Source organism: Variovorax sp. Root318D1, assembly GCF_001424835.1.
GTDB lineage: Bacteria > Pseudomonadota > Gammaproteobacteria > Burkholderiales > Burkholderiaceae_C > Variovorax.
Genome location: NZ_LMCQ01000022.1, coordinates 111183 through 168853, shown reverse-complemented (window position 1 = coordinate 168853; position 57671 = coordinate 111183). Strand labels below are relative to the sequence as shown.

At 66.4% G+C, this 57671-nt stretch carries 45 protein-coding genes (2 of these 45 cut by a window edge); 13 read left to right on the top strand and 32 right to left on the bottom strand.

Going from position 1 to position 57671, the window contains the following annotated elements:
- The 5 genes from ASC78_RS20580 to ASC78_RS20560 form a co-directional block, all read right to left on the bottom strand.
- On the bottom strand, positions 1 to 4489 hold the 5' portion of the coding sequence (locus ASC78_RS20580; RefSeq protein ID WP_082517608.1) for an RHS repeat-associated core domain-containing protein. It extends 236 nt beyond the left edge of the window; only the first 4489 of its 4725 coding nucleotides appear in the window; the start codon lies at positions 4487 to 4489; its stop codon lies off the left edge, out of view.
- Between the two features lie 62 nt (positions 4490 to 4551).
- On the bottom strand, positions 4552 to 7557 hold the full coding sequence (locus tag ASC78_RS20575) for a type VI secretion system Vgr family protein (RefSeq protein ID WP_055805478.1): 3006 nt from the start codon (positions 7555 to 7557) through the stop codon (positions 4552 to 4554).
- Positions 7558 to 7906: 349 nt separating this feature from the next.
- Positions 7907 to 9091, bottom strand: a complete 1185-nt coding sequence (locus tag ASC78_RS20570; RefSeq protein WP_055805475.1) for an MFS transporter — start codon at positions 9089 to 9091, stop codon at positions 7907 to 7909.
- Between the two features lie 17 nt (positions 9092 to 9108).
- Positions 9109 to 10233, bottom strand: a complete 1125-nt coding sequence (gene aroC, locus ASC78_RS20565; RefSeq protein WP_055805472.1) for a chorismate synthase — start codon at positions 10231 to 10233, stop codon at positions 9109 to 9111.
- A 31-nt stretch (positions 10234 to 10264) separates the two neighbouring features.
- Positions 10265 to 10450, bottom strand: coding sequence for a hypothetical protein (locus ASC78_RS20560; protein WP_055805469.1), 186 nt, complete (start codon positions 10448 to 10450; stop codon positions 10265 to 10267).
- Between the two features lie 180 nt (positions 10451 to 10630).
- Between ASC78_RS20560 and ASC78_RS20555 the strand changes: the two genes are divergently transcribed.
- The gene (locus ASC78_RS20555; RefSeq protein WP_055805466.1) at positions 10631 to 11053 is read left to right on the top strand and encodes a cupin domain-containing protein; all 423 of its coding nucleotides are present in this window, start codon (positions 10631 to 10633) and stop codon (positions 11051 to 11053) included.
- Positions 11054 to 11082: 29 nt separating this feature from the next.
- On the opposite strand, the gene ASC78_RS20550 is transcribed toward ASC78_RS20555, so the two are convergent.
- The 7 genes from ASC78_RS20550 to ASC78_RS20520 all read right to left on the bottom strand — a co-directional run bounded on the left by ASC78_RS20550 (position 11083) and on the right by ASC78_RS20520 (position 19248).
- Positions 11083 to 12189 (bottom strand): acyltransferase family protein, encoded by a 1107-nt coding sequence (locus ASC78_RS20550; protein ID WP_055805726.1) that lies wholly within the window; start codon positions 12187 to 12189, stop codon positions 11083 to 11085.
- Between the two features lie 41 nt (positions 12190 to 12230).
- On the bottom strand, positions 12231 to 13193 hold the full coding sequence (locus ASC78_RS20545) for an NAD(P)H-dependent flavin oxidoreductase (protein ID WP_055805464.1): 963 nt from the start codon (positions 13191 to 13193) through the stop codon (positions 12231 to 12233).
- An 82-nt stretch (positions 13194 to 13275) separates the two neighbouring features.
- Positions 13276 to 15066: an acyl-CoA dehydrogenase gene (locus ASC78_RS20540; RefSeq protein WP_055805461.1), complete on the bottom strand. Its 1791-nt coding sequence runs from the start codon at positions 15064 to 15066 to the stop codon at positions 13276 to 13278.
- A gap of 74 nt (positions 15067 to 15140) precedes the next feature.
- Positions 15141 to 16073, bottom strand: coding sequence for an electron transfer flavoprotein subunit alpha/FixB family protein (locus ASC78_RS20535; protein ID WP_055805458.1), 933 nt, complete (start codon positions 16071 to 16073; stop codon positions 15141 to 15143).
- Positions 16074 to 16086: 13 nt separating this feature from the next.
- Positions 16087 to 16836: an electron transfer flavoprotein subunit beta/FixA family protein gene (locus ASC78_RS20530; RefSeq protein ID WP_055805455.1), complete on the bottom strand. Its 750-nt coding sequence runs from the start codon at positions 16834 to 16836 to the stop codon at positions 16087 to 16089.
- Positions 16837 to 16974: 138 nt separating this feature from the next.
- Positions 16975 to 18255 (bottom strand): mechanosensitive ion channel family protein, encoded by a 1281-nt coding sequence (locus ASC78_RS20525; protein ID WP_055805454.1) that lies wholly within the window; start codon positions 18253 to 18255, stop codon positions 16975 to 16977.
- A gap of 39 nt (positions 18256 to 18294) precedes the next feature.
- Entirely contained in the window at positions 18295 to 19248 is a 954-nt protein-coding gene (locus ASC78_RS20520) for a histone deacetylase family protein (RefSeq protein ID WP_055805451.1), read from the bottom strand.
- An 86-nt stretch (positions 19249 to 19334) separates the two neighbouring features.
- Between ASC78_RS20520 and ASC78_RS20515 the strand changes: the two genes are divergently transcribed.
- Genes ASC78_RS20515 through ASC78_RS20495 form a run of 5 tightly spaced genes read left to right on the top strand, consistent with a single transcriptional unit; the run spans position 19335 to position 25091 of the window.
- Complete coding sequence (locus ASC78_RS20515) at positions 19335 to 20255, top strand: AAA family ATPase (protein WP_055805448.1); 921 nt, start codon at positions 19335 to 19337, stop codon at positions 20253 to 20255.
- Positions 20256 to 20292: 37 nt separating this feature from the next.
- Positions 20293 to 21264, top strand: a complete 972-nt coding sequence (locus tag ASC78_RS20510) for a DUF58 domain-containing protein (RefSeq protein ID WP_055805445.1) — start codon at positions 20293 to 20295, stop codon at positions 21262 to 21264.
- A gap of 31 nt (positions 21265 to 21295) precedes the next feature.
- Positions 21296 to 23314, top strand: coding sequence for a transglutaminase family protein (locus ASC78_RS20505; protein WP_055805444.1), 2019 nt, complete (start codon positions 21296 to 21298; stop codon positions 23312 to 23314).
- A gap of 54 nt (positions 23315 to 23368) precedes the next feature.
- Positions 23369 to 24460, top strand: a complete 1092-nt coding sequence (gene mltB, locus ASC78_RS20500) for a lytic murein transglycosylase B (RefSeq protein WP_055805441.1) — start codon at positions 23369 to 23371, stop codon at positions 24458 to 24460.
- Positions 24461 to 24464: 4 nt separating this feature from the next.
- Positions 24465 to 25091, top strand: a complete 627-nt coding sequence (locus ASC78_RS20495; RefSeq protein WP_055805439.1) for an HD domain-containing protein — start codon at positions 24465 to 24467, stop codon at positions 25089 to 25091.
- A gap of 31 nt (positions 25092 to 25122) precedes the next feature.
- On the opposite strand, the gene ASC78_RS20490 is transcribed toward ASC78_RS20495, so the two are convergent.
- From ASC78_RS20490 to glpD, 16 genes are all read right to left on the bottom strand, one after another.
- Positions 25123 to 25626, bottom strand: coding sequence for a hypothetical protein (locus tag ASC78_RS20490; protein ID WP_055805724.1), 504 nt, complete (start codon positions 25624 to 25626; stop codon positions 25123 to 25125).
- Entirely contained in the window at positions 25623 to 26696 is a 1074-nt protein-coding gene (locus ASC78_RS20485) for a beta-ketoacyl synthase N-terminal-like domain-containing protein (RefSeq protein WP_055805436.1), read from the bottom strand. Before ASC78_RS20485 ends, ASC78_RS20490 begins: the two co-directional genes overlap by 4 nt.
- Positions 26693 to 26923, bottom strand: coding sequence for an acyl carrier protein (locus ASC78_RS20480; RefSeq protein ID WP_055805721.1), 231 nt, complete (start codon positions 26921 to 26923; stop codon positions 26693 to 26695). Before ASC78_RS20480 ends, ASC78_RS20485 begins: the two co-directional genes overlap by 4 nt.
- A 41-nt stretch (positions 26924 to 26964) precedes the next feature.
- Positions 26965 to 28122: an ABC transporter permease gene (locus tag ASC78_RS20475; RefSeq protein ID WP_055805433.1), complete on the bottom strand. Its 1158-nt coding sequence runs from the start codon at positions 28120 to 28122 to the stop codon at positions 26965 to 26967.
- A gap of 5 nt (positions 28123 to 28127) precedes the next feature.
- Positions 28128 to 29036, bottom strand: a complete 909-nt coding sequence (locus tag ASC78_RS20470; protein ID WP_055805430.1) for an ABC transporter ATP-binding protein — start codon at positions 29034 to 29036, stop codon at positions 28128 to 28130.
- A gap of 345 nt (positions 29037 to 29381) precedes the next feature.
- The gene (locus ASC78_RS20465; RefSeq protein ID WP_055805427.1) at positions 29382 to 30362 is read right to left on the bottom strand and encodes a BtrH N-terminal domain-containing protein; all 981 of its coding nucleotides are present in this window, start codon (positions 30360 to 30362) and stop codon (positions 29382 to 29384) included.
- Positions 30359 to 30757 carry a hypothetical protein gene (locus ASC78_RS20460; protein ID WP_055805424.1) on the bottom strand — a complete coding sequence of 133 codons (399 nt, stop codon included), beginning with the start codon at positions 30755 to 30757 and terminating at the stop codon, positions 30359 to 30361. Before ASC78_RS20460 ends, ASC78_RS20465 begins: the two co-directional genes overlap by 4 nt.
- Before the next feature lie 2 nt (positions 30758 to 30759).
- Positions 30760 to 31893 carry a beta-ketoacyl-ACP synthase III gene (locus ASC78_RS20455; protein WP_055805421.1) on the bottom strand — a complete coding sequence of 378 codons (1134 nt, stop codon included), beginning with the start codon at positions 31891 to 31893 and terminating at the stop codon, positions 30760 to 30762.
- Entirely contained in the window at positions 31883 to 32815 is a 933-nt protein-coding gene (locus ASC78_RS20450; RefSeq protein WP_235505152.1) for a dialkylrecorsinol condensing enzyme, read from the bottom strand. Before ASC78_RS20450 ends, ASC78_RS20455 begins: the two co-directional genes overlap by 11 nt.
- Before the next feature lie 229 nt (positions 32816 to 33044).
- Entirely contained in the window at positions 33045 to 34775 is a 1731-nt protein-coding gene (locus tag ASC78_RS20445) for an ABC transporter substrate-binding protein (protein WP_055805416.1), read from the bottom strand.
- Positions 34776 to 34870: 95 nt separating this feature from the next.
- Entirely contained in the window at positions 34871 to 35179 is a 309-nt protein-coding gene (locus tag ASC78_RS20440; RefSeq protein ID WP_055805411.1) for a DUF2160 domain-containing protein, read from the bottom strand.
- A gap of 129 nt (positions 35180 to 35308) precedes the next feature.
- Positions 35309 to 36121, bottom strand: a complete 813-nt coding sequence (locus ASC78_RS20435) for a carbohydrate ABC transporter permease (RefSeq protein ID WP_055805719.1) — start codon at positions 36119 to 36121, stop codon at positions 35309 to 35311.
- Between the two features lie 144 nt (positions 36122 to 36265).
- Positions 36266 to 37156 (bottom strand): carbohydrate ABC transporter permease, encoded by an 891-nt coding sequence (locus tag ASC78_RS20430; RefSeq protein ID WP_055805408.1) that lies wholly within the window; start codon positions 37154 to 37156, stop codon positions 36266 to 36268.
- Positions 37157 to 37217: 61 nt separating this feature from the next.
- On the bottom strand, positions 37218 to 38288 hold the full coding sequence (locus tag ASC78_RS20425; protein WP_055805405.1) for an ABC transporter ATP-binding protein: 1071 nt from the start codon (positions 38286 to 38288) through the stop codon (positions 37218 to 37220).
- Between the two features lie 2 nt (positions 38289 to 38290).
- Complete coding sequence (locus ASC78_RS20420; RefSeq protein ID WP_055805402.1) at positions 38291 to 39364, bottom strand: ABC transporter ATP-binding protein; 1074 nt, start codon at positions 39362 to 39364, stop codon at positions 38291 to 38293.
- Complete coding sequence (gene glpD, locus ASC78_RS20415) at positions 39364 to 40968, bottom strand: glycerol-3-phosphate dehydrogenase (protein WP_055805400.1); 1605 nt, start codon at positions 40966 to 40968, stop codon at positions 39364 to 39366. The genes ASC78_RS20420 and glpD overlap by 1 nt, the downstream gene beginning before the upstream one ends.
- Positions 40969 to 41157: 189 nt before the next feature.
- Between glpD and ASC78_RS20410 the strand changes: the two genes are divergently transcribed.
- Together ASC78_RS20410 and glpK are read left to right on the top strand one after the other, a co-directional pair.
- Positions 41158 to 41925 carry a DeoR/GlpR family DNA-binding transcription regulator gene (locus ASC78_RS20410; RefSeq protein WP_055805397.1) on the top strand — a complete coding sequence of 256 codons (768 nt, stop codon included), beginning with the start codon at positions 41158 to 41160 and terminating at the stop codon, positions 41923 to 41925.
- A gap of 352 nt (positions 41926 to 42277) precedes the next feature.
- On the top strand, positions 42278 to 43771 hold the full coding sequence (glpK, locus tag ASC78_RS20405; protein WP_055805395.1) for a glycerol kinase GlpK: 1494 nt from the start codon (positions 42278 to 42280) through the stop codon (positions 43769 to 43771).
- 27 nt (positions 43772 to 43798) lie between these two features.
- On the opposite strand, the gene ASC78_RS20400 is transcribed toward glpK, so the two are convergent.
- From ASC78_RS20400 to ASC78_RS20390, 3 genes are all read right to left on the bottom strand, one after another.
- The gene (locus ASC78_RS20400) at positions 43799 to 44755 is read right to left on the bottom strand and encodes an alpha-E domain-containing protein (protein WP_055805393.1); all 957 of its coding nucleotides are present in this window, start codon (positions 44753 to 44755) and stop codon (positions 43799 to 43801) included.
- Between the two features lie 39 nt (positions 44756 to 44794).
- Positions 44795 to 46294: a circularly permuted type 2 ATP-grasp protein gene (locus ASC78_RS20395; protein WP_055805392.1), complete on the bottom strand. Its 1500-nt coding sequence runs from the start codon at positions 46292 to 46294 to the stop codon at positions 44795 to 44797.
- 79 nt (positions 46295 to 46373) lie between these two features.
- Complete coding sequence (locus ASC78_RS20390) at positions 46374 to 48851, bottom strand: DNA internalization-related competence protein ComEC/Rec2 (protein ID WP_055805390.1); 2478 nt, start codon at positions 48849 to 48851, stop codon at positions 46374 to 46376.
- Positions 48852 to 48993: 142 nt separating this feature from the next.
- Between ASC78_RS20390 and ASC78_RS20385 the strand changes: the two genes are divergently transcribed.
- From ASC78_RS20385 to ASC78_RS28095, 5 genes are all read left to right on the top strand, one after another.
- Positions 48994 to 52530, top strand: a complete 3537-nt coding sequence (locus ASC78_RS20385; RefSeq protein ID WP_055805386.1) for a transglutaminase family protein — start codon at positions 48994 to 48996, stop codon at positions 52528 to 52530.
- An 85-nt stretch (positions 52531 to 52615) separates the two neighbouring features.
- Positions 52616 to 55408 carry a circularly permuted type 2 ATP-grasp protein gene (locus ASC78_RS20380; RefSeq protein WP_055805384.1) on the top strand — a complete coding sequence of 931 codons (2793 nt, stop codon included), beginning with the start codon at positions 52616 to 52618 and terminating at the stop codon, positions 55406 to 55408.
- Between the two features lie 48 nt (positions 55409 to 55456).
- Positions 55457 to 56437 carry a transglutaminase family protein gene (locus ASC78_RS20375; protein ID WP_055805379.1) on the top strand — a complete coding sequence of 327 codons (981 nt, stop codon included), beginning with the start codon at positions 55457 to 55459 and terminating at the stop codon, positions 56435 to 56437.
- Positions 56434 to 56892, top strand: coding sequence for a RidA family protein (locus ASC78_RS20370; protein WP_055805376.1), 459 nt, complete (start codon positions 56434 to 56436; stop codon positions 56890 to 56892). Before ASC78_RS20375 ends, ASC78_RS20370 begins: the two co-directional genes overlap by 4 nt.
- A gap of 25 nt (positions 56893 to 56917) precedes the next feature.
- Complete coding sequence (locus ASC78_RS28095; protein WP_235505151.1) at positions 56918 to 57301, top strand: hypothetical protein; 384 nt, start codon at positions 56918 to 56920, stop codon at positions 57299 to 57301.
- Here the strand turns inward: ASC78_RS28095 and ASC78_RS20365 are convergent.
- Positions 57201 to 57671 carry the final stretch of a LacI family DNA-binding transcriptional regulator gene (locus ASC78_RS20365; RefSeq protein WP_055805373.1) on the bottom strand. The gene runs 555 nt beyond the window's last position, so the window shows 471 of its 1026 coding nt (coding positions 556–1026); its start codon lies beyond the right edge, outside the window — the gene reads right to left on this strand; its stop codon occupies positions 57201 to 57203. The two genes, ASC78_RS28095 and ASC78_RS20365, sit on opposite strands and share 101 nt — an antisense overlap.

Genomic DNA, 57671 nt, shown 5'->3' with positions numbered 1-57671 from the left:
CCTTGATGCGGTCCGCCATTTGCTTGGGCGTGATCGGGTCGTGCAACGCGCCGACCATGACATCCGAATTGCCGTGGCCGCCCACCGTGAAGGTGCCTTTCGGATTCGGGATGTTGTCGGCCGATTGCCGAATCCCCTCATCGTGCGGAAACAGATTGAGATCGACCAGCCCCAGCGGATCGATGCCGCGCACCGGGTTGTTGCCCACGTACACATGCAGGTTGCGCCCGCCCGCCAAGCCCAGCGGATCGCGCGACACGTAGCGCCCGCTCGCCGGGTCGTAGTAGCGGTGGCGGTTGTAGTGCAGTCCGGTTTCGGCATCGAAATACTGGCCCTGGAAGCGGATCGGGTTCGCAAGGCCCGCGCGCCGCCCGGCCTCACTGATGGCTTCGCGCGCCTCGCCCCAGGCCTTGTACTGCGCGGACCACGCCACGCGGCCCTCATGGTCGGTGAGCTCGTGCGGCGTGCCGAGGTGATCGCATTGGTAGAAGGCGAGCTCGTCGGGAGTGAAACCGTCGGGCTCGGACTGTTGTTCGCCGTTCCAGAGCGGGTCTTGCTCGATGTCGTAGGCGCCGCCATTGGCGGCCATCAACGCCTTCACGTCGGTGGTTTCGCTCAGCACGATGGCCCGCGCCTGGCGCACCTGCGCCAGCGGCACGAAGGAACCGGGCTCGTGGATGTAGTGCACGCTCCAACCCCGGCCCTGCTGTTCCTGCGCGCCGGAAATGCTCTGTGTGCTCTCGAAAGCCAGCGTGTCGCCGTCCCATCCGAACAGCGTCACGGCGTCGTGCGAATGCTTGGCGATGCGGCGGCCCATCGGGTCGTAGCTGAAAGTGGTGCCGGCGCCGTCTTCATTGGTGGCCGCGGTCATGCGGCCGAAGCCATCCCACGCAAAGGTGGTCTTGCGGCCATTGCGTGTGCGCTCGGCAAGGTTGCCGTGCTCGTCGTAGCGGTAGCGGGTGCCGGCGTACTCTTTCAGCAGGTTGTCGAGCAGCTTGTGCGCCGTGGCCTGCTGCGTCGTGGGCTCGGCGTTCGCGGGGCTGGCAATGTTGCCCGCCGGGTCGAAGGCGAACACCTCGCGGCCGAGGCGGCTACTTGCTTCCACGAGACGGCCGATGGGGTCGTAGCGGTAGCTGAAGTTGCCGTGTCGGCTGTCGCCGACGGCAATCAGCTGCCCGGTCTTGTCGTAGCTGTAGCTGCGGCGCACTTGCAGCGCCTCCATGGCGCCGGGCCGGGTGTGGGCGATCGCCTGTTCGAGCAGCCGGCCGCCGTCGTCGTAGCGCAGCCGCTGGCTCAGACCGTTGCGCTGCTCGCGCAGGACTTCGCGATGCAGATCGTCGCGCTCGAAGCCGAGGATGTCTTCGCCGTCGAGCAGCAGGCCATGCACATGGCCCGAACCATAGGTCAGCCACTGGGTCGTATGGCCATCGGGGCGGATGGTTGCGATGCGGCGGTTGAGTTCGTCGTAGCGGTGCTGCCACACCGCCGTGCGCGCGCTGGCGAGGTAGTGGTGGTGTTCACGCGTGAGATTGCCCGCCGGGTCGTGGAACCACTGCAGGCGGGCATCGCTGTTGGCGGCTTCAATCATGCGGCCGTTACGGTCGAACGCGAACCGCTCGGCCTGCCCGCCAACGGTGCGCTCGACGAGGCGCCCCATCGCGTCCGATTGCAGTTGCATCACGCGCGCGCCCTCCTCCACTGCGACCAATCGGCCGGTGCCTTCTTCATGGCGGTAGCGGGTGGTCTTTCGGTCGAAGCCGGTTTCTTCGAGCAGGCGCCCGACGGGGTCGTAGCTGAAGTTGTAGCGGCTGCCGTTCTCGTTCTGCAGCTCCGTGAGCCGGCCGAGCAGGTCCCATTGGTATCTGAGCGAATGGCCTGCGGCATCGATGCGACCGGAAACGAGACCGGCGCGCGTATAGCTGTAGCGGGTACGCCGGCCGAGTGCGTCGACATGCGCGAGCAGGCGGCCTTCGGCGTCGTGCACGAAGTGCTCCCGCGTTGCATCGGGCGAGGTGATCTCTTCGAGCTGGCCAGGGCTGTTTCCGTCGCCGCGTTGCACGATGCCTTCGCCCGACGGGCTGTAGCGGTAGCGCGCGGTCTGGCCCGCCGCATCGATGGCCTTGATCATCCGGCCGCGGCTGTCGTATTCCCAGCGGCGGGTCTTGCCCGAGCAATCGGTGAAGCTCGCAAGGCGGCTGCCAGGCGTGTAGCTCAACAGCTTCGTGCCGCCCTTGGCGTCGGTCACGCGCACGGGCCGCCCGGCCTTGTCGTAGGCGTACTCGGTCTTGTGGCCCAGCGGGTCGATCTCTTCGGTGAGGTGGCCTTGCGCGTCGTAGTCGCGCTTCCATACGCCGCCCTCGGCATCGCGGATTCCCGTGAGCCGGTGCTGGCCGTCGTACTCGTAATGGATGCGGCTGCCATCTCCGCGCGTGTGCGCCTGCAGGTTGCCGTCGACGTCGTACGTGTAGTCGTCGGTGCTGCCGTCGGTGTGCACATGGCGCGTGACGTTCTTTGCATCGTCTCGGAAGAACCATTCCTCCAGCTTGTCAGGGTGGATGACGCGGTAGGTGTAGCCCTCGATGTCGTAGTAGTGCCAGGTCTCGCCGCCGAGCGCATCGGTCACGTAGGTCAGGCGAATGTTTTCGTCCCACTCGAGCTTCAGCGCAAAGCTGCCGTCGTCGGACCATTCGCGCACGGCCTTGGCATCGGCACCGATGCCGTTGTACTCGAGGTTCATGCCCCGGCCGGTGCGATCGGTGTAGCGGGTGACCAAGTGGTGGCTGTAGGTGTAGTTCCAGCTGGCACCGTCCTCGTCCTGCGCGGCGACGAGGTCGCGCTCCCCGTCGTGCGTGTAGGCTGCCAGCTGCCGAACGACCTGGCCGTCCTTCAGTTCCCACAGCGACCGGATCAGGCCGGTCTTCGCATCAGGCTGGGTGCCCACATGCGCCATGACGACATCGCCCTGCTTGCTGACGATGTCGCTCAACACCTGCTCGCCGGTGGAGGCGATCACATGGTCGTAACGCAGGCCGATTGACTTGCCGTCCTTCGCTTGCTGCGCCACGAGACGGAAGTGCGGCTGCTTGCTGCCCACGAGTTCGTATATTTCTTGCCACTCGCCTTGCTTGCCGAAATCCAGTGTCAGCAAGGTCTCGCTGAGCTGGCTCAATGTCAGGTCCTCGATGGGATCGCGGTGTACCTGCCCCACGGCCAGCGCGGGATAAGTGTGGCTGCGCCCGTCGACCCCGTGGTAGACGAGCCCTCCCTGCGGTGCGATGTCGATGCGCGTGGTGTACGGCGTGATCCAACGCGCACCCAGCAGGCCGGGGTCGTATGCATCGAGCTGGCTGCGGTACACGCGCGACCACGTGATGGACAGCGGCGCGCTCAGAACGAAGTCGGTGTGCACGAAGCTCTCGCTGCCGGTCGCAAGGCTGATCGAGCCACCGACGGCCGCGCGCGCCGGCCGGTTGCGGCAACCCGGATCGTTGCGGGCGGGCGCCTGCTTGTTGATGTGGCCGAGTTGCGCGCCCGGCCGGTCCTTGTCGGCCACCGCGCCTGCGCGCGGCGGCACGATGGCCGCGCGCTGCCCCTTCTTGCGCTTGATGGCCGCGAGCAGCTTGTGCAGCAGCCACATGATGCTGGCCTGCGCTTCCTTGTCGGCCAGCCGCACGAGTTGCCTGCGAAAGTTGCCCTTGAAATCGAGCATGCGCGCGATCACGCCGTTGACCTGTCCCGCCACGCTGGCCGGCAGCTGGTTGGCCGCCACCTTCGCTACGTAGTTGGCAGACTGCTTGGTGTAACGCACCGCGCTGCCCCACATGCGGTTCCAGGTGCTCTCGGCCTTCGGATCGTGCACGCGGGTTTCCGGTCGGGGCGGCGTACCAACGCTGAACATGTCCTTCTGCCCGAGCACGCGGCGCAGCACGTCGACCAGGTTGTCGACGATGCTGTCCGACAGCTTCGCGCAGCTCTTGAGCATGTCGTCGAGCAGCGAGATCGCCTTGTCGATGAACTTGTCCAGCTCGCCCACGATCGTGGCGTTCAGGTGCCCCACCAGCACCACGACGATGGTCTCGCCCAGGTTCGACGCCGCCGTCTTGAGCTGCTGCTTCACCAGGTGCAGCGTGGGCCGCAGGCTCATGCGCGCCGCCGCCATGGCCGGCGGCAGAGGAATCAAGCCAATGAGGTTGATGCCCAGGCTGACCCAGTTGAGAAACGCCGCAACGCCGTCCTGGGCCTTCTTCTCGACGATGTGGATGATGTCCAGGAACACATCCACCAGCGCCATGATGTTGCCGACGATGGGAATGCTGCCCAGCACCATCGTGAGCCGCTCGAGCGTGACGTAGCCGCCGCTGAAGGAACGCAACCAGCCGTCGACCGCCTTGCTCGCCGCCGCGATGTCGTCGCCCACGATGGTGTTCAGGGGCGCGACCGCGGTCTGGCGTTCCCTTTGAGATGGTTGCTGTTGCGATCCTTCCGCCATTGCCTTGTCTTCCCTCTTGCCTGGACGTTCTTGTTATTCGAGGAGCACGCCGCTGCGCCGCGTCAGCCCATGAAGCCGGGCGTGCGCCCCGCGAGTGCGGGCTGGGTGGCAGCGGTGCCCATGCCTGTCTTGATGCCCGCCGGCACGCCGCCGCTCGCGACGCTGCCCGCCATGCCGGCGATCGGCACGCCCATCGGCCCTAGCCGCGCCCCCGCCGCCTGCATCGCCATGCCCGTGGCGGCCTGACTCGCCTGGCCGAGCAGCGCCTTGGCGCCGCCCTGCTGAATGGCTTGCGCGGCACCCACGGCTTGCTGCGCCATGCCCGCTGCCTGCGTGACCTGGCCCAGCATGCCCGCGGTCTTGCTGTTGGTGCCTGCAACGCCGGCCAGCGCGCCCGCTGCGCCGCCGGCCGAACCGGCCATGCCGGCAAAGCCGCCCGCGCTGGCCAGAAAGCCCGAGGTCCCCACCGCATCGGCACCGCCGGCGGCCGGCTCTTTCGCCTTCCAGTCCTTGGGCGTGCCGAAGTAGCTGCCCTCTTCCCATGGGTCGCGCGGGTCCTTGCCAAAGGTGACCTTCGCGGTACCGATCGGCAGGCCCGACACGGTCGCGAAGCCGTTGCGGTCGAAAGTGCCGGCGTGTGAGCCGCCTTCCGAATCGACCACGGTGAAGTCGCCCTGCGCAACGCCCTGGTGCTTTTCGCCAGTGGGCTTGATGTACTGGTGGTACAGGTCGAGCTGGCCCTTGGGCAGTTGCGGCGGGTTGGGCAGCGAAGGCTTGCCCTCGCTGGCCGGTCCCACGAGGCTGTGCACCGCGGCGTGCTCGCGCCAGGTGCCCGAGGTGCCGTGCTCGATGCCGCCCGAGCTCCAGCGGCTGTAGCTGGAGCCGCCGTTGATGACCACCTCTTCCTTCGCGTGGATGGTGATCTTGTTGGCGGTTTGCGTGATGTTGAGCTTGGCCAGCACGTTGACGCTGTCCTTCAGCGCCTTGATGTCGATGTCGGCGCTGGCCGCCACCAGACGCATGCCGGCCTTGGAGGCGAACATGCGGATGGCGCTCTGCACGCTCACCAGAAAGCTCTTGCCCGCGCTCACGCTGGTGTGGCCGCCGCTGGTGAGCGCGTTGTGCTCGTTGCTCACCATGTGGGTGGAGCCCTGCGCCACGGTCTGCAGGCCCTTGGCGCTGGCCAGCGTGAGGTGCGGCTCCTGGAACTCGGGAAAGTCGCCTTGCTCGCGATTGCCGCCCTGGCCCTTGATGGCGTCGTTCTGCTCCTTCAGGCCCTTGGCGACTTCGTCCTGGTCGCCGGTCTCGTGCGCCTCCGCGGCTTGGGCGGCTTCGCTCAGGCCCTCATGCAGGTCGCGCGCCTGCGTGAGCCGGCCGACGGTCTCGCCCATGTCGGTGGTGTGCGCCTGCGCGTTGGGACGCGGCTCGGTGGTGACCAGCAGCCCCTTGGCCGCACGTGCGACGCCGTGCCCGTCGGTGCGCAGCTCGAAGCCCTGCCCGCGCGGCTCCTTGCGACCCGCGGTGTCTTCGATGCGGCCGATGTGGCCCACGCTCAGCTGGCTGGCCTGATGGTCGCTGCGCAACTGCGCCTGGATCTTTCCGTGCGTGTCGTCGAGCACCAGGTGATTGCCGCGCCCGCCGCCCAGTTCGCGGCTGCGAATGCCCGACAAATGCTTTTGCTCCGGCAGCTGCCATGCCGCCATCGTGTCGGCGTTGTAGACGCAGCCGGTGACGATCGGGTAGTCCGGGTCGCCGTTCAGAAAATCGACGATCACCTCCATGCCGATGCGCGGCACGGACACCGCGCCGAAGGTGGCGCCCGCCCAAGCGGTGGACACGCGCACCCAGCAGCTGGAGTTCTCGTCGTCCTTGCCGAGGCGGTCCCAGTGGAACTGCACCTTGATGCGTCCGTATTGGTCGGTCCAGATTTCTTCGCCGGCCGGCCCCACCACCATGGCGGTCTGCGGACCGCGGGTGCGCGGCTTGGGCGTGGTGCGCTGGGGGCGCCACGCCAGGCTGGTAGGCTGCACGTCGAAGGCAAAGCGCTGCACCGAGCCTTCGGTGGCCTCCGCCCCTTCGCTTGCCTGCAGGTTCTCCTGCAGGTGGTAGCTCACGCTCGTCAACAGGTACTGCTGGTTCTGGTCGGCCCGTGGATGGCCGGTCAGGCGCAGCGTGTGGCCGGTGGCAAGCTCGCGCAGGTTGGAGCGGCCGCTGGCGCGGCTGCGCTGAGTCAGTTGCTCTTCGTTGCGAAGGCGCGCATAGGTTTCGCCATCGGCGTGCTGCACGAAGCCGCCGGGCCACTCGTAGTTCTCGTAGCCATCGTGGTCATGACCGGGCGGCATTTGCCGCAGATGCGAGAGATCGGCCTTGGGCTTCTCGAAGTCGTAATCGTTGTTGTAGTGATGGCCCGCGCGCACCTCTTCCGCGGCTTCCCAGGCATAGATGCGTTCGCGCTGGCCCATGCCGGATTTTTCGAGCGGGTGGTAACGCACCGACTCGCCGCCGGGCAGCGGAACGTGCGAGCTTGCGATGTCGTCCGCAAACACCAGAACGTGCTGCGACGCCTCATGCCGGAAGTAGTAGTAGATGCCTTCGAGCTCGCACAGGCGCGAGATGAAATTGAAGTCGCTCTCGTGGTACTGCACGCAGTAGTCCCAGCGGCGGTAGTCTCCGCGGCTGAGCTTCTTCTCGATGGGATAGCCGTAGCTGCCGAGCACGTCCGTCAATATCTCGGGAACGGTCTTGCCCTGGAAGATGCGGAAGTCGCTGCGCCGCGTGGCAAGCCACAGCCAGGGCCGCAGCTGCAGGCGGTAGAAGGAATGGCGCGCGTCTTCCTGCTGCAGGCCGAACCGGGTCGCGATGCCGCCAAGGTGGCGCACCCCGCCGCTTTCGGTTTCTACCGCCACGGTCGAGGCCTTGCCGAGCAGGGCTTTCGGGTCGATGGCGTTGTTACTGCCCAGCAATTCGATGTCGAAGGTGTAGAGCTGGCTCAGCGCCTCCCGGCCCACCAGTTGGCGAAATTGCAACGCCTCGCCAAGGGGCGTCTGGATCGTGACGCGGCGGCTCATCGCAAATCCGCGGCCAGCCAATAAGACAAATTGGCTAATGCCAATTGATCCAATAAGAATATTGTTTTCAGATTGAGCTTCATGCTCAACTCCCCTTGCATTATTTGACTATTATTTTAAATGTTGATTTAACGTAAGAGCCAATGCAAAGGTTAATCTTTCAGGGGAGATGTAGAAGATTTCCGCCACTTACCCCCAGCGGACGAGGCCATTGGCACGCTCCCACGCCCTGCCTCTGCAATTCGGCAAATAATTCTTGTAAGAAGAAATAGCGCATCAAGCGCGGGAATTCGAAGGGCCGAATTCTTTTTAAATCAGGCTCAGCGTTGCGGGCAGTTTGCCGCGCTCTTCAGGCAGCGCTTGGCGCAATTGGCCGCGCCAGCTGGTCCAGCCTCATCACCCGCCACGCACACAGGCTGCCCACCGCAGCCAGCACGGCCGCCAGCGCGAACATGGTCCGGTAGCCGAACTCCTGCGCGACGGCACCGCCCAGCAGTACTCCCAGCACGCCGCCGAAGCCATAACCGATCACGGTGAAGAGTGCCTGCCCGCGCCCTCGCAGCCGGCCTGGAAAGCGGCGCGACACCACGGCGATGCAGGTGGTGTGGTGCGCCGCGAAGCTCAGTGCATGCAGTCCTTGCGCGACCACCAGCGCTGAGATCCAGCCGCCCAGCCCGGCGGTCAGGCCGAGTCTCACCACGGCGGCAATGCCGCATATCAGCATCCAGCGCGGCATCGGCAAGAGGCCGATGAGCCGGCCTTGCAGAAAGAACCAGACGATCTCGGCCACCACCGACAGCGCCCAGAGCAGGCCGATGACGCTTTTGCCGTAGCCGAGCGAATCCAGGTACAGCGAGAAAAAGGCGTAGACCGAGAAGTGCGACATCACCTGGAAGAACAGCGATGCAAAGAACCACCGCACCGCCGGAATGCGCAGCACGGGGCCGATGGGCTCCTTGACCGCGTCGTGCGCCGCCACGGGCTCGCGGATGTCGGGCAGCTTCATCGTCGCGATCAGCACGACGGCCAGCGTGCCCGCGGCCCAGGCCGGAAAGTGCTGCATGCCGAAGCGCTCGAACCACTCGCCCGCAAAGAACACCGTCACCAGGAAGCCGGCCGAGCCGCACAGCCGGATGCGCCCGTAGCGCCCCCAGTCGCCGGCCACGAGCTGCGCCATGGCGGCCTCCGTGAGCGACATCATCGAACTGGTGTGGGTGAACATCACGAGCAGCACCAGCGCCAGCCACCAGGCGCCGCCGTGCCACCAGAGCCCGAAAGAGCTGGCCAGCGCCACCGCCGCGCTGAAGCGCAGCAGCTTCACGCGCTGGCCCGTGTGGTCGCTGAGAGCGCCCCAGGCATAGGGCGCGAACACCCGCGTGATCGACTGCACTGAGGCCAGCAGGCTGATCGTGAAGATCGGCAGCCCCAGGTCCTTGAGCCACAGCGGCAGGTAGGGGTTGAAGAAACCGATGTGCGCGAAATAGCTGGCCGACAGACCAGCGAACGCCAGCAGGTGGCCGCGTCCGGCGGCCACTGGTGGCGGGGGAGGCACTAGAGGAAGGACGCCTGCGGGGACGCGGCTTCGGTCGTTTCGTCTTGCGCTTTTTGCTGTTGCTGCGCGTCGCCGCACTGTGCGCGGTTGCGCAGCGCGTGTTCCATGACCACCAGCGCAAGCATGGCCTCGGCGATGGGCGTCGCGCGAATGCCGACACACGGATCGTGGCGGCCCTTGGTGACCACTTCGACCGGGTTGTTGTGAATGTCGATCGACTGGCGCGGGCTGATGATCGAGCTGGTGGGCTTGATCGCGATGCTCACTTCCAGGTCTTGCCCCGAGCTGATGCCGCCGAGGATGCCACCCGCGTTGTTGGTGACGAAGCCGGTGGGCGTGATCGAGTCGCCATGCGTGGTGCCGCGCTGGGTGATGCTGTCGAAGCCGGCGCCGATCTCTACCGCCTTGACCGCGTTGATGCCCATCATTGCGTAGGCGATCTCGGCATCGAGCTTGTCGAACAGTGGCTCGCCCAGGCCGATGGGCACGTTAGTGGCTGTGACGCGAATGCGCGCGCCGCAAGAATCGCCGGCCTTGCGCAGGCGGTCCATGTAGGCTTCGAGCTCGCTCACGTCGGCAATGGGCGCAAAGAAGGGGTTGTTGGGCACATGGTCCCAGCTCTCGAACGGAATGGCGATTTCGCCGATCTGCGTCATGCAGCCGCGAAACACCATGCCGTATTTCTCGGCCAGCCACTTCTTGGCGACTGCACCGGCCGCCACCATGGGCGCCGTGAGCCGTGCCGAAGAACGCCCGCCGCCGCGCGGATCGCGGATGCCGTATTTCTTCCAGTAGGTGAAGTCGGCGTGGCCCGGGCGGAACTGCTGGGCGATCTGTCCGTAGTCCTTGCTGCGCTGGTCGGTGTTCTGGATCAGCAGCGCAATAGGGGTGCCGGTGGTCTTGCCTTCATAGACGCCGGAAAGAATCTGCACCGCGTCGGGCTCGTTGCGCTGGGTGACGTGGCGGCTGGTGCCGGGGCGCCGGCGGTCGAGGTCGCCCTGGATGTCGGCCTCGCTCAGCTCCATGCCCGGCGGGCAGCCGTCGATCACGCAGCCGATGGCCGGGCCGTGCGACTCGCCGAAATTGGTGACCGCGAAGAGAGTTCCGAATGTGTTGCCGCTCATGACGGGATTATCCCCACAAAGCGGCGGCCACTCAGTCCGTCGTGTTTTCCATGCGCTTGGTGAGCGTGCCGATCTGCAGTTCGATGGAGAAGAGCCGCTCGTTCAAAACGGCGGTCTGCAGCCGTATGGCCTCGACGATGGCCTTGGTCTGCGGATCGGAGGTGTTGTCGGCCAGTTCCGCCAGGTCGTGCAGCTTCTTGCGAAGTTCGTTGCTCATGGGAGGCTCCGTTCGTCGTCGCGTCGTGGAGCCTGCAGTATGGGTCTTGGGCGACGCCGAGGCAATGCGGGCAAGCAGGTCAACGCGCTTCAACATATCACGCAGCCGACGCCATTGGGAACGCTTTATGCGTACTGCACCGCAGCATCCACTCTCAACAACCCTGCGAAGGAGCGCCCCATGCTGGACCGAACCGCCACCCAGTTCTCCCACGTAAAGCCAGGCGACACCGAGTACGTCTCGGGTGGCCTGCGCGATTTCTTTCTATACCGCGACTTGGGCATTGCGGAGGCGACGAATGGCAAGGTCATCGCGCACCTCGTCAAGGCCAACATGGCACCGGAAACGGGCACCGGCTGGCACCGCCATGAGGCCGACTTCCAGATCGTGATGATGCTGAAAGGCTGGGCCCGTTTCATGTACGAAGACAAGGAAACCTTGGTCGAAGCCGGCGACGTGGTGCACCAGCGGCCCGGCATCCGGCATTTCCTGTTCGATTACTCGCCCGACATGGAATACCTGGAGATCGTCTCGCCGGCCGATTTCAAGAGCATCGACGTCGAGCCGGCGTGCGAGATTCCGCCGCCTACGCCCTGGGCTTGAACCACACGGGCGTCGGCTGACGCCGCCCTTCAGGGCGAGACGAGCAATCCGCTGACCAGCAGCGCCGCGAACAATATGGCAACCGCGCGCCACGACGCTGGCCGCGCTTCTACCCCGCGGTACAGCAACAGCGCGGCCGCCACGGAGAGGCCGAAGGTGAGCGCCATTCCCAATGCGTCGACCCAAGCGGCGTGGGGTCCAAGCAGCCCAACCGCCGCGTTCGCTGCCAGCAGCACCGGAAAGTGGATCAGGAACAGCGAGTACGAAATACGCCCGAGGCGCTGCAGTGGCTGAGCCGCGTCGGGCCAGCGCGCCATCGACAGCCAGTCTTGCCGCTGCGCAATGGCGATCAGCAACGCGCTCACGAGCGCCGTGGCAATGCGGCTGCGCCAGTCGATGGCCAGTGCGCCCGCGCCGGTCAGCGCCAGCAGCACGATGGCGCTCTGCCACGTGCTGGTACGGGTTGCGCGACCAATCCAGAAGACCAGCATGCCAAGGCCATAGGCACCGAAGAAATAGAAAGCGGTCGCGTCGAGATCGGCGTTGCGGTTGAAAAGCGCGAGCGAGGCCAGCACCACCCCCAGCACCAGCGCCACGGGAACCCAGCGCTCACGCGAGGCAGGTGCGGCGGGCGTGCGCCGCCACAGGGCCGGCAGCGCCATGAGCGAGAGCGCCAGCACGAAGAGCTGGAAGTCGATGGCCACGTACCAGACGCCGGTGGACAGCGCCTCGTAGCCCAGAAGGTCCTGCAGCAGCAATCCGTGCGCGAGCAGCTGGCCGATGCTGGGCGATGCCGGCACGTCGTCGCTGCCGAGCGACGGGCGCACGAGCGCGGCTACCAGCACGCAGACGGTGAGCGCCGCCAGGTACGGCATCACCAGCCGCCCGTAGCGCTGGAAAATGCGCGCGAACGGCCGGTCGACACGCAGCACGCCGTCGGGTGCCAAGCTGGCCGCCGCCAGAAAGCCGGCGATCACCAGGAAGACCTGCACGGCCAGGCGGCCGTCGTCGGCCAGCCAGCCCAGGAAATCCGGTGCCAGTGGAAAGGCACCCACCGGCATCGAGCCGTAGCGCGACAGGTGATGCCCGACGATGACCGCGCAGGCAAGGCCTTTTGCAACGTCGAGCAGCGGCATCCGTCCGCGCTGCGCGGCCGGCGCCGTATTGCGCGGGCCGTTCAAAGCGCGAGCCGCTGCCTTGCTTCCAGGTATTCGCGCTTGAGTTTCTCGATGAACGCAGCGGCGCTGGCCACTTCGGTCACGGCGCCGATGCCCTGGCCCGAGCCCCAGATGTCCTTCCAGGCCTTGGCCTTGCTGCCATCGCCGCCGCCAAAGTTCATGGTCTTGACGTCGCCTTCGGGCAGGTTGGCCGGGTCCATGCCGGCCTTGACGATGCTCGGCGCCAGGTAGTTGCCGTGCACGCCGGTGAAGAGGCTGGAATAGACGATGTCGTCGGAGGTGCCGTCGACGATGGCCTGCTTGTAGTCGTCGCTGGCGCGCGCTTCCTCGGTCGCAATGAAGGCGGTGCCGATGTAGGCGAAGTCCGCGCCCATGGCTTGCGCAGCCAGCACTGCACCACCGGTAGCAATGGAACCCGACAGCGCGATGGGGCCGTCGAACCACTGGCGGATTTCCTGCACCAGAGCGAACGGGCTCTTCACGCCCGCATGGCCGCCGGCACCGGCCGCCACCGCGATGATGCCGTCGGCGCCCTTCTCGATCGCCTTCTGCGCGAACTTGTTGTTGATGATGTCGTGCAGCGTGACGCCGCCGTAGCTGTGCACCGCGTCGTTCACGTCGGTGCGCGCGCCCAGCGAGGTGATGACGATCGGCACCTTGTACTTCACGACCATCTCCATGTCGTGATCAAGGCGGTCGTTGCTCTTGTGCACGATCTGGTTGATGGCGAACGGCGCGGCGGGCTTGTCCGGGTTGGCCTTGTTGTAGGCCGCGAGCTCCTCGGTGATTTCGGCCAGCCAGTCTTCCAGCTGCGCCGCGGGGCGCGCGTTGAGTGCCGGCATCGAACCGACCACCCCTGCCTTGCATTGGGCAATCACGAGCTTGGGGTTGCTGATGATGAACAGCGGCGAGCCGATGATGGGCAGCGGCAGGTTGGCGAGCACGGGGGGCAGCTTGGACATGTCGTCTCCGGAATAGGATTTCGGTTTTATATAAGAGGAAGGCCGTATCGCCCGTCAGGTGGGCGACACGGCGGGCCGTCGGTCAGAACGCGTCGAGCGCCAGCGCCGTGACACTCTCGGCCCCTTCGACGATGCTGTCGCGGATGCCCGGCACTTTGTTAAGGATGTGCTCGGCGTAGAAGCGCGCCGTGGCCACCTTGGCCTGCATGAAAGCGGTATCGATGCTGCGGGACGCGAGGTCTTCTGCAACGAGCAGCGAGCGCGCCAGCTGCCAGCCGGCCACGAGGTTGCCCGCGAGCATCAGGTAGGGCACGCTGCCCGCGAACACCGCATTCGGCGATGCCTTGGTCTGGCCCGCGACGAAATCGACCACGTCGACGAACGCCAGGCGCGCGGCCTTCAGGCGCTTCAGCACGGCTGCGGCTGCGGCGCTGTCGCTCTTCGCGAGTTCAGCTTCGGTCTTCTCGATCTGCGCGGCAATGGCCTTGGCCGTCTGGCCGCCGTCACGCGCGGTCTTGCGGCCCACGAGGTCGTTGGCCTGGATGGCGGTGGTGCCTTCGTAGATCGTGAGGATCTTGGCGTCGCGGTAGTACTGCGCCGCACCCGTCTCTTCAATGAAGCCCATGCCGCCGTGCACCTGCACGCCGAGTGAAGTCACTTCCAGGCTCATCTCGGTGCTGTAGCCCTTGACCAGCGGCACCATGAATTCGTAGAAGGCCTGGTTCTGCTTGCGCGCCTCCGCATCGGGGTGGTGGTGCGCGGCGTCGTAGGCGGCAGCGGCCACACTCGCCATGGCGCGGCAGCCTTCGGTGTAGGCGCGCATCGTCATCAGCATGCGCTTGACGTCGGGGTGGTGGATGATCGGCGCGCTGGCGTTCATCGAACCATCGACCGGGCGGCTCTGCACGCGGTCCTTGGCGTAGGCCACGGCGTGCTGGTAGGCGCGCTCGGCAATCGCGATGCCCTGCATGCCCACGGCGTAGCGGGCCGAGTTCATCATGATGAACATGTACTCGAGGCCGCGGTTCTCCTGGCCGACGATGTAGCCGACGGCACCACCGTTGTCGCCGTACTGCAGCACGGCGGTTGGCGAAGCCTTGATGCCCATCTTGTGCTCGATGCTCACGCAGTGCACGTCGTTGCGCTCGCCGAGAGACCCGTCCTTGCCGACGATGAACTTCGGCACCACGAACAGGCTGATGCCCTTCACGCCTTCGGGCGCGCCGGTAACGCGGGCCAGCACCAGGTGCACGATGTTCTCGGCCATGTCGTGCTCACCATAGGTGATGAAGATCTTGGTGCCGAACACCTTGTAGGTGCCGTCCGGTTGCGGCTCGGCGCGGCTGCGCACCATGGCCAAGTCGCTGCCGGCCTGCGGCTCGGTGAGGTTCATGGTGCCGGTCCACTGGCCGCTCACCAGCTTCTCCAGGTACACCGCCTTCAGTTCGTCGGAGCCCGCTGTGAGCAGCGCCTCGATGGCGCCATCGCTCAGGAGCGGGCACAGCGCGAAGCTCATGTTGGCCGAGTTGAGCATTTCGCCGCAGGCCGCGCCGATGGTCTTGGGCAGGCCCTGGCCGCCGAAGTCCGCCGGATGCTGCAGGCCCTGCCAGCCGCCCGACACGTATTGCGCAAAGGCTTCCTTGAAACCCGCGGTGGTCGCGACCTCGCCGTCCTTGAAGGACGACGGGTTGCGGTCGCCCGCCACGTTCAGCGGCGCGACCACGTCCTGGTTGAAGCGCGCGCATTCTTCGAGCACGGCCTGCGCGGTTTCCAGGCCCGCGTCTTCGAAGCCGGGCAGCTTGGCGATCTCGCCGATGTTGGCCAGGTGTTCGATGTCGAACAGCATGTCCTTGAGGGGGGCGGTGTAGCTCATCTCTTGTCTCCAGATACAGCGGATACGAAAAGGGCATCGCGAACGATGCCCTCTGGCTCAGTGCAGCGATGCGATCAGAGCGCCTTGACGAGTTCCGGCACCGCCGTGAACAGGTCGGCCACGAGCCCGTAGTCGGCCACCGAGAAGATCGGCGCTTCTTCGTCCTTGTTGATCGCCACGATCACCTTGGAGTCCTTCATGCCGGCCAGATGCTGGATGGCCCCCGAGATGCCGCAGGCGATGTACAGCTGCGGCGCGACGATCTTGCCGGTCTGGCCCACTTGCCAGTCGTTGGGCGCGTAGCCCGCGTCGACAGCCGCGCGGCTGGCGCCCAGGCCCGCGTTCAGCTTGTCCGCCAGCGGCGTCATCACTTCGGTGAACTTCTCGGCGCTGCCCAAGGCACGGCCACCCGAGACGATGATCTTGGCGGCCGTGAGTTCGGGGCGGTCGCTCTTGGTGACCTCGCGGCCCACGAAGCTCGACTTGCCGCTGTCGGCCACGCCTTCGGCGGTCTCGACCGATGCGCTGCCACCGGTGGCGGCCGCGGCGTCGAAGCCGGTCGTGCGCACGGTGATTACCTTGGTGGCGTCGGTGCTCTGCACGGTGGCGATGGCGTTGCCGGCGTAGATCGGGCGCTCGAAGGTGTCGGGGCTCTCGACCTTGGTGATGTCGGAGATCTGCGCCACATCGAGCTTGGCGGCCACGCGCGGCGCGACGTTCTTGCCGTTGGCGGTCGAGGGGAACAGGATGTGGCTGTAGTTGCCGGCAATGGCCAGCACCTGGGCGGCGACGTTCTCGGCCAGGTTCTCGGCCAGGCTGGGGCTGTCGGCCACGATGACCTTGGCCACGCCCACGATCTGGGCGGCGGCCTTGCCGGCTTCTGCGGCATTGGCACCGGCCACGAGCACGTGCACGTCGCCGCCGCAGGCCAGGGCTGCGGTCACGGTGTTGAGGGTCGCGGGCTTGACGGTCGCGTGGTCGTGTTCGGCAATAACTAGTGCGGTCATGTCGTTGTCTTCCTCAGATCACTTTGGCTTCGTTCTTGAGCTTGTCCACCAGGGTGGCGACGTCGGGCACCTTGATGCCGGCGCCGCGCTTGGGCGGCTCGCTGACCTTGAGGGTCTTCAGGCGGGGCTTGACGTCCACGCCCAGGTCTTCGGGCTTGAAGACGTCGAGCGTCTTCTTCTTGGCCTTCATGATGTTGGGCAAGGTGACGTAGCGCGGCTCGTTCAGGCGCAGGTCGGTGGTGATGACGGCCGGCAGGCTGAGCTGGATGGTTTCCAGGCCGCCGTCGACTTCGCGCGTGACGGTGGCTTTGCCGTCGGCCACTTCGACCTTGGAGGCGAAGGTGGCTTGCGGCAGGTCGGTCAGGGCGGCGAGCATCTGGCCGGTTTGGTTGGCGTCGTCGTCGATGGCCTGCTTGCCCAGGATGATCAGTTGTGGCTGTTCCTTCTCGACCAGCGCCTTGAGCAGCTTGGCCACGGCCAGGGGTTGCAGCTCTTCGGTGGTCTCGACCAGGATGCCGCGGTCGGCGCCGATGGCCATGGCGGTGCGCAGAGTTTCCTGGCACTTGGCGTCGCCGCACGACACGGCGATGACTTCGGTGACCACGCCCTTCTCTTTCAGGCGGACCGCTTCTTCCACGGCGATCTCGTCGAACGGGTTCATGCTCATCTTGACGTTGGCAATGTCCACCCCGGTGCCGTCGCTCTTCACGCGCACCTTGACGTTGTAATCGACGACCCGTTTGACAGGCACTAGAACCTTCATTGACTTGACTCCATTGGGATTGCAGAAAGGGGGCTTCGAGGGCAACCGGTCATTTTAGGGTCCGGTCTCTGCCGGCTCCGCATTCGTATCGGCATGTACCGCGGTGCAACAAAAACGAACGATCGTGCTTTTTCGCGATTATACGGCAGCATCGCGCGGACCGGAAATGCCCGGCGGCAGAGATTCCACGCGAAGCACGCGCTGGGGGTACGGAATGTCCACGCCCGCGCTGCGCAGGCCTTCGAGAATGGCGATGTTGATGGCCGAGCGCACGTTGTCCTTGCCCTTGTCGGGGTCCGCGACCCAGAAGTTGAGAACAAACTCGAGTCCGTCGGGTGCAAAGCTGGCGAGAAACGTCACCGGCTCTGGGTCGGTCATGACGCGCGGCTGCGATTTCGCCGCCCCGCACAGGATGGACTGGACCTGCGCCACGTCGCTGTCGTAGCCCACCACAATGCTGGTCGTGATGTTGAACTTGCGGTCCGCCATCGAGAGGTTCTCGACGCGGCTGGTGATGAGCGACTCGTTCGGCACAATGGCCTCGCGGCCGTTGCCCGCACGGATGAGCGTGTAGCGGGTCTTGATGTCGGTGATGCGGCCTTCGAAGGTGTCGACCTTGACGTTGTCGCCAATGCGGATGGAGCGTTCGAGCAGGATGACGAAGCCGCTCACGTAGTTGGCCGCCAGCTTCTGCAAGCCGAAACCCAGGCCCACACCAAGTGCGCCGCCCAGCACCGAGAGCGCCGTGAGGTCGACCCCCACCGCCGACAGCGCGAACAGCAGGCCGACCAGCAGCAGCATGGCGCGCACCGCGTTCGAGGCGACCTTGCGCATCGAGAGATCGGTGACGGCCTCGCGCAGGATCCGGTTCTCGATGGTGGCCGCAATCCACAACGCGATCACCAGCACCAGGCCCGCCGACAGCACGCCCTGGAAAATGGTTTGCAGGCTGACGCGCGTCTTGCCGAACGAGAGAGTGATGTTGTCGAGTTCGGCCAGCACCGGCGGCAGCAGCCCGACGATCCAGAGGATGGCGCCAATCCAGGCCAGCCACGAGATCGTGCGCTCCAGGAGCCGCACCAGGTTGGAGGTGGGAAACACCGCCCGCATCACGCGCGCGAACAAGCGGATGATCAAGAGCGACAGGAAAACCGACACCGCGATGCGCAGCACCAGCACCGGTTGGAAGCCGTTCACCAGGCGCCGGGCGAGTTCGGTGAAGACCAGCGCCAGCAACGGGAACAGCACGCCGTCGAAGGTGCGCTCGCCGAACCAGATCGAATCCTTGGGCTGATCGCGCCCGAACCAGCGGCTCGCCACCCAGGCCAGAGCCAAGCAGGCGACCAGCGCGGCCAGTTCGATGCCCAGGCCGCGCGCGTCAACCTGGCCCAGGCGTTGTGTGAAGTCGTTGAAATTCATCTCTTGGGAAAGCATGGCGCCGTGCTGGCGCCGGCGGCACTACAGGTCGGCAAGGACGCGGATATGGGCTTCCACGCTGCGGGCCAGCGCATCGAGGTTGTAGCCTCCCTCGAGCATCGAGACGATGCGGCCGCGCGCATGGCGCTTGGCAACGTCCTGGATGCGGGCGGTGATCCAGGCAAAGTCGTTCTCGGTGAGGCCGAGTTGACCCAGGTCGTCCTCGCGATGGGCATCGAAGCCGGCGCTCACGAAGATCATCTCCGGCGCAAACTCCTCGAGCCGTGGCATCCAGATGGCCTCGATCAGCTCGCGCACGTCCATGCCCCGGGTGTAGGCCGGGATTGGCAGGTTCAACATGTTCGACGCCGGGTACTGGGTGCCGCTGTACGGATAGAACGGATGCTGGAAAAAGCCAACCATCAGCACGCGCGGGTCGTCAGAAAGGATGTTCTCGGTGCCGTTGCCGTGGTGCACGTCGAAATCGACGATGGCCACGCGCTCCAGGCCATGCACTTCGAGCGCATGCCGCGCCGCAATGGCCACGTTGTTCAGAAAGCAGAAGCCCATGGCCTGCTCGCGGCAGGCATGGTGCCCGGGCGGGCGGACCGAGCAGAACGCGTTCTCGATTTCGCCCGCAATAACCGCATCGGTGGCGGCAATGGCGGCGCCGGCGGCACGGCGCGCGGCCAGCAGCGTGAAGCGCGTCAGGATGGTGTCGGGGTCGAGCTGCGCATGGTCAGGGCCGCCGGCCGGTTCGTCGGCCACCAGGCGCTGGTGAAGCTCTTCGAGGTGTTCGAGGTGCGCCTCGCTGTGCGCCCGCGTGATCTGCGACAGTGTGGCCAGCGGCACGTCCCGGTGTTCGAGGGCATCGCCCACCCCGGTGAGCAGCAGCCTGTCTTCGATGGCATCGAGCCGCTCGGGACATTCGGGATGGCCCCGTCCCATGTCGTGCTTCCAGCAGTCGCGATGTGTGAAGTACCCGGTCTTGCCCATGTCTTTGCCGTGTCTCTGTCGTATCTAGACCTCACACAGCATGGGGCCGGGCGGTCTTACGGTATCGTTTGCATATGGATACAAATATGGACGTCGCTGCGAAGCTTGCCACTTTGCTAAGTCAGCTTAACACGGTGATCGTAGGCAAGCAGTCCCAGGTGCGCGACTGCGTGGCATGCCTGCTGGCGGGCGGGCATCTGCTCATCGAGGATGTGCCGGGGGTCGGCAAGACCACCCTCGCCCATGCGCTCTCGCACACCTTCGGCCTTCAGTTCTCGCGCGTGCAGTTCACGGCCGACCTGATGCCGGGCGACTTGTCAGGCGTGGCCATCTACGACCGCGGCCAGCAGGCCTTCGTGTTCCACCCGGGCCCGATCTTCGCGCAGGTGCTGCTGGCGGACGAAATCAACCGCGCCAGCCCCAAGACGCAAAGCGCGCTGCTCGAGGCGATGGAGGAGAAGCAGGTCACCATCGAGGGCGAAACGCGGCCGCTGCCCACGCCCTTCTTCGTGATTGCCACGCAGAACCCGCAGGACCAGCTCGGCACCTTTGCCCTGCCGGAGTCGCAGCTCGACCGGTTCCTCATGCGCATTTCGCTCGGCTACCCCGACCGCGCCGCCGAACGCGAGCTGCTTGCGGGCGCCGACCGCCGCGAAATGCTGGCCACCCTGCCCGCCATGCTGACCGCGGGCGAACTGACGGCGCTGCAGCAGCGCGTGCAGCAGGTGCATGCCGCCGAGCCGCTGCTGAACTACGTGCAGGACCTGATCGCCGCCACGCGTTCCGGCCGGTGGTTTCTGCAGGGCCTATCGCCGCGCGCCGGCATTGCGGTATTGCGGGCCGCCAAAGCACAGGCACTGCTGGCCAACCGCAACTATGTCGCGCCCGACGACGTGCAGTCGATATTGCCGCAGACCATCGCGCACCGCCTCACCCCGGTGGGCGATGCGGGCCGGGGCGCCGTGGAGCAGGTGCGCGCGATGATCGCGGACGTGCCGCTGCCATAAAGATGAACCCGCCCGTGAACCAGACGCTTTGCCACCGATGATCGCGTCGTTACGCTCGCGCATCGACGGCTGGTTTTTGTCGCGCCGGCCGCCTTCGGACACGCTGGAACTCACGCAGCGCAACGTCTACATCGTGCCCACGCGCGCCGGCTGGCTGCTGGGCGCCACGCTGCTGGTGCTCTTGATCGCGTCGATCAACTACCAGCTCAACCTCGGCTACCTGCTGACCTTCCTGCTTGCGGGCAGCGTGGCCGTGGGCATGCATGTGTGCCACGCCACGCTGCGTGGCCTGGCCATGCACCTCACGCCGCCCGAGCCGCACTACGCGGGCGCCGCCGCCGTGTTTCGCGTGGTGCTGCACAACACGCGGCGCAGCGTGCGCTACGGCATCGGCATGGCGGTGCGCGGCAGCGGCCAGTGGGCCTGGACCGACGTGCCGGCCCAAGGCAGCGCCACGGTCGAGATCGCGTTCCAGCCGGAGAGGCGCGGCCTCCATCCGGTGCCTGCGCTCACCGCCGAAACCCGTTTTCCGCTCGGAACCTTCCGCGTCTGGACCGTGTGGCGCCCCGCTGCGCAGATGCTGGTCTATCCGACGCCCGAAGTGCATCCGCCGCCGCTCCCGCCCGGCGAGCCCCTGTCGGGGCCCGCGGCCACGTCGGCTGCGCTGCGCGCCCAGGCCGCCGGCGAATACGACGGCCTGCGGGCCTACCGGCGCGGCGACCCGCTCAAGCTCGTGGTCTGGAAAAAGGCGGCCCGCGCGCAAGCCACGGGGTCGGAAGACCTGGTGAGCCGCGACACCCAGCAAAGCCAGCGCGAAGAGCTGTGGCTCGATGCGCAGGCAGCCAACGTCGCCGATACCGAAGCACGTCTTTCAAGGCTTTGCGCCTGGGTGCTCATGGCCGACCGGCTCGGCGTGGATTACGGCCTCCGCGTGGCCGGCCGGGTGGTGCAGCCATCGCAGGGCGAGGCCCATCGCAGGGCCTGCCTGGAGGCGCTGGCTCTATGCTGAACACCTGCCCTTTCCACCAGGAGCTGCGCGCATGAACAAGTTCATGCGCGAAATCTCGACGCTACCAAGGGACGCCAGGGACACCCTGTTCCTGCTGATCGTCATCGCGCTCATCGTGCTTCCGCAGGCCGAGAACCTGCCGTGGTGGTGCAGCGCCATCACGGCGATGGTGCTGGTGTACCGCGGCACCCTGGCCATCGAAGCCCGTCCACTGCCGGGCAAGTGGGCGCGCGTTGGCCTGCTTGTGTTGACGTTGGCCGCCACCTACGCCACGCACCGCACGCTGCTGGGCCGCGACGCGGGCGTCACGCTGGTCGTGATCCTGCTGGCCCTGAAGACGCTGGAGCTGCGCGCACGCAGGGACGCCTTCGTGCTGTTCTTCCTGGGCTTCTTCGCGATGCTCACGAACTTCTTCTATTCGCAGTCGCTGATAACCGCGTTCACCATGCTGCTTGCGCTGCTGGGCCTGCTCACCGCGCTGGTCAATGCGCACATGCCGGTGGGCAAGCCGCCGCTGATGCTGGCCGCGCGCACCGCCAGCTGGATGGCATTGCTGGGCGCCCCCATCATGTTGGCGCTGTTCCTGCTGTTTCCGCGTTTCGCGCCCCTGTGGGGCACGCCCGCGGACGCCATGGCCGGACGCACGGGCCTTTCGAACACCATGCGCGTGGGCACCATCGCCGAGCTGGCGCTGGACGACCGCATTGCGGCGCGCATCAAGTTCGAGAACGATCGCGTGCCGCCGCAGAGCCAGCTTTATTTCCGCGGCCCGGTGCTCGCGCAGTTCGACGGGCGCGAGTGGACGGCGCTGCCGAGTTGGCTGCGCGGCGCGCCCGCTTCGGGCAACCTGCGCACCAGCGGCCAGCCGGTGCGCTACGAGATCACGCTCGAGCCCAGCCATCGGCCCTGGCTGCTCACGCTCGATGCGGCGCAAAGCCCGCCCGAAGTACCCGGCTTCGAAGTGCTGGGCACGCCGGACCTGCAATGGCTCGCAAACCGCCCCATCACCGACCTGGTGCGCTACCGCGCCGAAAGCCATACGCAGTTCGAGAGCGGCCCGACACGGCGGACGCCCGCACTGCGCACTTACCTTGCACTGCCACCCGGCACGAACCCGCGCACCGCCGCGCTGGCCGCCGAAATGCGCGCCCAGCCCGCCCTGGCCAACGCCGACGCGCAGGCCTTCGTTCGCGCGGCGCTGCAGCGGCTGCGCACCGGCGGCTACACCTATACGCTGGAGCCCGGCATCTACGGCAACGATACGGCCGATGAGTTCTGGTTCGATCGCAAGGAAGGCTTCTGCGAGCACATCGCCTCGGCGTTCGTGGTGCTGATGCGCGGGCTGGGCGTTCCGGCGCGCATCGTCACCGGCTACCAGGGCGGCGAACTCAATAGCGTCGACAACTTCTGGGTGCTGCGTCAGAGCGATGCGCATGCCTGGGCCGAAGTCTGGCAGGAAGGCGTCGGCTGGATGCGCGTCGATCCGACGGGCGCGGTGGCGCCGGGCCGGGTCGGCCAGTTCCAGCGGCTCGTGCCGCAGCCGGGCCTGTTTGCCGGCGCCATCGGCACATTGAGCCCGACGCTCGCACAGAACGTGCGCGCCGCGTGGGAAGCCGTGAACAACGGCTGGAACCAGTGGGTGCTCAACTATACCCAGAGCCGCCAGCTCAACCTGCTCAAGAGCATCGGCTTCCAGGCGCCGAGCCTCGAGGATCTGGCCTACGTGCTGCTCTACCTGCTGGTGGGTGCGAGCCTGGCCGGCGCGGGGTGGGCCATGTGGGAACGCAGCCAGCATGATCCATGGCTGCGCCTGCTGGCCCAGGCGCGCGCGCGGCTTGCCAAAGCCGGTCTGAAGGTGCCGGAGACAGCGCCGCCGCGCCAAATGGCCGCGCAGGCCGAAGCACGCTTCGGCCCCGCGGCCCAGGCGGTGCGCGACTGGCTGCTGAAGCTCGAAGCCCAACGCTATGCAGAGACTTCGCCCGCATCGCTGGCAGCTCTGCGCAGCGAGTTCCGCCGGCTGAACTGGCCCGCGCCGAATCCCAAGCGCTGAAACTGCATGTGTCCCGGGGCCGGCGCCTCACGGGCGGACGGCACAATCGCGCCCATGCGATTTTTTCTACCTGCGCCGCCGCGCGCCGCCGCCTTCGTCCTGCTCGCCGCTTGCTGCGCATGGTCCCTGGGTGCACAAGCCCAGAAAGCCGCCAACGGCCGCACGGTAAAAACCGTGGCTGGCAGCACGCCCTACGCCACGCGCGAGGACGCCATGCGCTTTGCCGACGACGTGGCCGAACGACGCGGCCTGGATCGCGAATGGGTGCGTGCGACGATCGGCAGCGCCCGCTTCCTGCCGAACGTGCCGCGCCTGATGCTGCCCGGCCCTGTCGGCACCGTAAAGAACTGGCAGGCCTACCGCAGCCGCTTCATCGACGCGACGCGCATCGCTGCCGGCGTGCGCTTCTGGCGCGCCAATGCCGAGACGCTCGCGCGGGCTGAAGAGGTGTACGGCGTGCCGCCGGAAATCATCGTGGGCATCGTGGGGGTCGAGACCATCTACGGCCGCAACATGGGCAACTTTCGGGTGATCGATGCGCTGGCCACGCTGGCATTCGACTTTCCGCAGGCCCACCCGCGGGCGGCCGAGCGCGAAGCTTTCTTCCGCGGCGAGCTTGAAAGTTTTCTCAGCACCAAGAGCCGCACCTCCGACGACCCCCTGCGGCCCGTAGGCAGCTACGCAGGCGCCATGGGCATGCCGCAGTTCATGCCGAGCAGCATCGCCAAGTACGCGGTCGATTTCGACGGCGACAGCCGCATCGACCTGGTCGACAACCCCGCCGACGTGATCGGCTCGGTCGCCAATTACTTCAAGGCCTTTGGCTGGACACCCGGCATGCCCTCCATCTATCCCGTGCATTTCGAGGAGGCCCGACTCAAGAAGGCGGTGCTTCTCGCTCCCGACATCCTGCCGAGCTTCAGTGCCGACAGCTTCGTGGCGGCTGGCGCGGTGCCCGAAGGCGAGGGCCTCCGGCACAAAGGCTTGCTCGCGCTCATCGAACTGCAGAACGGCGCCGACGCGCCGCCGACTTATGTGGCGGGCACGCGCAACTTCTACGTGATCACGCGCTACAACTGGAGCAGCTACTACGCGATGTCGGTGCTCGACCTGGGCCAGGAGGTCAAGGCCGCCATGGAGCAATAGACCAATGGCGCCCGAGGCACTGCTGGCCAACTGGAACGCCGCATGGCGCGCGCTGGGTGTGGCGCCCGCCGACAACGCCCTTTGCGTCGAGCTCCAGCGCCGATACAGCGAGCCGCGGCGCCACTATCACACGCTGCAGCACCTGGGCGAATGCCTGACGTGGTTCGAGCGCGAGCAAGCGCTGGCCGAGCGCCCTGGCGAGGTGGCGCTCGCGCTCTGGTTTCACGATGCGATCTACGACGTGCATGCGCACGACAACGAGATACGCAGTGCCGAATGGGCGCGCAGCGCGATGCTCGCGGCCGGCGTCCAACCCGAGGCGGCCGAGCGCGTGCACGCTCTCGTGATGGCCACGCGGCACGATGCCGTTCCTGAAGGCCGCGATGCCGAATTGCTGATCGACATCGACCTGTCGATCCTCGGTGCGGAGCGGGAGCGCTTCGACGAATATGAACGGCAGGTGCATGCCGAATACGCCTTCGTGCCCGACGAGGTGCGCTTGCCGCGCCGCCGCGCCATCCTGCAGCGCTTTCTGGCGCGGGAGGCGATCTACACCACGCCCCGGATGCATGGGCTGCTGGAGGCGCGCGCTCGCGCCAACCTGGCCCGGTCGATCGCAGCGATGGCCTGACCGCGCCCACGGCCGGCGGCAGTGCGATCCTTCAAGCCGGGACCAGCCGCCACCATTCGGAGCGCGGCTTCTCGCCATTGCGCTCCTCCTCCACCACGCCGAACAGCAGGCCGGCGCCGCCAACGCCCAGGCGCGAAAGCCGCACCAACTGCCCCGGATCGCGGCACAGCGCAAAGCTGGCGTCGCCCTGCCATTCGAGGCAGCGGCCAACCTCCGCCAGCATCAATGCGGGCTGGCCCTGCATGAAGGTGAATGGCATCAGCGCGCCCGCGTCGAGCTGCGCCAGGCCTGCATGCGTCGCGCCCCAGGCACCGCGCATGCTCGACACGCGCAGCCGGGCGCCCGTGGGCAGGGCACCCTCGCCCGCCGCATCGAGGCAGCAGCGCGCGCCGTACATGGCGAGTTCGGTCCAAAGGCCGACGCGCCGCGGCCGGCGACCGAGCCGGTGCGCCAGCCTGTCGCGCCAATCCTCGGGCAGCGGATCGGCGCTGAAATGCGCAACGGTGCGCCATCCGATGGCAAAGCCTGCGTTCATGCGCTGCAATCTTCCAACACCAGCGAGGCGTGACCGCCGCCGAAGCCGACCACGTTGAGCAGGATGTTGCGCAGCCCGGCGGGCGCCTGCGTGCTCAATGCGATGCCGAGCTCGCCGTCGAGCGCATAGCCGGTCGAAGGCCAAGCTCCGGCCTCGATGCAGGCAACCAGCAAAGCCAACTCGGCCGCGCCCGACGCACCCAGCGTATGGCCCAGCAGCGACTTGAACGACACCAGCGGCGGCAGCGAATCGAAGACCTGCTTCAGCGCCTGCGCCTCAATCGCATCGTTGACCGGACTGCCTGCGGCCTGCACCTTGATCAGGCCGATGTCACGCGGGTTCAGGCCGCTCTGCACCAGGGCCTCATGGCACATGGCGATTACCGCGCTGGCTTCGGTGCCCGAGGGATTGCGCCCGTCGACCACGTTGGATCCACCCGCAATGCGCCAACGCGTCGCGCGCGAGTTGAGGCGCAATGCAGCCACGGCTTCGCCGAGCACCAGTCCGTTGCGGCCAGCGCCGAAGGGACGTGCACCATCGGGCGAGAGCAACTGCATGGCGCCAAAGCCGGCCACGGTGAAGCGGTTGCCAAGTTCGGCCCCGATGACCAGCGCCTCGTCGGCTTCTCCGCTTCGAATGAGGTCGCAGGCCGCCAGCACCGCATTGAGGGCCGAGGTGCAGGCGGTGGAGATCGTGAACACCGGCCCCTGCCAGTCGAGCGCGCGGGCCACGAGATCGGCAAAGTCCTGCAGGTCGCCGCCCAGGCGGAGGTCTTGCACCTCGTGCTCCATGTTGCCAATGTCCAGCGAAGATGATGCCACGAAGAGCGGGCCGGAACGTCCGCCTGCGCCCTCGCCGGCGTCTGCCGCGACGCTGCGCACGGTGCGCGCCAGGCGCTCGGCCCAGCTGCGATCCTGCGGGGGCAGCATGAACATGGGCCAGCGCACGCATTCGGAGACGGCAACCGGCGTGGGCTGCACACCGCCACGTGCAAGAGCTGCCACGGAGGACGCGAGATCGTCGCCCAGCGCACAGGCGAGGCCCATGCCGGCAACATACGCGGCGCTCATGCCTTGCCCGCTTGCACCAGGTGGTCGGCCAAGTGCGCAATCGACGTGAGCGCGCGGCGTGTTTCCTTGCTGTCGGGCATGCGCAGGCCAAAGCGCTGCTGGATCGTCATCGAGACCTGCAGCGCGTCGAGCGAATCGAGGTCGAGCCGGGCCTCGGGGCCAAAGAGAGGCTCGTCATCGCCAAGGCCACCTGGCGGCGCGTCTTTTTCGACGGCCTCGAGCACCATGGTCTTCAGGCTGGCAATGAATTCAGCGGATACGGAGTCGGTCACGATGCGGGCCTGCGAAACAGAAAGACGGCAAACAGGAACATGGCGGCCGCGAACACCACGAGCCGGCCGACTTGCGGCAAGGTGTCGGCCACGCCGCCGCCGCGCAACAGCACGGTGAGCAACGCTTCCAACCCCCAGTTCATTGGAGAAACTTCTACCAGCCGCTGCATGAAGCCCGGCATGACGAACTTCGGCACCATGATGCCGCCCGCCGCCGCCATCAGCACGTTGACCATCGGCCCCACGGTTGCGGCCTGCGCATGGCTGCGCACCAGGCAAGCGAGGGCCAGCGACAGGCTGACCGCGGCCAGGCTCACCGCGCCCAGCGCCAGCACCAGCGCGCCCCAATGGATGCCCGCGAGCGAGAGCGCGTCACCGCCGATGAGCGGCATCAGCCAGATGCCGGCGGCCAGCATCAGCACGGCCTGCAGCGCGTTGACACCGAGGTAGGGTAGCGCCTTGGACATCAGCAGCATGAAGCGCGAGACGCCCAGGCTGCGCAGCCGGCCCAGCGCGCCCGAACTGCGCTCCTGCACGAACAGGCTGGAGAGCGAGGCCACGACGAAGAACATGCCGAACACCAGCCATGCCGGTACGTTCTGCTGCACCGAGGTGGGCCGCGGCCCGGCCGTGGAATAACGCTCGGCATTCACCAGCGCCTGGATAGAGGCACCGGGCGGCGGGCCGGACGTGCCGGGCACCGCCAACGCGAGGCGCGCCTTCAGTTCGCCGGAAGCACCGACCAGCTCGGCGCGCAAGGCGTTGAACAGATTGGCATCGATGCCTGGCTCCGCCAGCAGCCGGATATGGGCCTTGGTCGAAAGCGCGGCCGATTCGAGTTCCGCCGACAAGCCGGGCTCCAGCACGATCACGTACTTGAGCGCGCCGCTACGCAACTGTGCCTGCCAGTCGGCATCGAGCGCTTGGGGTGCCCCGTGGCCGCGCTGCCAGATCTGCCGCAGCCATTGCGCCGGGGTCTCGGTATCGCGCATGTCGACGGCATAGCTCAGCTCTGCCAGCGGCGGCCGATAGATGTCCTTCAGCGTGAGCGACATCAGCACGATGAAGATCATCGGCATGAGGAACAGCGCCGCGAGCCCGTGCATGTCGCGTGCGAGTGCGAGCAGTTCTTTCTTGATGAGCGCAGGCAGCATGACGTTCAGTCGCGCAAGGAGCGATGTGTGAGCGCCATGAACAGCTGCTCGAGGTCGTGGCGGCCAAACTCGGCGTGTCGCACTGCTATGCCTTCGGCTTCCAGGGTTTGCAATACCGGGCCGGGGCCAGTGCCTTCGTGGAGGTGAACGCGCCAATGCACCCCGCCCGGCTCAACTGTGCCGAAGCGCGAGAGCTTCTGTTCGTCCAGCCCGTCGGCCGCCAGCGTGAGCAGCATGGCGCTCTTCGACAGCAGCTCGTCGAGCGAGCCTTCGCGCAGCACGCGGCCATGGTCGAGGATGGCGACGCGATCGGCGATGGCCTCGATCTCTTCCATGTAATGCGAGGCGTAGATCACCGCCGCGCCCTGCTCTGCCAGGCTCTTGATGGCGTCCAGAATGAAGGCGCGCGATTGCGGATCGACGCCCACCGTAGGCTCGTCGAACAGCATCAGCTCGGGTTCGGGCAAAAGGGCAATGGCGAGATTGAGCCGGCGTTTCAGCCCGCCCGAGAGGCGCTCGGCGCGCACGCCCGCGAACTGTTCGAGCTGCGAAAAGCGTGTGCAGGCGTCAATGCGCGCCTTCTTGCGTGCACCGGCAAGTCCCCCCGCGGCAGCGAAGCACGCAAGGTTTTCGGCGACCGTGAGCATCGGATAGAAGGCCTGGTCCTGCGGCGCGACCGCAATGCGTGTGGGCGCTTTGGCGCGCACGTGCTGGAGCGGTTGGCCGTCGATGAGGATTTCGCCCGATTGCACGGCCAGCGCGCCCGAGAGGTGGGAGATCAGCGTGGTCTTGCCCGCGCCGTTGGGGCCTAGCAGACCCATCACGCAGCCCCTGGGTACCGCGAGCGAAACCTCTTCGAGCGCCGGCCGCTCGGCATGCGAATAGCGGTAGCTGAGATTCTTCAGTTCGAGCATCGGCGTATCGCTCGTTCAGGGCGCTGCTGTTCAGGGTGCGCTCCCGCCGACGGGGTACCTTTCTCCGCGAATGTCCCCCGGCCTGCGGCCTCCTCCTTTATTTCGCTGCGCAAGGCACCCCATCGACGGGATCGTTGCTCGGGGCGGTGGTTGATCGAGCGGAACAAGCGCAGCGCTTGGTGTGCACAGGGCATCGGGTGCTCCCCGCAGCGAAATAAAGGAGGAGCCGAAGGCGGGGGACATTCGCGGAGGGGAGTACCCGATGCCCTGTGCATGCGCCCTGAACAGGAGCGCCCCGAACAGCGCCCGTCAAAGACTGCGTGACGAACAGAAAAAGGCGTCATCTCAGGCAACAGCAGCCTTCAGGTCACGAAAGAACATTTCCTCCTGCTGCGCCTGTTCACGCAGACGCTCGGCCAGCGCCGCCGGATCGACCGGCTCGCGCCCCTTCACCATGCGCGCTGCCTTGAGTGCAAACGCGCGCCAGCCGTCGCCGATGGCGGTCAGCCGGTCGGACATCTGCAACAGCTGCGGCTTGTCGAGCAACTGCGCCGCTTCTTGGAGGAAACCCGCGTAGATGAAACGGAAGCCCGCCCCGCCGGTACCGATTTCCTCCTGCATGCGCACCACGTGGCCGATGAAATCGACGCTGCGTGGGTCGGCCGGCGACAGCTTCTGCATGCGCTTGGCCAGCGTGCGCATGCCGCGCACGCCGACGATGGGAATAGGCGCGAGCATGTTTCGCACCGTCTTGCGAATCGCCTTCGTCACCGACGCAGCATCGACCGTCTTTTGCTCGATTGACTGGGGGTAGTACATGAGGCCCTTGGGCGCGAGTACGCCCTTGGCGAAGCGCGCTCGCGACAGGTCGGCGCTGGCGCAGCGCACCGGCTCTTCGAACACGGGGTCGCTGATCAGGTAGTCGTCGCCGTCCTTGCCGTACACCAGCAGGTTGTGCGCATTGAAGTGGAAGCGCATGTTGGGCGGAAAGTACGGCAGCCAATAAACCGAAGTCTGCAGCCCCACGATCTGCCCGCCGGCGAGCAGCGCGTCGAGACGCTGGGCACCGGCCTCGGGGCTGCGGAAGGTCTCGAAACGAAAGCGCGCGGCCATGGGCGCCAGCAGGCCCTTGATGATGGCCTTGGGCGGCATGCGGTACGAGATGAGCGGCAGGCCCGACAGCTTGATGAACGGCAAGTAGGCGAACGACAGCGCCGACGACAGGCCGAGCGCCATGCTCTCCGTCATGGGCGCGCCATGGTGGCGCATCAGGCTCGAGATGACGCCGCTTTCGCAATGCGCCGCTTGTTGGTGTTCGAAGTTCACGACGGGAGGCCTTGCAAGGTGGAGACGGGCAGGCCCAGCGCCTCCGAATAGCGCGCCATGTGCTTTTGCGGCAGCGCTGCGAAGTGCTTCGGCCGCAAGTGACGCCGCACGCGCCATTGCCAGAAGCCGCTGGTTTGCGAGAGCAGCGCCACGTCCATGCGGCGCTCGTACATCCAGTATTCGAGCGGCGAGGCGAGCCCCTTGACCACCCTCTCTTTGGCTGCCTGCGCCTGCTCGACGAGCACGTCGACCGCATGGCTGGTGACGATTTCTTCCGCCTCCCAGCCGCGCGAACGGGTGGTCACGACGCGGCCCTGCGCGTCGCGCGCGTACATGAGCTTGGCGTGGCCGTCGAGGGTGGCGTTGCCTTCTTGCGGAACGGCGTCGAGGTCCATGGCTAGATGGCTTCCAGGTAGATGAAGCCGCTGGAGAAGCGGCCGCTTTCGGGCACAAACATCAGCAGCTTGTGGCCGGGCTTGATGCGGCCCGAACGGAACAGCTCGTCGAGCATGATGTAGGGCGATGCCGATCCGGTGTTGCCCTTGGTCGCAAGGTTGCTGAACCAGCGCTCGCGCGGAATCGCAAAACCCATCGCCTCGAGGCAGCGGCTCACCGGCTCGACGAAATAGCTGGACGACAGGTGTGGCAGGAACCAGTCGACGTCGACCGCCTTCAGGCCGCGCTTTTCGACGATGGCCGCCAGCGGCTCGCCCAGCGTGGCGCGCACGATGTTCTCGTTGAGCAGGCGCACGTCCTGCTTGACGGCGAAGGTCGACTCGCGCTGCCAGTCTTCCGGCGCGGTGCGCGCCCAGCCGTCCAGGCCGCCTTCGGTGTTCTTTTCGGCGCCCGCATACATGCACACTGGCAGCTCGTGCGCGGCGGAAGACAGGTCGATCCACTCCACGCGCAGCGACAGCGGGCCGCGCGGCTCGCGCTCGAGCAGCACGGCGCCGGCGCCGTCGGAGAGCATCCAGCGCAGGAAGTCTTTTTCAAAAGCGATCTCGGGCCGCTCCTCGAGCGCTTCGAGCCGGTGTTCGAGTTCAGCCTCGAACCGGGAGCCGCGCATCACGGCGGAGGCCAGTTCCGAGCCGGTGGCCACCGCGCGGCGCGCATCGCCCGCGCGCACCGACAGCCACGCATGCTTGAGCGCCGTGGTGCCCGCGAGGCAGATGCCCGCGCAAGCCACCACCTCAAGCCGCGGCCAGCCGAGCTCGCCATGCACCATCACCGCGTGGTTGGGCATCAGCTGGTCCGGCAGCGACGTGCCGGTAGCAAGGCAATCCACCGGCCCGATGTCGCCCAGCGCCCGGATCGCCGAGGCGGTGAGCTGGGCATTGCTCATGGCGAGCTGGCCAGTAGCCCGGTCGATGGCGTAGTGGCGCGACTGGATGCCGTTGCTGCGAAGAATCAGCCGCCGCGCGCGCGACGCCTTGCCGCCGATGCGTCCCAGGACGTCTTCGATGTCTTCATTGCTGACCGGGGAAAAGGGCAGAAACGCGGCAGTACGGGTCAGGAAGACATCAGTCGTCATAAAGGGGAGAACGGTCCGTGGCCGAGCCCGAGGGGCGCTCGAAGTGAGCTGTCATTTTAGTCAGCCACCCCTTGAACAAGGGCCGCAGCAGCGCCTGCAGCGTCAAGCTCACGGGCACGACCGTGACAATCAGCACGAGGAGGAAGACCACGTAGAGCAGCAGCAACGGCTTGCGCTGCCACGCGCCGGGCCGCCCCGCCGCCATGATCAGCTTGCCCCAGAGGAAAAAGCTCCGTGTACCGGCTTTCTCGCTGATCAGGAGCCGGGCATCGGCCCGCACCGCGCCCAGGCCCGCGAGCAGCGGCTGCGATCCGCGCTCGAGATCCTTGTGCAGCGCCTCGCGCAGCGCACGGCCGAAGCGGCCCGTTCCCCGAATCTGTTCCGCGTGGAGGCCGGCGTCGGGCATGCCCCAGAACCCGCGCTTGCGGCCCCAAATGAGCCAGGCCGGCGTGGTGAAGAAAGTGGCCAGCGTCGGGCCGGGGTCGGTCAGCACCACGTTGTCGACCAGCCGCGCGCCCACGGCATCGAGCAGGCCCCTGAGCTTCTCGTGTGCCAGCAGCCACATGTTGCGGCAGGCGATGACCGTGACGACTGGCTTTCCCTCGAGCAGGCGGCTTGCCAGCGGATGCTTGAGAAAGGCGGTAATCGGCTGCGATGGCGCCAGGAACCAGACCTGGTACGGCAGGATGACGAGGTCGAAGTCTTCGTCGCCGGTGAGTGAGAGGGGTGCGAGCGGAGGCGGCTTCAGGTGGGCCGACTCCGGAAAAGCGTCGAAGAAGGTCAGGAACGGCCACGGGAACGGAAACTCCGTCTGCGGCCGCAGCGTTTCGACGTGCACCGAGATCTGCGGATCGGCCCTGAGCGGCGCAACGATCTGCTCGGCGACGCTTCCAAGCTGGCCGGTCTGCGAATAGTGAATCACCAGGACACGTTTGGGGCGCGCGGAAGGGCTGGAATTGGTTGAGGTCACTTGCTGGGGCTGAGCGGGGGCCGTCGAATGTAAGGCAAACCAGGTGGCCGACGCATCGGCCATTGGTCATGGCGTCGCGCCGATCCCACGGATCGGTCAAAACCAACCCGGAAAGCGCAAGAAAAAGGGCCGCACCCTTCGGCGCGGCCCTCATCGGCTGTTCTGCAAGAAACGCAGGCGATCAGCGCGCCTTGCCTTCCTTCCAGGCTGCGAGCATCTTGCTGTACTCGATGGTCTCGCCCTTGGGCTTCTCGTTGGCCAGCTTCTTCCATGGCGCGTTCTTGTCGCTCAGCCACTTGTTCGGATCGCCCTTGGCGTTGAGCTTGGGCGCGCAATGAGCCATGCCGGCGCGCTCGAGGCGGGCCATCACGTTGTCCATCTCGTCGGCCAGGTTGTCCATCGCCTTCTGCGGGGTCTTCTCGCCCGTCACGGCCTCGGCCACGTTCTTCCACCAGAGCTGTGCGAGCTTCGGATAGTCGGGCACGTTGGTGCCGGTGGGCGTCCATGCCACGCGAGCCGGGCTGCGGTAGAACTCGACCAGGCCGCCGAGCTTGGGCGCCATGTCGGTCATCGCCTTCGACTGGATGTCCGATTCGCGGATCGGCGTCAGGCCGACCATGGTCTTCTTGAGCGAGACGCTCTTGGATGTGACGAACTGGGCGTAGAGCCAGGCGGCGGCCGTCTTGTTGGCGTCATGGCCGTTGAAGAACGACCACGAACCCACGTCCTGGTAGCCGTTCTGCATGCCCTGCTTCCAGTACGGGCCGTTCGGGCCGGGCGCCATGCGCCACTTGGGCGTGCCGTCCTCGTTCACCACGGGCAGGCCCTTCTTGGTCATGTCGGCCGTGAAGGCCGTGTACCAGAAGATCTGCTGGGCGATCTGGCCCTGTGCCGGCACCGGGCCGGCTTCGCCGAAGGTCATGCCCATGGCTTCCTTGGGCGCGTACTTCTTCATCCAGTCGATGTACTTGGTCAGCGCGTACACAGCGGCCGGCGAATTGGTGGCCCCGCCGCGCGACACAGCCGCGCCCACGGGCGTGCACTTGTCGTCGCCCACGCGAATGCCCCATTCGTCGATCGGCATGCCGTTCGGGTTGCCGATGTCGGCGGTGCCGGCCATCGACAGCCATGCGTCGGTGAAGCGCCAGCCCAGCGACGGGTCCTTCTTGCCGTAGTCCATGTGGCCGTAGATGGGCTTGCCGTCGATGGTCTTCACGTCGACGCTGAAGAATTCGGCGATGTCTTCGTAGGCGCTCCAGTTGAGCGGCACGCCCAGGTCATAGCCGTACTTGGCCTTGAACTTGTCCTTCAGGTCCTTGCGGTCGAACAGGTCGGCGCGGAACCAGTACAGGTTCGCAAACTGCTGGTCGGGCAGTTGGTAGAGCTTGCCGTCCGGTGCCGTGGTGAACTTGGTACCGATGAAGTCCTTGAGGTCGAGACCCGGATTGGTGAACTCTTTACCTGCGCCGGCCATGTAGTCGGTCAGGTTCATCATCTTGCCGTAGCGGTAGTGCGTACCGATCAGGTCGGAATCGGAAATCCAGCCGTCGTAGATCGACTTGCCCGACTGCATCGAGGTCTGCAGCTTCTCGACCACGTCGCCTTCCTGGATCAGGTCGTGCTTCACCTTGATGCCCGTGATCTCCTCGAAGGCCTTGGCCAGCGTCTTCGATTCGTATTCATGCGTGGTGATGGTTTCGGACACCACCGAAATTTCCTTCACGCCCTTTGCCTGCAGCTTCTTGGCCGCATCGATGAACCACTTCATCTCGGCGGTCTGCTGGTCCTTGCTGAGCGTGGATGGCTGGAACTCGCTGTCGATCCATTTCTTGGCCTCGGGCTCTGCGGCCCATGCACCGTGCGCGGCGAACATCGCCGCTGCCATTGCCAATGCCGTGTAGCGCATCTTCATGAATGTGTCTCCTCGGTTGAAAGCTTCCCCGGTTTTTTCGATCGCGGCTCCGGGGAGGCGGAGAGCCGGTCGCGTCTGAAAACAAATTCTTGGGACTAGCCCTTGCGCATCACCAGCGCCAGCAGAAACATCGACAGCACGAAGCTGATCCAGATCGAGGGCTCGGCTTGCAGTCCCAGCCATTCCTGGAATTTTCCGGCCAGGCCGATGAAGACCAGATTGAAGTAAGCCGCCGAAAGCAGGCCGATGAAAAGCCGATCGCCGCGCGTCGTAGCAATGGGCAGCCAGCCGCGCCGCATGGTAGTGGGTGACTTGAACTCCCACACCGTCATGCCGACCAGCATGAGCGCGATGCAGGTAAAGAACACGGCCACCGGTGTGGTCCAGACCATCCAATCGAACATTTCTCAACTCCTTTTCTTTTCTTGCTCCTTCCCCCTCTGGGGGAAGGTTGGGATGGGGGCATCGGCGCTCGATGGAAACGCCGCTTGCCCTCACCCCTGCCCTCTCCCATAGGGAGAGGGAGCCAATACCTAAACCCGTCCCATCGCAAAGCCCTTTGCGATGTAGTGCCGCACGAACCAGATCACGATCGCGCCCGGCACGATGGTGAGTACCCCCGCCGCGGCCAGCGTGGCCCAGTCCATGCCTGAGGCGCTCACGGTACGCGTCATGGTCGCGACGATCGGCTTGGCGTTCACGCTGGTCAGCGTGCGGGCCAGCAGCAGTTCGACCCAGCTGAACATGAAGCAGAAGAACGCCGCCACGCCCACGCCGGCCTTGATGAGCGGCAGGAAGATCCGGATGAAGAACTTTGGAAAGCTGTAGCCGTCGATGTACGCCGTCTCGTCGATCTCGCGCGGGATGCCGCTCATGAAGCCTTCCAGGATCCACACCGCCAGTGGCACGTTGAACAAGAGGTGTGCCAGAGCCACCCCAAGGTGCGTGTCCATCAGGCCCACGGTGCTGTACAGCTGGAAGAACGGCAGCAAAAACACCGCGGGCGGCGTCATGCGGTTGGTCAAGAGCCAGAAGAACACATGCTTGTCGCCCAGGAACGAATAGCGCGAGAACGCATACGCCGCCGGCAGAGCCACCGTGAGCGAAATCACCGTGTTGATCGCCACGTAGATCAGGCTGTTGATGTAGCCCGAGTACCACGACTCGTCGGTGAAAATGCGCGCGTAGTTGGCCCAGGTGAGCTCGTGCGGGAAGAACGAGAAGCTCGATACGATCTCCTCGTTCGTCTTGAAGCTCATGTTGACCATCCAGTAGATGGGCAACAGCGCAAACAGGATGTACAGCACCAGGAAGATGCTGCGCTTGTGGAACCGCTTATCGGACATGTTGACCCCCTTGGCGCTGCGCGCCGTCCCCCCGAGGGGGAGCATCCGCCTTGAGGCGGCTCGGCGACGGATATTGACCCCCTTGGCGCTGCGCGCCGTCCCCCCGAGGGGGAGCATCCGCCTTGAGGCGGCTCGGCGACGGATTCATTGCTCTTTCTCCACTTCTTGCGTGCCGACCCGCTGCATCCAGTTGTAGAGCACGAAGCAGAACAAGAGAATGATGAGGAAGTAGATCAGCGAGAACGCTGCCGCCGGCCCCAGGTCGAACTGGCCCACGGCCTTCTGCGTGAGGTACTGGCTCAGGAAGGTGGTGGCATTGCCCGGACCACCGCCCGTCAGCACGAAGGGCTCGGTGTAGATCATGAAGCTGTCCATGAAGCGCAGCAGCACCGCAATCATGAGCACGCCGCGCATCTTGGGCAGCTGGATGTAGCGGAACACCGCGAACTTGCTGGCACCGTCGATGCGCGCCGCCTGGTAGTAGGCGTCAGGTATCGAGCGCAGGCCGGCAAAGCACAAGAGCGCCACCAGCGGTGTCCAGTGCCACACGTCCATCACCAGCACGGTGAGCCAGGCGTCTGTCGCGCTGCCCGTGTAGTTGTAATCGACGCCCAATTTTTGCAGCGCGTGGCCCAGGAGGCCGATGTCGGCACGGCCGTAAATCTGCCAGATGGTGCCGACCACGTTCCATGGAATGAGCAGCGAAAGCGCCACCACCACCAGCACCGCGGACGACTTCCAGCCCTTGGCCGGCATCGACAAGGCAAGGCAGATGCCCAGCGGAATTTCCACCAGCAACACCGAGAGCGAGAAGCCCAACTGGCGCCACAGCGCCTGGTGCAGCTCGTCGTCGCGCATCACGGAAGCAAACCATTCGGTGCCGACGAACACGCGCCGGTCGGGCGAGATGATGTCCTGCACCGAGTAGTTGACCACCGTCATCAGCGGCACGATGGCCGAGAAGGCCACGCAGATCAGCACCGGCAACACGAGCCACCAGGCCTTTTGATTGATGGGCTTGTTGGTTGCGTTCATTTAAGTACCTCCGTGCTCCGCACTGCGATGCGAGCTTGCTTGGGGCGGCCCGGCGCAGCGCTCATGCCACCAGCTCCTCGTCCTTGTAGTAGCAGGTGTGGCTGTCGAGCACCCGCAACCACACGGTGTCGCCCACCGCCGGCGGCTCGTCGTCCGAATTCAGCCGCACCTTGATCACGCTGCCATCGACTTGCGCGCTCAGCATGGCGTGCGTGCCGACGTCCTGCACCTGCTTCACCACGGCGGGCACGGCACCGGCGGCTCCCGCGTTCGAAAGGCGCAGGTACTCGGGCCGGATGCCGATCTTCAGCGCGCCCTGCGGAAGCTCGCGCGTGGGCACGAGCGGCGTACCCGCGACCTCGAGCGCGCCGTTCGTGTTCTTCGCCGAAAGAAAGTTCATGCCCGGCGAGCCGATGAAGTGGCCGACGAAGGTATGTGCGGGACGCTCGAACAGCGCCTCGGCGCTGCCCACCTGCACGGCCTTGCCGCGCGTCATCACCACCACCTCTTCGGCGAAGGTGAGCGCCTCGATCTGGTCGTGCGTGACGTAGATCAGCGTGAGCTTGAGTTCGCGGTGAATCTGCTTGAGCTTGCGGCGCAGTTGCCACTTGAGGTGCGGGTCGATCACCGTCAGCGGCTCGTCGAACAGCACGGCCGACACGTCGCTGCGCACCAGCCCCCGGCCGAGCGAAATCTTCTGCTTGGCATCGGCCGCGAGGCCCGCCGCCCGGTGGTTGAGCTGGCCGCTCATATCGAGCATCTCGGCGATCTCGCCCACGCGCTTCTTGATCTGGTCCTCAGGCACCTTGCGGTTGCGCAGCGGGAACGCGAGGTTCTCAGCCACGGTCATGGTGTCGTAGATCACCGGGAACTGGAACACCTGCGCGATGTTGCGCTCCTGCGGCGTGGCGCGCGTCATGTCGCGGCCGTCGAACGTCACCGTGCCCTGCGAAGGCACGAGCAAGCCCGAGATGATGTTGAGCATGGTGGTCTTGCCGCAGCCCGAGGGGCCGAGCAAGGCATAGGCGCCGCCATCGCGAAAGCTCATCTTGAGCGGCAGCAGCGCATAGTCGCTGTCCTGCGTGGGGTTGGGTCGGTAGGCGTGAGCCAGATCGAGATCGATGCGTGCCATAGCTAGATTCCTTTGCGCCATGCCGGCGCGAGCGCCAGCTTTTCGCCGGCATCGAACACATAGGCTTGCGATGCGCTGAAGTACAGCGTGATCGGCGTGCCCAATTCGAAGCGGTGCACCCCCGTGAGCTGCGCCACCAGTTCGCCGACCGCCGTGTCCACGTGCACGAAGGTGTCGGAGCCCGAGATTTCAGCCAGTTCCACCTTGCCCGGCAACGCAATGTCGCCCTCTCCCGCATCCACGTTCAATGCGCTAGCGCGCAGGCCGACCGTGACCGGGCCCGAGACGTTCTCCGGCACTGCGAGTGCCAGCGCAGGACCTCCGGCCATCTGAACGCGCCCGGCCGTCGCCGTACCCGGCAAGAGATTCATCGGCGGATCGCTGAATGCGCGCGCCACGCGCAGCGATTGCGGCGCATGGAACACTTCGGCGGTGGGGCCGTACTGCAGCAGTTCGCCCGCATCCATCACGGCCGTGTAGCCGCCGAGCAGCAGCGCCTCGCCGGGTTCGGTGGTGGCGTAGATCACCGTCGAATCGCCGGTGGCGAACAGTTGCGTGAGCTCTTCGCGCAGGCCTTCGCGAAGTTTGTAGTCGAGGTTCACCAGCGGCTCGTCGAGCAGCATCAGCGGCGCATTCTTCGCCAGAGCGCGCGCCAGCGCCACGCGCTGCTGCTGCCCGCCCGACAGCTCGGCCGGCAGGCGGTCCAGGAACATGCCGATGTGCAGCTTGTCGGCCAGCGCCTTCACGCGCGCATCGATGTTCTTCTCGCCGCGCAGCTTGAGCGGCGAGGCGATGTTGTCGGCCACCTTGAGCGACGGATAGTTGATGAACTGCTGGTACACCATGGCCACGTTGCGCTCGCGCACCGGCATGCCGGTCACGTCCTTGCCGTCGACCAGCACCTTGCCCGTGCTGGGCGTGTCCAGGCCCGCCATCAGGCGCATCAGGCTGGTCTTGCCGGCCTGGGTGGCGCCCAGCAGCACGGTGACCGCACCGCTCCTGGGGGCAATGCTCTGCTCGTAGAGCCAGGTTTGCGCGCCGACCTTCTTGGTGACGCGCTCCAGAGTCAATTGCATCAGCGCTTCCCGTTGATCATGTAGAGGTTGTTCTTTGCGCCCGCCTGCAGCCAGTCGGCCACCTGCTGGCGCTCTTCGGTCGTGTAGCGCAGGCCGAGCTTCGACCGCCGCCAGAGCACGTCGTCTGCGCTAATGGCCCATTCCTGTTCTTGCAGAAAGCGCAGTTCGCGCTCGTGAAGTCCCGGCGCGACGGCATCGCCCATGTCGGCCATCGCCTCTGCATCGCCAAGCAGTTCGGCCACGCGTGCGCCATAGGCACGTGCCAGACGCCGCGCGAGCGTGGCATCGAGCCATGGATAGCGAGCCTGCACCGCGGCCACGAAGCGTTCGAAATCGTCGTCGGGCCGCGTGGCTGCGCCGATCCACGCCGACAGATCGCCGCCGGCCAGGAAGGCGCCGTCGGTCCATGGCGGGCGCTGCGCGCTCGACTGGCCGAGCATCTTCCCAACCTCGTCGGCCGCGTCTTCGGCCAGCTTGCGGAAGGTCGTGATCTTGCCGCCCCACACCGACAAGAGCGGCGCCGCTGCGGTGTTGGACTCGAGCATGTAGTCGCGCGTGACGGCAGACGGGTCGCCCGACGCATCGTCGAGCAGCGGGCGCACGCCCGAATAGGTCCAGACCACGTCGGCCGGCTTGATCGGCTTCTCGAAATAGCGGCTCGCCTGCATGCAGAGATACGCAATCTCTTCCTCGGCAATGCGCGCCGCGCCGGGATCGTCGCCGTTCAGTTCGATGTCGGTGGTGCCGATCAGCGTGAACTCGTCCTGGTAGGGAATCGCGAAGATGATCCGCTTGTCGGGGTTCTGGAAGATGTAGGCATGGTCATGCTCGAACAGGCGCGGCACCACGATGTGGCTGCCCTTGACCAGCCGCAGGTGGCGGGTGGCCAGCACTTCGCCCTTGGCCGATTGCGCTACGCCGCGCAGAAACGATTCGGCCCACGGCCCCGCGGCATTGACCACGGCGCGGGCGCGCACCACGCGAATGCCGCCGTCCGCGGCTTCGAGCGTGGCGGTCCAACCGTCGGCGTCGCGCTGCGCATGAACACAGCGGGTGCGCGTGAGCACCTCGGCACCGCGCGCCCTGGCATCGATGGCGTTGAGGACCACCAGCCGCGCATCGTCGACCCAGCCGTCCGAATAGACGAAGCCGCGCTTGAATTGCGGCTTGAGCGGCGCACCGGCCACATGGCTACGGAGGTCGATGCCGCGCGAGCCCGGCAGCACTTCGCGCTTGGCAAGATGGTCGTACATGAAGAGGCCGATGCGGATCATCCAGCCCGGCCGCATCGACGGGTCGTGCGGCATGACGAAGCGCAGCGGCCACATGATGTGCGGCGCGCTCTTGAGCAGCACCTCGCGCTCCTGCAGCGCCTTGCGTACGAGCGAGAACTCGTAATACTCCAGGTAGCGCAGCCCGCCGTGGATGAGCTTGGTCGATGAGGAAGACGTGTGCGAGGCGAGATCGTCCTTTTCGCACAGCACCACCCGCCAGCCCCGGCCCGCCAGGTCGCGCGCAATGCCGCAGCCATTGATACCGCCACCGACGATCAACACGTCGCAATCGGTGGCTGGCAGAGGCGGATTGGAGGAGAAATCGCTCACAGAAAATGGGCCCGTTGATCGTGACTTCGGTCACGGAAGGGCGCCATTGTATTTTCGAGTTTTTTCATTTGGGTTCCTTTTGACGCGATTTTCCTCCGAGTTTTCCCTTAGAAATCTTCGTTTTCTTTCGCTTTAAAGTGGCACGGCCCGTACTCTCCAAAGAGTCTTCACGTTCTTTGCGACGCCCCTGTGAACTCCAATCCGCGCCAGATCAACCTTCTCGATACCGTGCGCACGCGCGGCTCCGTCACCGTCGAGCAGCTGGCCGACATGCTGGGCGTCACGCTGCAAACAGTGCGGCGCGACGTGCAGCGGCTGGCCGACGAAGGCCTGCTGACGCGCTTTCACGGCGGCGTTCGCGTGCCGAGTTCCACCACCGAGAACATCGGCTACCAGCAGCGCGAAACGCTGAATGCCGAAGGCAAGGCGCGCATCGCGCGGCGCGTGGCCGAACTGGTGCCCAACGACTGCTCGCTGATCCTCAACATCGGCACCACCACCGAAGCCATTGCCAAGGCGCTGATGCGCCACACGGGCCTGCGCGTGATCACCAACAACCTGAACGTGGCGACCATCCTGAGCGGCAACACGTCGTGCGAAGTGATCGTGGCGGGCGGTTCGGTGCGGCCGCGCGACCGTGCGATCGTGGGCGAGGCGACGATCGATTTCATCCGCCAGTTCAAGGTCGACATCGCGCTGATCGGTGTTTCAAGCATCGAGGCCGACGGGTCATTGCGCGACTTCGATTTGCGCGAAGTGAAAGTGGCACAAACCATCATCGCGCAGGCCCGCGAGGTTTGGCTCGCGGCGGATGCGAGCAAATTCAATCGGCCGGCGATGATTGAGCTGGGCACGCTCTCGCAGATCGACCGGCTGTTTACCGACTCGGAACCGCCGCCGCCATTTGCCGACCTGCTGCATGCGGCTCAGGTTCGGCTTGAGATTGCGCGTGGTTGAGATCAGGGCGCGCTCCCGCCGACGGGGTACCTTTCTCCGCGAATGTCCCCCGGCCTGCGGCCTCCTCCTTTATTTCGCTGCGCAAGGCACCCCATCGACGTGAGCGTTGCACAGAGCGGTGGTTGATCAGCGGAGCACCAGCAGCGTGCCCAGGTGCACAGGGCGCCGGGTGCTCCCCGCAGCGAAACAAAGGAGGAGCTGCGGGAGCCGAAGGCGGGGGACATTCGCGGAGGGGAGTACCCGGTGGCCTGTACACGCGCCCTGAACAACAGCACCCTGAAACAGCGGCAGCCAAACTACACCGTCAAGAACACAAGTCAAGCATGACCAGACTCCAAGGAACACCCAAGCCATGACCTACCTGCTAGCACTCGACCAGGGCACTTCGAGCTCACGCAGCATCGTGTTCGACCGCGAAGGCCACATCGTCGCCATCGCGCAGAAGGAACTCACACAGATCTATCCGCAACCCGGTTGGGTCGAGCATGACCCGATGGAGATCTGGAACAGCCAGTTGGCCACCGCGCGCGAAGTGCTCGTCAAGGCCAAGCTCCAGCCCGCGGACATCCATGCCATCGGCATCACCAACCAGCGCGAGACCACCGTGCTGTGGAACCGCAAGACCGGCCAGCCGGTGCATCACGCCATCGTCTGGCAAGACCGTCGTGCCGAGCCGCTTTGCGCAAAGCTGCGCGACGAAGGCATGACCGGCACCATCCAGGAAAAAACCGGGCTGGTCATTGACGCGTATTTTTCCGGTACCAAGCTGCGCTGGCTGCTCGACAACGTACCCGGCGCTCGCGCCCAGGCCGAGCGCGGCGAACTCGCCTTCGGCACCGTCGACAGCTGGCTCATGTGGCAGCTCACCGGCGGCAAGGTGCATGTGACAGACGTGAGCAACGCTTCTCGCACGATGCTCTTCAACGTGCACCGCAACGAGTGGGATGCAGACCTGCTCAAGTTGCTGGACATTCCCACTGCGCTCATGCCGAAGGTGCAGCCTTCGAGCTCGCACTTTGCCGATACCGATGCCGCCCTGCTCGGCCGCGCACTGCCCATCGGCGGCGTGGCCGGCGACCAGCAGAGCGCCCTCTTCGGCCAGGCCTGCTTCGCGGCCGGCATGGCCAAGAACACCTACGGCACCGGCTGCTTCCTGCTGATGCACACGGGCGCCGCGTTCCAGCCCTCGCACAACGGCCTGCTCGTGACCAGCGCCGCGCAGACCGACGCCACGCCGCAGTACGCGATGGAAGGCAGCGTCTTCGTCGGCGGCGCCGTGGTGCAGTGGCTGCGCGACGGGCTCAAGGCCATCAAGGGCAGCGCCGAAGTGCAGTCGCTCGCCGAGAGCGTCCCCGACGCGGGCGGCGTGATGATGGTGCCAGCCTTCACGGGTCTCGGCGCGCCCTACTGGAACGCCGATGCACGCGGCACCATCACCGGCCTCACGCGCGGAACCACCGTGGCGCACATCGCACGCGCTGCGCTGGAGAGCATCGCCTACCAGAGCGCCGCACTGCTGCAAGCCATGAGTCGCGATGCGGTCGCTGCCGGTGGCACTCCAGTGGCCGAACTGCGCGTGGATGGCGGCGCGAGCGTGAACGACCTGCTGATGCAGTTCCAGGCCGACCTGCTGGGTATTCCTGTGGTGCGGCCCGAAGTGATCGAGACCACCGCGCTGGGCGCCGCCTACCTCGCGGGCCTCTCGACCGGCGTCTACAGCGACGCGCGCCAGCTCTCGAAGCTGTGGAAAGTGGAGCGCCGCTTCATGCCGACCATGGGTCGCGCGCAAGCCGAGGAATCGATGGCCCGCTGGGAGCGGGCGGTACGGCAGGCCACCGCCACCTGAGGCGCATCGGTTCGCGGTTCTTCTTTACTACTGCGCCGGAACCAGGAAGTCCTGGCTGATTCGCCCGCCGAGCTCGTTCACGCGGTCGAGGAACTGCGTGAGGTACGCATGCAGCCCGGTGGCCAGAATTTCGTCGACACGCGCGTACTGCAGGTCAGCCAGCAGCTTGCCCGCACGGCGCTGGGTTTCGGCGCTTTGTTCATTCTGCACCTTGGCGAGGTTGTTCACCACCTCGACCAGGCTCGCGTGCAGCGAACGCGGCATGTCGGCGCGAAGAATAAGCAACTCGGCCACGCGCTCGGGCTTGATGACGTCGCGGTACACCTTGCGGTACACCTCGAAGGCCGAGACGCTGCGCAGGATGGCGCTCCAATGATAGAAGTCGTACTCCTGGTCTTCCTCGGTGGCGGTGCCGAAGAACTCGCTGTTGAGGGCGTGAAACTTCACGTCCACCAGCCGCGCGGTGTTGTCGGCGCGCTCCAGGAAGGTGCCAAGGCGCGAGAAGTAAAAAGCCTCGTCCTGCAGCATGGTGCCCAGCGTGACGCCGCGTGAGAGGTGCGAGCGGAACTTGACCCATTCGAAGAACTGGGCCGGGTCGCGCTCGAAGTCTCCGGCGCGCAGCATGCGGTTGACTTCGAGCCAGGTGGTGTTCTGCGTTTCCCAGGCCTCGGTGGTGAGCGCGCCGCGAACCGCGCGTGCGTTTTCGCGCGCGGCCTTGAGGCAGGAGACGATCGAGGACGGATTGCTCTCGTCCTTGACCATGAACTCCATGACCTCGTTGGGCGTGATCTGCTCGTACTTCTTGTTGTACGACGGCAGCAGCTCGCTGATGGAAAGCACGCCCTGCCACCCGTACTTGGCCACTTCGGCCGATTGGGGCAGGAGCGAGGTCTGGTAATTGACGTCGAGCATGCGCGCGGTGTTTTCCGCGCGCTCGGTGTAGCGCGACATCCAGTAGAGGTGGTCGGCAGTGCGTGACAGCATCGTTTGTTCTCCTGATTCCTTGCTTGCTTGCCTGCTGCGCTAGGCCGATTGCGTTTGACTTTGCGACTGCGTCGCTTTCGGCTTGGCGCCGCGGTCCGCCTCGAGGATCCAGGTGTCCTTGGTGCCGCCGCCTTGCGACGAATTGACCACCAGCGAGCCTTCCTTGAGCGCCACGCGCGTGAGGCCGCCGGGCACCATCTGCACTTCCTTGCCCGAGAGGACGAAGGGGCGCAGGTCGATGTGGCGTGGCGCAATGCCGGCGTCGACAAAAGTCGGCGACGTGGAAAGGCTCAGCGTGGGCTGCGCGATGTAGCCGTCGGGCTTGGCAATCACGGCTTTCTTGAAGTCTTCGATCTCGGCCTGCGTGGCCGCCGGGCCGATCAGCATGCCGTAGCCGCCGGCGCCGTGCACCTCCTTGACGACCAGGTCCTTCATGTTGTCGAGCGTGTACTGCAGCTCGTCCTTGTTGCGGCACATGTAGGTGGGCACGTTCTTCAGGATCGGCTGCTCGCCGAGGTAGAACTCGATCATCTTGGGCACGTAGGGGTAGATCGACTTGTCGTCGGCCACGCCGGTACCCACCGCATTGCAGATGACGACATTGCCGTCGCGGTAGGCGCGCATCAGGCCGGCGCAACCGAGGGTGGACGTGGGGCGGAACACTTCCGGGTCGAGAAAATCGTCGTCGACCCGGCGGTAGATCACGTCCACGCGCTTCGGCCCGCGCGTGGTGCGCATATAGACGAAGTTGTCGCGCACGAACAGATCTTGCCCCTCGACCAGTTCCACGCCCATCTGCTGGGCGAGGAAGGCGTGCTCGAAGTACGCGCTGTTGTACATGCCGGGGGTCAGCACCACCACCGTGGGCTCGGCCGTGGCGGCCGGCGCGCTGGCGCGCAGGGTTTCGAGCAGCAGGTCGGGGTAATGCGCCACGGGCGCGATGCGGTTCTGGTTGAACAGCTCGGGGAAGAGCCGCATCATCATCTTGCGGTTTTCCAGCATGTAGCTCACGCCGCTGGGCACGCGCAGGTTGTCTTCGAGCACGTAATACTCGCCGTTGCCCTGGGCGTCGGGGGCCCGGACGATGTCGATGCCCGAGATGTTCGAGTAGACGTCGTGCGGCACGCTGACGCCCATCATTTCAGGGCGGAACTGCGCGTTGTTCAAAATCTGCTCGGCCGGAATGATGCCGGCCTTGATGATTTCCTGGTCGTGGTAGACGTCATGCAGGAAGCGGTTGAGCGCCGTGACGCGCTGCACAAGCCCCTTTTCCATGCTCTCCCACTCGTGGGCGGGAATGATGCGCGGCAGCAGGTCGAACGGTATGAGCCGCTCGGTACCGGAACCGTCCTCGTCCTTGGCGCCGTACACCGCAAAGGTGATACCGACCCGGCGGAAAATCATTTCCGCCTCCTCGCGACGCGCCCGCATCACCTCGCCGGGTTGCTTCGCAAGCCATTGGTCGTAGCGCTTGTAGTGTTGCCTGATCGCAGCCCCCGCATAGGGCAACTGCTCATACATCTCATCGAATTTGTGCATGGAACGACCAATCTCCTTGAGCCATAGCTTAGCAAGTTCGAGGCCAGTGAAAGCCCTATGTTGGCGCGGCCGCGCGTCTTCAAGGCAGGCGATGGTGCCAGTAACGGGCCTGGCGCTCTCGTTCGCAGCCGACCTCGGCCGGCGCCCGGCTGTGCCAAGAAGCGGCGCCGCAGGGCACGTTTTCCACCAGCCGCACACCGTGCGCGGCATAGCGCCCGACCACCTCCGGCGCCGGATGGCCGAAGCGGTTGCGATAGCCCGCCTGGACCAGGGCCATGCGCGGGCGCACCGCTCCCAGCAGCGCGTCGCTCGACGAGGTCTTGCTCCCGTGGTGCGGGGCGAGCAGCACGTCGGCCTGCAGCGCCGGGGTTCGCGAGACCAGCGCTGCTTCCTGCAGGCGCTCGATGTCGCCGGCGAGCAGCACGGTGGCGCGGCCGTTGGCGACGCGCAGTACGCAAGAGACGGCATTGGGCTTGGTGAAGGAAAGGTAGTCGGCGGCCACGGGATGCAGGATTTCGAAATCCACGCCATCCCAGGTCCAGCGCTGCCCGGCTTCGCAACGCCGGGCCGCGCGCATCGACTGCAGCGGGTGCGTGGCTTCCATCGAGCTCAGCAGCGTCGCTTGCGGCTGCATTGCAAGCACTGCGGCCGCGCCGCCGGTGTGATCGCTGTCGCGGTGGCTCAGCAGCAGCATGTCCAGGCGTTCGTCGAAGGCGCGCAGCAAGGGAACGAGCACGCGATGGCCGGCGTCGCTCTCCAGGCTGTAGCGCGGCCCGGCGTCGTATAGCAGGCTGTGCGTAGCGGTGCGCACCAGGACCGCGTTGCCCTGCCCGATGTCCGCGGCCAGAAGTTCGAACTCCCCTGCAGCCGGTCGCGGCGCTTGCCACAGCAGCACCGGCAACACAAACGGCAGGCCGAGCAGGCGCACCGACCACGGCAGGCGCATGGCCAGCAGCACGCCCCCCGCCACGCCAAAGCCGGCCATCCAGACCGGGGGAGCCGCCATCGACAACGTGGCATAGGGCAAGGCGCCAAGCCACTTCAGCAGCACAGCCAGCGCCTGCACAGCCCACGCGGCGATGTCCCAGAGAGGTGCCACGACGGCGCCCAGCATGGCCAGGGGCGTGATCACCACCGTCACCCATGGAATTGCGACCGCGTTGGCCAACAAGCCCACCACCGACACTTGCTGAAAGAGCAGCAGGCTGAGCGGGGTGAGTGCCAGCGTGATTACCCATTGCTCGCGAAAAAACGCGAGCAGCCGGAGCGATAGCCTCGTCTTCTCGTCGGCAGGCCCCATGAAGCCGGTCGTGAACAGCACGCCGACCGCAACGAAGCTGAGCCAGAAGCCCGCCTGCATCAAGGCCCAGGGGTCGACAACCACCACCACCGCCGCGATCAGCAGCCAGACATGCGGCCAGGGCCAGCGCCGCCCCGTGAGCCGCAGCAGTGCCGCGGTGGCCAGCATCCAGACCGTGCGCTGCGAGGGCACGCCCCAGCCGCTGAAAAGCGCATAGAGCCCGGCCAGCAGCACGCCGCCAACCAACGCCGCCTGCGGTGCGGGAAAGCGCAGCATCAGCCGGCCGCTGCGGCGCCACAACGCGCCGACCACGTGCGCCGCGAGCCAGGCGAACATGGTGATGTGCAACCCCGAGATCGACATCAGGTGCGCCACGCCGGTGGCGCGAAAAACGTCCCAGTCGCTGCGCTCGATGGCGCCTTGGTCACCGGTGACGAGAGCGGCGATCACGCCCGCCTGCCGGGTGTCGGCCACGCGCTCGAACACCGCATCGCGCACCGCCTCGCGCGCCCGTTCGAGCGGGTGCTGCCAAGTGGTCTGCAAGCGCTCCGGCGCCGCGTCGCGGGCACCCGTTCGCACATAGCCGCTGGCATGCACGCCCTGCTCCCAGAGCCACAGTTCGCTGTCGAACCCATGCGGATTGAGATTGCCGTGCGGGGCCTTGAGACGAACCGTGAGGCGCCAGCGCTCGCCCGCATGCAACGGGCCGGCCGTCTCTCGCTTGGACGCGGTTCGCCCTTCCGGCGCACGCCCCCAGAGACTGGTGTCGTCGTGGTACCAGCCAAGCGCAATGCGTGCCGGCACGCGCGGCGGCAATGCGTTGGATTCATCGGCCCAGCGCGCCGATTCCACGTCGAGCCGAAAACGCGTGCCGCCCTCGTTGCGCTGGGGCATTTGCGCCACAACGCCGACCACCCGCAGGTCGCGCCCTTCGAGGGCCGGGTCCAGTGCGCCCTTCGCATAGGCGGCGGCGCGCCAGCCTGCAAGTCCGCCGCCAGCGAAAGTTCCACAGGCCAGGGCCGCGATCATCGGAAGCCAGGCCAGCACGCGCCACGCACGAGGCCGTTGATACCTCAGACGCCATCGCCCCGAAAGCAGGCCCAGCCCTGCGAGTCCTGCAAGGAACAACGCCGCATAAGCACCCGCGCTCCACAGCCGCGCCTGCTGCAACTGCAATGCAGCGCCGAGCAGCGTTCCGCTCAGCGCTACGAAGGCCCACGACCCGGCCGCGACGACACCGGACGCACGCGCCGCCATCAACGGCAAACTCCGGAACACATGATGCAAACCCTCCCAGGCCCACGCTCAATGGCGCGTTAATTGCTTTGCTTCTCGGCTAGTATGCGTCTCACAAGAGACATCTTTTCGATGCAATCTCGCAGTACTGCACACAAAACGCATGTCCATTCACGCCGCACTCCACCACGTCACCCATTACAAATACGACCGCCTCGTGCAGTTGGGCCCACAGGTCGTGCGCCTGCGGCCCGCGCCGCATTGCCGCAGCAAGGTCATTTCGTATTCGCTGCAGGTCGAGCCGGCCGATCACTTCGTCAACTGGATGCAGGACCCGTTCGCCAACTACCAGGCGCGGCTCGTGTTTCCCGAAAAGACGCGTGAGTTCAAGGTCACGGTCGACCTCGTGGTCGAGATGGCGGTCTACAACCCGTTCGACTTTTTTCTCGAACCGCAGGCCGAGAACTTTCCGTTCAAGTACACCGCCTCGCAGGCCGAGGAGCTCGCGCCCTACCTCGTCACCGAGGAGCCCACACCGCTGCTGTCGGCCTACCTCGACAAGATCGAGCGCAAGGAACAGCGCACCATCGACTTCCTGGTCGGCCTCAACCAGCAAGTCCAGCAAGACGTCAACTACCTGATCCGCATGGAGCCCGGCGTGCAGACGCCGGAAGAAACGCTCACCAACGGCAGCGGCTCGTGCCGCGATTCGGGCTGGCTGCTGGTTCAGCTACTGCGCCATTGCGGCCTGGCGGCACGCTTCGTCTCGGGCTACCTGATCCAGCTCACGCCGGACGTGAAGGCGCTCGACGGCCCGAGCGGCACCACGGTCGACTTCACCGATCTGCACGCCTGGTGCGAAGTGTTCCTGCCGGGCGCGGGATGGGTCGGGCTCGATGCCACGTCGGGCCTGCTGGCCGGCGAGGGCCACATCCCGCTCGCCTGCACGCCCACGCCTTCGAGCGCCGCGCCCATCGAAGGCGGCGTCGATGAAGCCGAGGTCGATTTCGGCCATGAAATGAAGGTCACGCGCATCTACGAATCGCCGCGCGTGACCAAGCCCTACACCGAAGAGCAGTGGGCCGAGGTGCTGGCGCTCGGCGACGCGGTCGATGCGCGCCTCACGGCCGGCGACGTGCGGCTCACGATGGGCGGCGAGCCCACCTACGTGGCCACCAGCGACCGCGACGCGCCCGAGTGGAACACCGATGCGCTCGGCCCCACCAAGCGCGGCTATGCCACCGAACTCGTCCACAAGCTGCGCGCCGAATACGGCCATGGCGGTTTCCTTCACTTCGGCCAGGGCAAGTGGTATCCAGGCGAGCAGCTGCCGCGCTGGGCGCTTTCTATCTTCTGGCGCGCCGACGGCCAGACGCTCTGGCACGACGCCGAGCTCTTTGCCGACGAGCGCGTACCCACGCACTACACGAGCGAAGACGCACGCCGCTTCACCACCGTGCTGGCACACAAGCTCGGCATCACCGAGCGCTACGTGCAGGCTGGCTACGAAGACGTTTATTACTACCTCTGGCGCGAACGCCGGCTGCCGGTCAACGTCGACCCCTTCGAATCGAAGCTCGACGACGAGCTCGAGCGGGTTCGCCTGCGCCGCGTGTTCACGCAAAAGCTCGATGCCGTCATTGGCTACATGCTGCCGCTCGAACCGGCCAATGCCGATGTCGACGCACCGGCGCTCGAAGGCCCGGGCTGGAAAACCGGCCCCTGGTTCCTGCGCGACGACCGGCTCTACCTGATCCCGGGCGACTCGCCCATGGGCTATCGCCTGCCGCTCGATTCGCAGCCATGGGCCAGCAAGGGCGACTACCCCTACCTGGTCGAGCGCGACCCGACCGCGCCGCGCGCAGCCCTGCCGAGTTCGTCCGACTACCGTGCGCGGTATGCCGTGCCCGCGAGCGGAGCCATGGGCGCCGACCTCGGCACCGTGCCCTATGAATTCGGGGCGCCGCCCGTGGTGCCAGCGGCGCTGCGCATGCAGGCTCCGGGCGGCCGTGGAACCGCCGCTGGCGATGCAGCGGCAGGCGAAGGCAAGACACCGGCCGAAGCAGCCGATCGCTCCGCAGCTCCGGCCGCGCGCCAGCCCCTGCGCGGCGAATCGGCCCATTGGGTCACGCGCACGGCGCTGTGCGTCGAAGTGCGCGACCCACGGCGCGCCAACGGCCCCACGGCCGAGAAAAAGGGCAGCGCCTCGGGCGTGCTCTACGTCTTCATGCCGCCGCTCGCGCGCCTGGAAGATTACTTGGACCTCGTCGCGGCTGTCGAGGCCACGGCGCAGCAGCTGGGCATGCGCATCGTGATGGAAGGCTACCCGCCGCCGCGCGACCCGCGCCTGAAGATGCTGGCCGTCACTCCCGATCCGGGGGTGATCGAAGTCAACATCCACCCGGCCCACAGCTGGAAGGAACTGGTCGACCACACCGAGTTTCTCTACAACGCTGCGTTCGAAACCCGCCTCTCGGCCGAGAAGTTCATGACCGACGGGCGCCACACCGGCACCGGCGGCGGCAACCACTTCGTGATGGGCGGCGCCACGCCTGCGGACAGCCCGTTCCTGCGCCGGCCCGAGCTGCTTGCGAGCCTCTTGCTCTACTGGCACAACCATCCGTCGCTGAGCTACCTGTTCTCGGGCATGTTCATTGGCCCGACCAGCCAGGCGCCGCGCGTGGATGAGGCGCGCAACGACCAGGTCTACGAGCTCGAAATCGCCCTGCAGGAAATCGCGAAGAACCGCGAGATCTATGGCCAGAACATGCCGGCGTGGCTGGTCGACCGCACGCTGCGCAACATCCTGATCGACGTGTCGGGCAACACGCACCGCAGCGAGTTCTGCATCGACAAGCTCTATTCGCCCGACTCCAGCACCGGCCGCCTGGGCCTCCTGGAATTGCGCGCCTTCGAGATGCCGCCGCACGCGCGCATGAGCATTGCGCAGCAGTTGCTCATCCGCGCGCTGGTGGCGCGTTTCTGGGACGACCCGTACAAAGCCCCCGTCACCCGATGGGGCACCGAGCTGCACGACCGCTTCCTGCTGCCCACCTTCGTCAAGATGGACTTCGACGACGTGATCAGCGAGATGCGCCAAGCCGGCTTCGGGTTCGACATCGATTGGTTCGCGCCGCATTTCGAGTTCCGCTTTCCGCTGGTGGGCCAGGTGCGGGCCATGGGCGTGGAGCTCTCGCTGCGCAACGCGCTCGAACCCTGGCATGTGATGGGCGAGGAAGGCTCGGCCGGCGGCACGGTGCGCTATGTCGACTCGTCGCTCGAACGCATCGAGGTGCGCGTGACCGGCCTGAACGAGAGCCGCCACGTGATCACCGTCAACGGCAAGGTGCTGCCGCTGCAGCCCACCGGCACCGTGGGCGAGTTTGTCGCAGGCGTGCGCTACAAGGCATGGAACCCGCCTTCAGCGCTGCATCCGAGCATCGACGCGCATGCGCCGCTGACCTTCGACATCGTCGACACCTGGATGAAGCGCTCGCTCGGCGGCTGCCAGTATTTCGTCGCCCACCCGGGCGGGCGCAACTACGATACCTTCCCGGTCAATGCCTACGAAGCGGAAAGCCGACGCATGTCGCGCTTCACCGAGATGGGCCATACGCCCGGCCTGATGCGCACGCCGCCGGCCACCATCGAGCTCGCGGGCAGCCGCGAATTCCCGTTCACGCTGGACTTGCGGCGCTGAGCACTGGCATTAAAAGGGCGCAAAGGGACATTTGGCACATTGCCCGTCACCCGACCCGTGACGGCAATGTGACAATCCACATCCTGTGGAACCTTTGAACGAATCCCTGTTCGACGCCCAGGCGCTGGAATATCCAGCCGCCCTGGCGTCGGCGCTCGCCCCGGCCGCCCTGCCCGGCCACTTCGACGAGCTGCGCGGCGAGGCCACGCCCGCGGCGCCGGCGCGGCCTGTCGTGGGCATGCCGCCGATGGCGCCGATGGCGCCTTTGCTCTACGACGCCGCGGCGGAGCGCCCGGTGGCGGTGCCGGGTACGCAGGCCCAATTCCAGACGCAGACGCAGACGCAGACCCAGGGCCAGACGCAAACGCCAACGCAAATGCCGGCTCCGGCTGCCCAGCAACCACAGCCCTCCAGCGAAAAGCCGCCCCTCACGCCCGCCTGGAACGCCTTCTTCGACCAGCTCGGCCAGGGTGGCTTCGGCGACCTGCCAAGGCGCGCGGTCAGCCTGGAGCGGCAGATCCGGGACAACGGCGTCACCTACAACGTCTATGCCGACGCCAACGGGCCGCAGCGTCCCTGGTCGCTCGACCTGTTTCCGCTGATCGTCTCGCCCGAGAGCTGGAGCCAGATCGAAACCGGCGTTCTTCAGCGCGTGCGCGTGCTCGATCGCGTGATGGCCGACGTCTACGGTCCGCAGCAGTTGCTGGCCGAAGGCCTGCTGCCCGCGGCGCTGGTGCGCGGCCATCCCGGTTACCTGCGCGCCCTTCACGGCGTGAAGCCGCCGGGCGACACATGGCTGCACATTGCGGCCTTCGACCTCGCCCGCGGTCCCGACGGCAACTGGTGGGTGGTATCGCAGCGCACCCAGGCGCCGTCGGGGCTGGGCTACCTGCTGGAGAACCGGCTGGCCATTGCGCGCCAGTTTCCGCAGGCCTTCGAGGCGCTGCAAGTGCAGCGCCTGGCCGCCACCTACAGCGCCATGATGGACGGCCTGCAACACATGTGCCCGGCCGGCTCACCCCCGCACATCGCGCTGCTGACGCCCGGCCCCTACAACGAGACCTACTTCGAGCACGCGTACCTCGCACGCTACCTGGGCGTGACGCTTGTCGAGGGCAGCGACCTCACCGTACGCGACCAGCGGCTCTATCTCAAGACCTTGCAAGGACTGCGGCCGGTGCACGGGCTCATCAAGCGGCTGGACGACCAGTTCCTCGATCCGCTCGAACTGCGTCCCGATTCCACGCTCGGCGTGCCGGGCCTGCTGCAGGCCATTCGCGCCGGCAACGTGCTGGTGGCCAACATGCCGGGCTCGGCGTTTCTCGAATCGCCCGCGCTGCTGGGCTTCCTGCCCGGCCTCGCGCGCCGCCTCATCGGCGAAAAGCTCAAGCTGCCGGCGTTGCCGACCTGGTGGTGCGGCGAGCGCGCAGCGCTCGAAGCGGTGCTGCCGCAGCTCGGCGATTGCGCCATCAAGCCCACCTACCCCGGCTCCGACGGGCAGACCAGCTTCGACGCGGTGCTGGGCAGCCGGTTGAGCCGGCGCCAGCTCGACGAATGGGCCGGCCGCATCGTGCGCGAGGGCGAAGCCCACACGATCCAGAGCTATCTGCCGCTGTCGCAGATGCCCACCTGGGCCAGCGACATGGGCCCGGGCCATATCGCGCCGCGCGCAGTGCTGCTGCGCGTCTTCGCGGTGAGCGACGGCGCGCAGTCCTGGCGCGTGCTGCCTGGCGGGCTGGCACGGCTCGCGGGGCGCGACGCGCAAATCGCCTCCATGCAGCGCGGCGGCAGCAGCGCCGACGTGTGGGTGCAGACGCACGGCGAGGTCGACCGCACCACGCTGCTGCAGCCGCATGCCACGCCCGCCTCGCTTGCGCGGCACCGTGCGCCCGTGACCAGCCGCGCGGCCGAGAACATGTTCTGGCTCGGCCGCTACACCGAGCGCGCGGAAAACGCAGTACGCCTCGCGCGCCTCACGCTCAACCTGCTGGGCAGCGAAGACCAGTCGTCGCGGCCGCTGCTCGACTGGCTGCACCACATGGCGCTGCGCAATGCGCTGGTGCCGGCCGAAGTGCCCAGCGCGCCGCAGTCGCGCCGTGTGTTCGAGCGCGCGCTGATCGCCGAGCTCGGCGATGTCGAGCGCGGCGGCAGCGTCGGCTTCAGCCTGCGCTGCATCCGGCAGGCGGCCGCCGCAGTACGCGAGCGGCTGTCGCAGGACAACTGGAACCAGATCGTGCGCGCCGAAGCCGAGTTTCTGCGGCGCGCAGCCGAGCAGGCCGGCGAAGGCAGCTTTGCCACCGGCGCTGCGCTGCGCGCGCTCGAATCCGCCAGCACCGCGCTGGCTGCCATGACCGGCGCGCAGACCGACCGCATGACGCGCGACGACGCCTGGCGCCTGCTGTCGATCGGCCGCCACATCGAGCGGCTGGGCTTTCTTGCCAGCGCGCTCGAAGCCGGTTTCGAGAACGGTGCGGTGCATGAAGTGAGCGGGTTCGAGGCCATGGTGGCGCTATTCGACAGCACCATCACCTTTCACGCCCGCTACCAGCAGCGGCGCGACGTGGCTACGCTGGTCGACCTGCTGGTGCTCGACGCCGAGAATCCGCGCTCCCTCGCATGGGTCACGCAAACGCTGCGCGGGCGCATTGCGCGGCTGGCCGGCAGTGCGCCGGGCAAGCTCACCGCGCTGTCATACGAACTGCCCGATCCGGCCAGCTGGACTCTCGAGCATCTCTGCGCCGCGGGAACCGAGGCAAACTATCCCGCGCTGCTTGAACTTCTGGCAAATTGCGAGACGGCGGCCTACCATGTGTCCGACGCCATCGGGACGCGCTACTTCACGCTCACCTCGGAATCGCTGCGCTCCGTCGGGGCCTGATAACGCGCCCCCGCGAGGTTGCAACCGAAGCAGCCAAAGAGAAATTTCATGCTCCTTCACGTCACGCACGAAACCCGCTATGAGTATTCGCCCCCGGTCGAAACGGCGCAGCACCTGGCCCACCTGAGGCCGCTGGCCACCGACTCGCAGCGGCTCGTGAGCCACAAGCTCGCCATCGAACCGCAGCCCGCGCAGCGCAGCGAGCAGCCCGATGTCTACGGCAACACGCGCGCGTTCTTCGCACTCGAATCCACGCACGACAGCCTCGTCGTCACGGCCGAAAGCGTGGTTGAAACGTCGACGCCCCTGCTGGCCGCGGGCATTGCTCTCGACATGCCCTGGGAGACCGTGCGCGAGCGCTTCCGCTATCGCAAGGACGCCACCTTCGATCCAGCCTCGGAGTTCGTTTTTCCGTCGCCCTACGTGCCGCGCCACGGCGACTTCGCGGCCTATGCGCGCGCGAGTTTCGCGCCCGAGCGGCCAACCTTCGACGTGGCCATGGACCTCACCGAGCGCATGTACCGCGACTTCGCCTACGACGCCGACAGCACCGAGATCAACACGCCCGCGGTGGAGGCCCTGGCGCAGCGCAAGGGCGTGTGCCAGGACTTCGCGCACATCATGATCGCCTGCTTCCGGGCGATGGGCCTGCCGGCGCGCTACGTGAGCGGCTACCTGCTCACCCAGCCGCCGCCGGGCCGGCCGCGACTGGTGGGCGCCGATGCCTCGCACGCCTGGGTTTCGGTGTACCTGCCAAGCGAAGACGAGGGCCCGGACAGTGCCGGCGGCTGGGCCGAATTCGATCCCACCAACGGCCGCCAGCCCGGCGAAGACTATGTGGCGCTCGCCATCGGCCGCGACTATTCCGACGTCTCGCCCATGCGCGGTGTGCTGCACGGCGGCGCGCGCCACACACTCAAGGTGGGCGTGACGGTGCGGCCGATCGAAGAATTGCGGACGCAGGCCGCGGAGGCGGCGCAGTCACAATCGCACATCCAATCGCAACCCTCGGACAAGGACTTCCAATGAGCGTTTACGACAAGCTTTCCAGCCTCGGCATCACCCTGCCGCCGGTCGCCGCCCCCGCAGCGGCCTACGTGCCCTTCGTGCGCACCGGCAACCTCGTTTTTCTCTCGGGCCACATTGCCAAGAAAGACGGCAAGGTCTGGACCGGCCAGCTCGGCGCCAACATCAGCACCGAAGAAGGCAAACAGGCCGCACGTGCCATTGCCATCGACCTGCTGGGCACGCTGCATGCGGCCGTCGGCGACTTGAACAAGATCACTCGCATCGTCAAGGTCATGAGCCTGGTCAACTCCGTGGGCACGTTCACTGAACAGCACCTGGTGACCAACGGCGCGAGCGAGCTGTTTGCCGAAGTGTTCGGCGCCGAAAAGGGTTCGCATGCGCGCAGCGCGTTCGGCGTGGCGCAAGTGCCGCTGGGTGCCTGTGTCGAGATCGACCTGGTCGCGGAAGTCGGCTGAGCGCTCCCGCACAGGCGACGACACCATGAGCGTGCAGGCCCTGCGCTCGTCCTTCGGCAACAACTGCCACTGGTGCGGGTTGCCAATGGACTTTGCGGAGCCTCGCAGCGCGCCGGAGTCGGCCACCATCGAGCACCTGAACGACTCGACGCTGGGCGGCGTGCGCAAGCAGAAGCACCGCCGCCTCTCCCACGCGATCTGCAACCAGGCTCGCAACGAGTTCAAGCTGCAGGCCGAACGCGGTTTCCAGCGCTGGATTGCAGAGCGTGTCGAGACTGCTGCCCTCGCCCGTGTCACGAATCAACCCCTCATGCCGGCCGAGACGAGCCCCGCACCACCAGTTGTCCCGGCAGCAGCAGTTGCCGCGGCGCTGCATCCAGCCCCTGCAACCGTTCGATCAGGCACGTAGCGGCCGCTCGGCCGATGGCGTCGGTCGGCTGCGCCACGGTGCTCAGTCCCGGGCCGATCAGCGAGGCCCATTCGGGATCGTCGAAACCGACGAAGCCCAGGTCTTTTCCGAATTGCCAACCCAGCCGTGCCATCGATTGCGCGATGCGCAGCGTGACCACCGCATTGCCTGCAACCACTGCGGCGCGGCGCCCTCGCTTGACGCGCTGCCGCAACGCGCGCAAGGCTTGGTCCAGCGCATCGCTGTCGCCCTCCACGCTCTCGAACACCTCGCCCGCTACCCGCGGCTCGTGCGCGGCCACGCAGGCACCGAAGGCGGCCGTGCGTTCACGCCGCGAGCTCACGCCCTTCTGCGGCTCGGTCACGTAGAG

Excerpts from the sequence above, each read along its gene's own strand:
- ASC78_RS20575 (WP_055805478.1), bottom strand. The coding sequence starts at position 7,557 with ATGAGCCGCCGCGTCACGATCCAGACGCCCCTTGGCGAGGCGTTGCAA.
- aroC (WP_055805472.1), bottom strand. The coding sequence starts at position 10,233 with ATGAGCGGCAACACATTCGGAACTCTCTTCGCGGTCACCAATTTCGGC.
- ASC78_RS20560 (WP_055805469.1), bottom strand. The coding sequence starts at position 10,450 with ATGAGCAACGAACTTCGCAAGAAGCTGCACGACCTGGCGGAACTGGCC.
- ASC78_RS20555 (WP_055805466.1), top strand. The coding sequence starts at position 10,631 with ATGCTGGACCGAACCGCCACCCAGTTCTCCCACGTAAAGCCAGGCGAC.
- ASC78_RS20550 (WP_055805726.1), bottom strand. The coding sequence starts at position 12,189 with ATGCCGCTGCTCGACGTTGCAAAAGGCCTTGCCTGCGCGGTCATCGTC.
- ASC78_RS20545 (WP_055805464.1), bottom strand. The coding sequence starts at position 13,193 with ATGTCCAAGCTGCCCCCCGTGCTCGCCAACCTGCCGCTGCCCATCATC.
- ASC78_RS20540 (WP_055805461.1), bottom strand. The coding sequence starts at position 15,066 with ATGAGCTACACCGCCCCCCTCAAGGACATGCTGTTCGACATCGAACAC.
- ASC78_RS20535 (WP_055805458.1), bottom strand. The coding sequence starts at position 16,073 with ATGACCGCACTAGTTATTGCCGAACACGACCACGCGACCGTCAAGCCC.
- ASC78_RS20530 (WP_055805455.1), bottom strand. The coding sequence starts at position 16,836 with ATGAAGGTTCTAGTGCCTGTCAAACGGGTCGTCGATTACAACGTCAAG.
- ASC78_RS20525 (WP_055805454.1), bottom strand. The coding sequence starts at position 18,255 with ATGAATTTCAACGACTTCACACAACGCCTGGGCCAGGTTGACGCGCGC.
- ASC78_RS20520 (WP_055805451.1), bottom strand. The coding sequence starts at position 19,248 with ATGGGCAAGACCGGGTACTTCACACATCGCGACTGCTGGAAGCACGAC.
- ASC78_RS20515 (WP_055805448.1), top strand. The coding sequence starts at position 19,335 with ATGGACGTCGCTGCGAAGCTTGCCACTTTGCTAAGTCAGCTTAACACG.
- ASC78_RS20510 (WP_055805445.1), top strand. The coding sequence starts at position 20,293 with ATGATCGCGTCGTTACGCTCGCGCATCGACGGCTGGTTTTTGTCGCGC.
- ASC78_RS20505 (WP_055805444.1), top strand. The coding sequence starts at position 21,296 with ATGAACAAGTTCATGCGCGAAATCTCGACGCTACCAAGGGACGCCAGG.
- mltB (WP_055805441.1), top strand. The coding sequence starts at position 23,369 with ATGCGATTTTTTCTACCTGCGCCGCCGCGCGCCGCCGCCTTCGTCCTG.
- ASC78_RS20495 (WP_055805439.1), top strand. The coding sequence starts at position 24,465 with ATGGCGCCCGAGGCACTGCTGGCCAACTGGAACGCCGCATGGCGCGCG.
- ASC78_RS20490 (WP_055805724.1), bottom strand. The coding sequence starts at position 25,626 with ATGAACGCAGGCTTTGCCATCGGATGGCGCACCGTTGCGCATTTCAGC.
- ASC78_RS20485 (WP_055805436.1), bottom strand. The coding sequence starts at position 26,696 with ATGAGCGCCGCGTATGTTGCCGGCATGGGCCTCGCCTGTGCGCTGGGC.
- ASC78_RS20480 (WP_055805721.1), bottom strand. The coding sequence starts at position 26,923 with ATGGTGCTCGAGGCCGTCGAAAAAGACGCGCCGCCAGGTGGCCTTGGC.
- ASC78_RS20475 (WP_055805433.1), bottom strand. The coding sequence starts at position 28,122 with ATGCTGCCTGCGCTCATCAAGAAAGAACTGCTCGCACTCGCACGCGAC.
- ASC78_RS20470 (WP_055805430.1), bottom strand. The coding sequence starts at position 29,036 with ATGCTCGAACTGAAGAATCTCAGCTACCGCTATTCGCATGCCGAGCGG.
- ASC78_RS20460 (WP_055805424.1), bottom strand. The coding sequence starts at position 30,757 with ATGGACCTCGACGCCGTTCCGCAAGAAGGCAACGCCACCCTCGACGGC.
- ASC78_RS20455 (WP_055805421.1), bottom strand. The coding sequence starts at position 31,893 with ATGACGACTGATGTCTTCCTGACCCGTACTGCCGCGTTTCTGCCCTTT.
- ASC78_RS20445 (WP_055805416.1), bottom strand. The coding sequence starts at position 34,775 with ATGAAGATGCGCTACACGGCATTGGCAATGGCAGCGGCGATGTTCGCC.
- ASC78_RS20440 (WP_055805411.1), bottom strand. The coding sequence starts at position 35,179 with ATGTTCGATTGGATGGTCTGGACCACACCGGTGGCCGTGTTCTTTACC.
- ASC78_RS20435 (WP_055805719.1), bottom strand. The coding sequence starts at position 36,121 with ATGTCCGATAAGCGGTTCCACAAGCGCAGCATCTTCCTGGTGCTGTAC.
- ASC78_RS20430 (WP_055805408.1), bottom strand. The coding sequence starts at position 37,156 with ATGAACGCAACCAACAAGCCCATCAATCAAAAGGCCTGGTGGCTCGTG.
- ASC78_RS20425 (WP_055805405.1), bottom strand. The coding sequence starts at position 38,288 with ATGGCACGCATCGATCTCGATCTGGCTCACGCCTACCGACCCAACCCC.
- ASC78_RS20420 (WP_055805402.1), bottom strand. The coding sequence starts at position 39,364 with ATGCAATTGACTCTGGAGCGCGTCACCAAGAAGGTCGGCGCGCAAACC.
- glpK (WP_055805395.1), top strand. The coding sequence starts at position 42,278 with ATGACCTACCTGCTAGCACTCGACCAGGGCACTTCGAGCTCACGCAGC.
- ASC78_RS20400 (WP_055805393.1), bottom strand. The coding sequence starts at position 44,755 with ATGCTGTCACGCACTGCCGACCACCTCTACTGGATGTCGCGCTACACC.
- ASC78_RS20395 (WP_055805392.1), bottom strand. The coding sequence starts at position 46,294 with ATGCACAAATTCGATGAGATGTATGAGCAGTTGCCCTATGCGGGGGCT.
- ASC78_RS20390 (WP_055805390.1), bottom strand. The coding sequence starts at position 48,851 with ATGGCGGCGCGTGCGTCCGGTGTCGTCGCGGCCGGGTCGTGGGCCTTC.
- ASC78_RS20385 (WP_055805386.1), top strand. The coding sequence starts at position 48,994 with ATGTCCATTCACGCCGCACTCCACCACGTCACCCATTACAAATACGAC.
- ASC78_RS20375 (WP_055805379.1), top strand. The coding sequence starts at position 55,457 with ATGCTCCTTCACGTCACGCACGAAACCCGCTATGAGTATTCGCCCCCG.
- ASC78_RS20370 (WP_055805376.1), top strand. The coding sequence starts at position 56,434 with ATGAGCGTTTACGACAAGCTTTCCAGCCTCGGCATCACCCTGCCGCCG.
- ASC78_RS28095 (WP_235505151.1), top strand. The coding sequence starts at position 56,918 with ATGAGCGTGCAGGCCCTGCGCTCGTCCTTCGGCAACAACTGCCACTGG.